This is a genomic window from Sphingomonas sp. (assembly GCF_036677245.1).
Classification (GTDB): Bacteria; Pseudomonadota; Alphaproteobacteria; order Sphingomonadales; family Sphingomonadaceae; genus Allosphingosinicella.
Map to the genome: position 1 here is coordinate 1 of NZ_JAKFCG010000120.1, position 42,380 is coordinate 42,380.

Annotated in this window: 39 protein-coding genes; 22 read left to right on the forward strand and 17 right to left on the reverse strand. The window is 66.1% G+C overall.

Annotated features, from left to right (window positions below):
* From bfr to V6M48_RS12185, 6 genes are all read right to left on the reverse strand, one after another.
* The coding region (gene bfr, locus V6M48_RS12160) for a bacterioferritin (protein WP_332812792.1) at nt 1-453 on the reverse strand (453 nt) is incomplete at its 3' end.
* Nucleotides 454-555: 102 nt separating this feature from the next.
* Complete coding sequence (locus V6M48_RS12165; protein ID WP_332812793.1) at nt 556-726, reverse strand: (2Fe-2S)-binding protein; 171 nt, start codon at nt 724-726, stop codon at nt 556-558.
* Nucleotides 727-990: 264 nt separating this feature from the next.
* Nucleotides 991-1,509: a 3-phenylpropionate/cinnamic acid dioxygenase subunit beta gene (locus V6M48_RS12170; RefSeq protein WP_332812794.1), complete on the reverse strand. Its 519-nt coding sequence runs from the start codon at nt 1,507-1,509 to the stop codon at nt 991-993.
* A gap of 73 nt (nt 1,510-1,582) precedes the next feature.
* Nucleotides 1,583-2,950 (reverse strand): aromatic ring-hydroxylating dioxygenase subunit alpha, encoded by a 1,368-nt coding sequence (locus V6M48_RS12175; RefSeq protein WP_332812795.1) that lies wholly within the window; start codon nt 2,948-2,950, stop codon nt 1,583-1,585.
* 35 nt (nt 2,951-2,985) lie between these two features.
* Entirely contained in the window at nt 2,986-3,552 is a 567-nt protein-coding gene (locus V6M48_RS12180) for an aromatic-ring-hydroxylating dioxygenase subunit beta (protein WP_332812796.1), read from the reverse strand.
* Entirely contained in the window at nt 3,542-4,909 is a 1,368-nt protein-coding gene (locus V6M48_RS12185; RefSeq protein WP_332812797.1) for an aromatic ring-hydroxylating oxygenase subunit alpha, read from the reverse strand. Before V6M48_RS12185 ends, V6M48_RS12180 begins: the two co-directional genes overlap by 11 nt.
* A gap of 201 nt (nt 4,910-5,110) precedes the next feature.
* Here V6M48_RS12185 and V6M48_RS12190 point away from each other — a divergent pair, with 201 nt between their 5' ends.
* Nucleotides 5,111-6,784 carry a sigma-54-dependent Fis family transcriptional regulator gene (locus V6M48_RS12190; protein ID WP_332812798.1) on the forward strand — a complete coding sequence of 558 codons (1,674 nt, stop codon included), beginning with the start codon at nt 5,111-5,113 and terminating at the stop codon, nt 6,782-6,784.
* On the opposite strand, the gene V6M48_RS12195 is transcribed toward V6M48_RS12190, so the two are convergent.
* Complete coding sequence (locus tag V6M48_RS12195; protein WP_332812799.1) at nt 6,781-7,671, reverse strand: NmrA/HSCARG family protein; 891 nt, start codon at nt 7,669-7,671, stop codon at nt 6,781-6,783. The genes V6M48_RS12190 and V6M48_RS12195 overlap by 4 nt on opposite strands.
* Before the next feature lie 191 nt (nt 7,672-7,862).
* Here V6M48_RS12195 and V6M48_RS12200 point away from each other — a divergent pair, with 191 nt between their 5' ends.
* On the forward strand, nt 7,863-8,537 hold the full coding sequence (locus V6M48_RS12200; RefSeq protein ID WP_332812800.1) for a peptidylprolyl isomerase: 675 nt from the start codon (nt 7,863-7,865) through the stop codon (nt 8,535-8,537).
* Between the two features lie 50 nt (nt 8,538-8,587).
* Here V6M48_RS12200 and V6M48_RS12205 read toward each other — a convergent pair whose 3' ends face one another.
* From V6M48_RS12205 to V6M48_RS12220, 4 genes are all read right to left on the reverse strand, one after another.
* Entirely contained in the window at nt 8,588-9,616 is a 1,029-nt protein-coding gene (locus V6M48_RS12205; protein WP_332812801.1) for a zinc-dependent alcohol dehydrogenase family protein, read from the reverse strand.
* The gene (locus tag V6M48_RS12210; RefSeq protein WP_332812802.1) at nt 9,600-10,259 is read right to left on the reverse strand and encodes a TetR/AcrR family transcriptional regulator; all 660 of its coding nucleotides are present in this window, start codon (nt 10,257-10,259) and stop codon (nt 9,600-9,602) included. The genes V6M48_RS12205 and V6M48_RS12210 overlap by 17 nt, the downstream gene beginning before the upstream one ends.
* A gap of 84 nt (nt 10,260-10,343) precedes the next feature.
* Nucleotides 10,344-11,342 (reverse strand): aldo/keto reductase, encoded by a 999-nt coding sequence (locus tag V6M48_RS12215; protein ID WP_332812803.1) that lies wholly within the window; start codon nt 11,340-11,342, stop codon nt 10,344-10,346.
* Nucleotides 11,343-11,544: 202 nt separating this feature from the next.
* Nucleotides 11,545-12,405: an alpha/beta fold hydrolase gene (locus tag V6M48_RS12220; protein WP_332812804.1), complete on the reverse strand. Its 861-nt coding sequence runs from the start codon at nt 12,403-12,405 to the stop codon at nt 11,545-11,547.
* Between the two features lie 229 nt (nt 12,406-12,634).
* Here V6M48_RS12220 and V6M48_RS12225 point away from each other — a divergent pair, with 229 nt between their 5' ends.
* Nucleotides 12,635-14,731, forward strand: a complete 2,097-nt coding sequence (locus V6M48_RS12225; RefSeq protein ID WP_332812805.1) for an acetate--CoA ligase family protein — start codon at nt 12,635-12,637, stop codon at nt 14,729-14,731.
* Nucleotides 14,732-14,738: 7 nt separating this feature from the next.
* Here V6M48_RS12225 and V6M48_RS12230 read toward each other — a convergent pair whose 3' ends face one another.
* The gene (locus tag V6M48_RS12230; RefSeq protein ID WP_332812806.1) at nt 14,739-15,515 is read right to left on the reverse strand and encodes an IclR family transcriptional regulator; all 777 of its coding nucleotides are present in this window, start codon (nt 15,513-15,515) and stop codon (nt 14,739-14,741) included.
* A gap of 106 nt (nt 15,516-15,621) precedes the next feature.
* Between V6M48_RS12230 and V6M48_RS12235 the strand changes: the two genes are divergently transcribed.
* The 17 genes from V6M48_RS12235 (at nt 15,622) to V6M48_RS12315 (ending at nt 33,727) form a co-directional block, all read left to right on the forward strand.
* Nucleotides 15,622-16,527, forward strand: coding sequence for an SDR family NAD(P)-dependent oxidoreductase (locus V6M48_RS12235; protein WP_332812830.1), 906 nt, complete (start codon nt 15,622-15,624; stop codon nt 16,525-16,527).
* A 1-nt stretch (nt 16,528) separates the two neighbouring features.
* Nucleotides 16,529-17,374: a MaoC/PaaZ C-terminal domain-containing protein gene (locus V6M48_RS12240; protein WP_332812807.1), complete on the forward strand. Its 846-nt coding sequence runs from the start codon at nt 16,529-16,531 to the stop codon at nt 17,372-17,374.
* 13 nt (nt 17,375-17,387) lie between these two features.
* Complete coding sequence (locus tag V6M48_RS12245; protein ID WP_332812808.1) at nt 17,388-18,869, forward strand: OB-fold domain-containing protein; 1,482 nt, start codon at nt 17,388-17,390, stop codon at nt 18,867-18,869.
* Nucleotides 18,862-20,067: an acetyl-CoA acetyltransferase gene (locus tag V6M48_RS12250; RefSeq protein WP_332812809.1), complete on the forward strand. Its 1,206-nt coding sequence runs from the start codon at nt 18,862-18,864 to the stop codon at nt 20,065-20,067. The genes V6M48_RS12245 and V6M48_RS12250 overlap by 8 nt, the downstream gene beginning before the upstream one ends.
* 50 nt (nt 20,068-20,117) lie before the next feature.
* The gene (locus V6M48_RS12255; RefSeq protein WP_332812810.1) at nt 20,118-21,335 is read left to right on the forward strand and encodes a CoA transferase; all 1,218 of its coding nucleotides are present in this window, start codon (nt 20,118-20,120) and stop codon (nt 21,333-21,335) included.
* A 1-nt stretch (nt 21,336) separates the two neighbouring features.
* The gene (locus tag V6M48_RS12260) at nt 21,337-23,004 is read left to right on the forward strand and encodes an acyl-CoA dehydrogenase family protein (RefSeq protein WP_332812811.1); all 1,668 of its coding nucleotides are present in this window, start codon (nt 21,337-21,339) and stop codon (nt 23,002-23,004) included.
* Complete coding sequence (locus tag V6M48_RS12265; RefSeq protein WP_332812812.1) at nt 23,001-24,152, forward strand: acyl-CoA dehydrogenase family protein; 1,152 nt, start codon at nt 23,001-23,003, stop codon at nt 24,150-24,152. Before V6M48_RS12260 ends, V6M48_RS12265 begins: the two co-directional genes overlap by 4 nt.
* A 16-nt stretch (nt 24,153-24,168) precedes the next feature.
* Nucleotides 24,169-25,017: a hypothetical protein gene (locus V6M48_RS12270; RefSeq protein WP_332812813.1), complete on the forward strand. Its 849-nt coding sequence runs from the start codon at nt 24,169-24,171 to the stop codon at nt 25,015-25,017.
* Between the two features lie 27 nt (nt 25,018-25,044).
* The gene (locus V6M48_RS12275; protein WP_332812814.1) at nt 25,045-26,193 is read left to right on the forward strand and encodes an acyl-CoA dehydrogenase family protein; all 1,149 of its coding nucleotides are present in this window, start codon (nt 25,045-25,047) and stop codon (nt 26,191-26,193) included.
* A 58-nt stretch (nt 26,194-26,251) separates the two neighbouring features.
* Entirely contained in the window at nt 26,252-27,061 is an 810-nt protein-coding gene (gene hpaH / locus V6M48_RS12280) for a 2-oxo-hept-4-ene-1,7-dioate hydratase (RefSeq protein WP_332812815.1), read from the forward strand.
* A gap of 15 nt (nt 27,062-27,076) precedes the next feature.
* Nucleotides 27,077-27,847 (forward strand): HpcH/HpaI aldolase family protein, encoded by a 771-nt coding sequence (locus tag V6M48_RS12285; protein ID WP_332812816.1) that lies wholly within the window; start codon nt 27,077-27,079, stop codon nt 27,845-27,847.
* A gap of 83 nt (nt 27,848-27,930) precedes the next feature.
* A complete protein-coding gene (gene lldD / locus V6M48_RS12290) occupies nt 27,931-29,109 on the forward strand; it encodes an FMN-dependent L-lactate dehydrogenase LldD (protein WP_332812817.1) in 1,179 nt (392 codons plus the stop codon).
* A 127-nt stretch (nt 29,110-29,236) separates the two neighbouring features.
* Nucleotides 29,237-29,770, forward strand: coding sequence for a hypothetical protein (locus V6M48_RS12295; protein ID WP_332812818.1), 534 nt, complete (start codon nt 29,237-29,239; stop codon nt 29,768-29,770).
* Nucleotides 29,771-29,894: 124 nt separating this feature from the next.
* Nucleotides 29,895-31,157, forward strand: a complete 1,263-nt coding sequence (locus V6M48_RS12300) for an aromatic ring-hydroxylating oxygenase subunit alpha (RefSeq protein ID WP_332812819.1) — start codon at nt 29,895-29,897, stop codon at nt 31,155-31,157.
* Nucleotides 31,154-31,654 (forward strand): aromatic-ring-hydroxylating dioxygenase subunit beta, encoded by a 501-nt coding sequence (locus V6M48_RS12305; protein WP_332812820.1) that lies wholly within the window; start codon nt 31,154-31,156, stop codon nt 31,652-31,654. Before V6M48_RS12300 ends, V6M48_RS12305 begins: the two co-directional genes overlap by 4 nt.
* A 7-nt stretch (nt 31,655-31,661) precedes the next feature.
* Nucleotides 31,662-32,420, forward strand: a complete 759-nt coding sequence (locus V6M48_RS12310) for an SDR family NAD(P)-dependent oxidoreductase (RefSeq protein ID WP_332812821.1) — start codon at nt 31,662-31,664, stop codon at nt 32,418-32,420.
* A gap of 203 nt (nt 32,421-32,623) precedes the next feature.
* The gene (locus V6M48_RS12315) at nt 32,624-33,727 is read left to right on the forward strand and encodes an alkane 1-monooxygenase (protein ID WP_332812822.1); all 1,104 of its coding nucleotides are present in this window, start codon (nt 32,624-32,626) and stop codon (nt 33,725-33,727) included.
* Nucleotides 33,728-33,747: 20 nt separating this feature from the next.
* Here V6M48_RS12315 and V6M48_RS12320 read toward each other — a convergent pair whose 3' ends face one another.
* Both V6M48_RS12320 and asnB read right to left on the reverse strand, forming a co-directional pair.
* Nucleotides 33,748-35,373: a GMC family oxidoreductase gene (locus tag V6M48_RS12320; RefSeq protein WP_332812823.1), complete on the reverse strand. Its 1,626-nt coding sequence runs from the start codon at nt 35,371-35,373 to the stop codon at nt 33,748-33,750.
* Nucleotides 35,374-35,395: 22 nt separating this feature from the next.
* Nucleotides 35,396-37,426 (reverse strand): asparagine synthase (glutamine-hydrolyzing), encoded by a 2,031-nt coding sequence (gene asnB / locus V6M48_RS12325; RefSeq protein WP_332812824.1) that lies wholly within the window; start codon nt 37,424-37,426, stop codon nt 35,396-35,398.
* An 80-nt stretch (nt 37,427-37,506) separates the two neighbouring features.
* Between asnB and V6M48_RS12330 the strand changes: the two genes are divergently transcribed.
* Nucleotides 37,507-38,853, forward strand: a complete 1,347-nt coding sequence (locus V6M48_RS12330) for a lipopolysaccharide biosynthesis protein (RefSeq protein WP_332812825.1) — start codon at nt 37,507-37,509, stop codon at nt 38,851-38,853.
* A gap of 12 nt (nt 38,854-38,865) precedes the next feature.
* On the opposite strand, the gene V6M48_RS12335 is transcribed toward V6M48_RS12330, so the two are convergent.
* On the reverse strand, nt 38,866-40,128 hold the full coding sequence (locus V6M48_RS12335) for an ACS family MFS transporter (RefSeq protein WP_332812826.1): 1,263 nt from the start codon (nt 40,126-40,128) through the stop codon (nt 38,866-38,868).
* 269 nt (nt 40,129-40,397) lie between these two features.
* Here V6M48_RS12335 and V6M48_RS12340 point away from each other — a divergent pair, with 269 nt between their 5' ends.
* Nucleotides 40,398-41,483 carry a sulfotransferase domain-containing protein gene (locus tag V6M48_RS12340; RefSeq protein WP_332812827.1) on the forward strand — a complete coding sequence of 362 codons (1,086 nt, stop codon included), beginning with the start codon at nt 40,398-40,400 and terminating at the stop codon, nt 41,481-41,483.
* Nucleotides 41,484-41,537: 54 nt separating this feature from the next.
* Here the strand turns inward: V6M48_RS12340 and V6M48_RS12345 are convergent, their stop codons facing one another.
* Both V6M48_RS12345 and V6M48_RS12350 read right to left on the reverse strand, forming a co-directional pair.
* On the reverse strand, nt 41,538-41,810 hold the full coding sequence (locus tag V6M48_RS12345; protein ID WP_332812828.1) for an Lrp/AsnC ligand binding domain-containing protein: 273 nt from the start codon (nt 41,808-41,810) through the stop codon (nt 41,538-41,540).
* Nucleotides 41,811-41,962: 152 nt separating this feature from the next.
* The coding region (locus V6M48_RS12350; RefSeq protein ID WP_332812829.1) for an SDR family oxidoreductase at nt 41,963-42,380 on the reverse strand (418 nt) is incomplete at its 5' end.

Consider the following 42,380-nt stretch of genomic DNA (forward strand, 5'->3'; position numbering starts at 1 on the left):
CTGGATATAATTCTGGAGGCCCATGTTGCGGATCATCTCGAACTGCTGCTCGAGCGTGTCGACATGCTCCTCCTCATTCTCGAGGATGTCGGCGAACAGATCGCGGCTGACGAAGTCGCGCACTGCCTCGCAATGGGCAATCGCGCCTTTGAGCTGCTCGAGCGCCTCCATCTCGAGCTCGAGGTCGGCGCGAAGCGCTTCCTCGACCGTCTCACCGATGCGCAGCCGGCCGATCAGCTGGAAATTGGGCAAGCCCTCGAGGAACAGGATGCGTTGGGTCAGCCGATCGGCATGCTTCATCTCGTCGATCGATTCGCCGCGTTCGAACGCCGCCAGCCGTTGAACGCCCCAATTGTCGAGCAGCCGGTAGTGAAGCCAATATTGATTGGTCGCGGTGAGCTCGTTCTTGAGAGCTTCGTTGAGAAGCTCGAGGACCTTGGGGTCGCCCTTCATCGCGGTCTTCCTGTTGCGTTGGACTCGCCAACGCTCGAAGCCCTCTGGCGGGACAAAGTCAAGGATTTGAGCGGAAGAGCGGCCATTTAAAAGGCCGGACGTTCAGGCGGTCGGGCGCTCGCTGGCGATGACCTGGCGGGCGAACGGGAAGCACTGTCCGCATCGGGCACGGCGGCCGACGCTCGCATAAGCGCTGGCCGGGCAGGACGCACCATTGCGGGCGGCTTGCCGGACGTCGGCCTCTCGTATCGCGTTGCAGACACAAACGATCATGATTCGTATCTACCATTGCTGCGAGTTAGTCGCAATAGCGTTTCTTACACCCTCAGATATCAGCGCCCCAGCGAGGAAGCCGATATTCCAACCTATTTGCGTCACTTAGAGCATAAAGCGAAAAGGTGGGTACCGGCTTTTCGCAAGAAGCAATGCGACAGGGTCGCTCGATTTCGACGCCGCGCCAGCGCAGCGAACTTTTGCGACTGGCTCTCACTAGCGCGGCGTCCCGCACACCCCGCGGCCGTTGGCCGATGGTGTCGGTCAGAGATAGATGTTCAGATTCTTGCTCTGCAGGACGTTCTGCTTGAGGATGATCAGGCGCCTGCTCAGCACGAAGCCGGCGCCGCTCTCCCGCCAGATGTCCTCTCGGTTGCCGATCAAAGTGTCCTGATCCCGCTCGTTCCTGCTCCGGTAGGCGAGGAAGTTCGAGAACACCCGATACTCGCCGTCGCGCTCGGTCGTCTCGACCTCGATGTTGGTGATCAGGTGGGTGTAGCGAGTCGCCGGATCCTCGGACCAGGCGGTCCCGGTCTTGAGCCGTGCGAGCCGCTTGAGAAGATCCGCGATCCGGTCGTTGTAAAAGGCCATCCGCGTCAGATCGTGGACCTGGTCGGTGCGGTCGCGGCGATAGCGGGTCTCGATGCCGGGCATGTGATAATGGATATCTTCGGCGAGCATCTCGACCCACTCGTCGTAGCGTTCCTGATCGAGCAGCCGCGCCTCGCGATAGAGCGTCTGCTCGAGCGCGCTGATCAGCTCCGGCGAAACCGGCCTCGGCACATGAGTCGGTTGGGACGCATTTTTTGGTTTTCGGTGTACGGACGCCATCGTCAAATTTCCTTCGCTGTGGGTTTTACAGGGCGAACAGGCCGGGGAGGTCGCGGGTCTCGGCGACGCCGGTGAGGCGCGGTTCGGGACGCGCCGGCAGATCGCGCAGGTTGCGCGTCTCCATCATGTCGAGCCAGCGCTGGTAGAAGCCGCGCTGGTTCGCGTCGTTATACTGGCCCTGGTAGACGATGCCGGGCAGCACCTCGTGCTCGACCTGGCGCGAGATGCCGCAGCGATAGTGAAGCTTCTCGTGACGCGTGATCACGCCGCGATTGACGTTGGTGCAATTCTCCCAATTCTCGCCATCGTCCATCTCGAACGCGCCGCCCGGCCCGAACGTCTGCATCACGCCCTTGGTGATCTCTTCCTTGATGTCGTCGGGCATCGCCTTGTTGACGATCACCCAGGTGCGCAGCTCGAACTGCCACGGTCCCTTGGGCATCCATTGGCGGAAGGTCGAGATTCCGGGGAGGAACGAGACATTGGGGAAGATCGAGGCCGAGGCGACCGAGCCGAAGATCTTCGAGCGCATCTCGCCGAGCCTTTTGGCCATCCTGGCGCGGCGCTTCTCATAATAGTCCATCACCTTCGGGCGGCCGAGCAGGAACAGATCGCCGACCCCCTCGAGCCCGAACTCGTAGCCGTGGCCGTTGACGCTGGCGTGATAGCTGTTCTTCATGTCGACCGGCGGGAACGGCTGGCCGTTGTTCATCGCCCGCGTGCCGGAATCGTGCGTCCAGCCTGCGTGATAGGCATCGCCGATGAAATTCTCGACGCCGAACTTCCAATTGGCGTTGATCACCGATTTGATGCAGCCGCCGATGAACTCGGTGCCGCCTTCCTCATTGTCGAGGATCATGTCGAGATACCAGCGGAAGTCGCCGAGCCATTCCTCGAGGCTCGGCCCGTCGGTTGCGAAGGTCGCGAAATTGAGGCCCTTGTAGTTGCCGACGTGGGCGACCTGCCTGAGGCCGTGCTTCGAACGATCGAGATCGCCCGGATCGTAGCAATATTCCTCGTGCATGCCCTTGAGCGCGCCGCCGGTATCGAACGCCCAGCCGTGATAATTGCAGACGAAACGCCGGGTGTTGCCGGCGTCGGCGAAGCACACCTTGTTGCCGCGGTGCGGGCAGGAATTGAGGAAGACCTTGATCGATCCGTTGTTCTGGCGCGCGACGATCACCCCGTCCTCACCCATATAGGTGGTCAGGAAATCGCCGGGCTTGGGGAGCTGGCTGTCGTGCGCGACGAACAGCCACGAGCGCGCGAAGATGCGGTACATTTCCTCCTCGTAGATGTGCTGGTCGGCGAAGATCTGGCGATCGATCCAACCCTCCTTGAGGTTCATGTAGCTGCCGTAGCCGGGCTCGTTGCCGAAACGCTCAAATCGCATTGTCACTCCCCTCGTGATTGGCCTTGGTGATAAGCTCAGAAAAACACATTGAGATTGCTGTCTGGGATCGTGCTGTGGTCGAGCACGCAATCGCGCCGCGCGAGCCGCCAGGCGCCGCCGCCCCGCCGCCAGCGATCCTTGCGGCCGGCGACGAGGGTGCGGGTCTGGTTGTTGATGCGGCTGCGGTGGATGGTGACGACCGAATGGACCTCGGCCCAGTCTCTGCCCTCGCCATCGTCGCTGCCCCCGCCCTCAGCATCGTCCGCGTCAGGCCAGGCGATCTCGACGTTGCTGACGATGCGGCGAACGAAATTGATCGGATCCTCCGCCCAGACGTAGCCCGAGCGCAGCCGGTCGATCCTCAGGCAGAGCCGCGCGCGATCCTCGTCGAAGATCATGCCGGTGCCGATCGGCAGGTCGCCCGAGCGATCCTTGCGGAAGCGCCGCGAGCGCAGCGCCATGCGATAAGCGACGTCCTCGGTCGTCATCTCGAGCCACTCGGCGAACCGCTCCTCGTCGAGCAGCCGCGCCTCGCGGTACAAGGCCTGCTCGAGCGCGATGTGGCTCGCCAGGTCGAGGGCGGCGGAGCGCTCAAGCAGCATCGCGGGCCGCCGCCTCGCTCTGCGCACCAGCGCCGAGCGGATTGACATTGTAGGCGGGGACCTCGGCCCAGCTCGCGGCGTCGATATGCTCCTGCCAGCGGCGATAGAAATAGCGCTGGTTGTGCTCGCTCACGAGGCCCTGGGCAATATCGCCCGGAAAGCCTTCGCGCGGCCCCGATCGGCCGACCGCCATGTTGGTGTGAAGATCCATCTGCGCGGTGCGCCAGCCGCGCGACTGCTCCGTCGAGGCGGCGAGATTGTCGCCGTCGTCATTGTCGAACAGGCCGGCCGGGCCGAAGGTCAGGCATTGGTTGTCGAGGATCGCCGCCTGCATGCTCTCCGGCATCGCGCGCTCGACCGTCACCCAGGTCCATTGCTCGATCCTGCCCGGCCCTTTGGGATGGTAGGTGCGCAGCCAGTTGAGGCCGGGAAGCAATTGGAGGTTGGGGAAGATCGTGATGTTGATCTGCGATCCCCACAATTTCTCGCCGCGCAGCCGGCCGAGCCGCTCGATCACGGTCGCGCGGTTGGCCTCGAGATAGTCGAGCATCGGCTTGGGATCGGGATAGAAGCTGTAGCCCGAAACGCCGTCCAGCGCGGCCAGGGTCGAATGGCCGTTGAGGCCGGCGATCGACAGGCCACCCTCGAGGTCGATGCTGTCGTTGCCGACCGTCAATCCGGCGATGTCCATCGTCTGCACCGCCCGCATTGCGCCGGCGTGCGCCCAGCCGAGATGATAGCCGTCGCCGCAGACGTTCTCGACCGGAAGCTTCCAATTGGTCTCGAGGTCGACCTTCTGGGTCTCGCCGATCAGCGCGGTTCCGCCGGGCATCGCATCGAGCCAGACGTCGAGGTAGAATTTGGCGTCGCCGAGATAATCTTCGAGCGAGGGCGCGGCGGGGTCGAAGCAGCCGAACACCAGGCCCTTGTAGCTCGCGACCTGCGCGACCGGGACGAGCCCGAAGCGGCTTTTGTCGAGCTCGCCGAAATAGGCCTCCTGCTCGAGCGGGACGCTGGCGAGGCTGCCGTCCGGCGCGAACGCCCAGCCGTGATAATTGCAGGTGAAGGCCTTGGCGTTGCCGCGGTCGGCGCGGCAGACGCGGTTGCCGCGGTGCGGGCAGCTGTTGAGGAACGCACCGATCGTCATGTCGCGCTGGCGGATGACGATGACGTCGTCCTCGCCCATGAAGGTGCGGAAGAAGTCGCCGGGCCTGGGGATCTGCGATTCGTGCGCCAGGAACAGCCAGCAGCGTCCGAAGATCCGCTCCATCTCGAGCCGGTAGAGCGCCTCGTCCGAGAAGATCGCGCGACTTTGCCGCCCCGTCGCGAAATCGGTGAATTGAGTTGGTCCTGTCATCGCTCTCCCAAGCTCTTTTTGTGCATCGGCCTTTTGCGCGACCTTGCTGCAGACATGGCGACACAGAGCAATGATCGTGCCAAGATGAGCTTCAGGAGAAGAGACGGGGCTGCTCGGGCTTCGGCGCACGTTCAATTGACATGGACGTAAAACCGCATAGCGTCACTGGGCCCATGTTTTACATGAGGGTAAGGATGTTCGATGGCCGATTATCTGCCCGACATAAGCGATCTTGCCGACCGGGTTCGCTTTTCGCCCGAGCTCGGCAGGGTCTGGCGCGACGGCGAGCGCTGCGTGCTGCTCACCGACATCGCGGTCGGCGCGTTGCGCGAGCAGATGATCAACCTGCTCGGTTGGAATACGGCGCGGCAGGTGTTCTGGAACCTGGGCTTCGCCGAAGGATCGCGCTGCGCCGCGTCCGCAAAGGCGCTGCGCCCCGGAACCAGCTATTTCGACGCGTTCGCGGTCGGGCCGCAAGCCCATGCGCTGACCGGCTTCGGCTGGACCGAGATCCTCGAGCTCAGCGCAGACCAGGGCGCGGGGACGTTCGAGGGCCAGTTCCTCGTCCATGATTCGTTCGAGGCCGGCACGCACCTCGCCAAGATCGGCGTCAGCACCGATCCGGTATGCTGGCTCCAGACCGGCTTCGCGAGCGGCTTCGCCACCGCCTTCGCGGGCCAGCCGATCATCATGCGCGAGGTCGAATGCGCGGGGATGGGCCATGCCAACTGCCTGCTGGTCGGGCGCCCAGAAGCCGAATGGGGCGATCCGGCCGAGCAGGAGGAGAGCCGGTGCGAGCGCCGCCTCAACGTCGGCGACCTCGCCGCGCCGGCCGACGGCATCCTCGGCGCGTCGCCGAGCTTCATCGCCGCGCGGCATCTCGTCGAGAAGACCGCGGACACGTCGGCGACATTGCTGTTCCAGGGCGAGACCGGCGTCGGCAAGGAGCTGTTCGCGCGGCTCGCGCACCGGCTCAGCGCGCGGCGCAACGGCCCGTTCGTCGCGATCAATTGCGCCGCGATTCCCGAGGGCCTGATCGAGGCGGAGCTGTTCGGGGTGGCGAAGGGCGCGTTCACCGGCGCGCATGCCGAGCGCGCCGGCCGCTTCGAGCGCGCGCAGGGCGGCACCCTGTTCCTCGACGAGGTCGCGTCGCTCTCTCCGCTCGCCCAGAGCAAGGTGCTGCGCGCGATTCAGGAACGCGAGATCGAGCGGGTCGGCGCGTCGCGCGCGACCAAGGTCGACGTGCGGATCATCGCCGCCGCCAACGTCGACCTGCGCGAGGCGGTCAAGAACGGCAGCTTCCGCGAAGATCTATATTACCGCCTCGCGACCTGCCCGATCCGCGTCCCTCCGTTGCGCGAGCGGCGCGAGGATATCCCGCTGCTGCTCGAATATTTCCGGCGGACCTATTCGGAACAGCACCGGCGCTCGGTGCGCGGCTTCACCGCGCGTGCGCTCGATACGTTGCTGATGCACGATTACCCGGGCAACGTCCGCGAACTCGAGCGCCTCGTCGAGCGCGCGGTCCTGCTCGCCGATGCCGGCGAGCCGATCGATTTGCGCCACCTCTTCCCCGGCGGCGAATTTCCCGCCGTCCGCGCGACGCTCGGCCTGCTCGACGGAGCGCTGTCGGACGGTGCGGCGAGCGCCGAGCCGGACGAGTCGGTGCGCGACGTCGCGCGCAAGATGCTCGTCGTGATCAAGGCCGACAGCAGCGGCCTCCCCGCCGCGGAGCATGCAATCTTGAAAGCGGCGGTAGCCGAAGCCGGCGGCAACCTCTCGCAGGCCGCACGCGACCTCGGCATCACGCGTCGGCAGCTCGCCTGCCGGCTCGAAAAATGCCCGCCCGAGCGGCAGCCGAGACGTGTAGCCTAAACCGGGATGTTGGCCTGGGTCCAGGCGGCCAGGCGGGTCGGCGGTTTGCCGGCTATCCGGTTCGCAAGCGCGATCTCGTCCGCCATCTCCGAACCCATGTAGCTGTGCTCCTGGATGTAGCCGAACATCTCGCCCAGTTCGGCAGCGCCCGGGAAGAAGGTGGCGAACACTTCCTTGGGCACCCGCGTGAACGAGAAATGGTGGCCCTGGCGGTTGAGCGTTTCGACGACGTCGCCGAAGCTCATATAGTCCCCGACCAGTGGAAGATACTTGCCGTCCGCCTCTTCTGGCCGCGCGAACGCGCCGGCGACGATGTTGCCGAGCTCGCTGATGTCGCCCATGTGGATGCGCCGCACGTCCGGGTCGATCGGCAGCGCCCAGCCAAGGCTTCCGTCCTGCTGCTTCTGCGGCGTCAGCGCACCGTGCAGATTCTGGTAGAAGAAGGGCGCGATCACGAAGCTGTGATGGTCGAAGCCTGCGTCCGCGACGATCCGGTCGATCTTCGCCTTGCCGGTGAAGTGCGGGACGTCCATCGATCCGCCGCTGATCGCCTCGACGTCGGGCAAGGTCGACCAGATGAAATGCTTGACCCCCGCCTCGCGCGCGGCGCGGACCGCCGCATCGGCCTGCTTCAGCTCGTCGGTGCCCGGTTCCCAGAAATTGGTGACGAGAAAAACCCCGTGAGCGCCGGCGAAAGCGGCCTTGAGCGTTTCGGGCCGGTCGAGGTCCGCTTCGACGACTTCATCGGCAAGGCCTGGATGCTTGTCCGGATACCGCGTCAGGGCGCGTACGGTGAAGCGCCCGTCCGCCTGAAGCGCGCGCACCACGCCGCCCCCTTGCTGTCCGGTTGCGCCGAATACGGCGATCAATTTGCGATCGTCGGCCATCGTTCACTCCCTTTAGTCGCAGCATCCGCCGAGGGATCAGGGCAGAAAGGCCACATTGCTCGATAGCCCTTCCGCTCGCCCCGTCCAAGTCTGCGGAGAAGAGGGTCAGACCTCGAACAACTCTGCCGGCTTGCGCCGGAACACGCTGGCTGAGACTTGTCGCGTCCGCGGGTGCGCCATAGGATGAGCGCATGCTCAAATTCCTGCTCGCGCTTGCGCTCGTACCCCTCCTCGCCACCACCGCCCCCGCTGCCACCGCCGTTCAGGCCGAAGCGCCATCGCCGGTCCCGGCCACAGCGCCGCCGCCCGTGCCCGCCCCCAAAGCGGAAACGGTTCGCGTCGCGCTGCAGACCGGCATGGGCCCGATCATCCTCGAGCTCGAGAAGGAGCGCGCGCCGATCACGACCGCGAACTTCCTGCGTTACGTCGATCAGAAAAGGCTCGACGGCGCCGTCTTCTACCGCGCGACCAAGGTCGGCACCGACGGGCTCGGCCTGATCCAGGGCGGCGTGCGCAACGACCCCAAGCGCGTGCTCAAGCCGATCGCCCACGAGCCGACGACCAAGACGGGCCTCTCGCACGTCGAGGGCGCAATCTCGATGGCGCGCGCGGCGCCGGGCTCCGCCAACGGCGACTTCTTCATCACGATCGGCAGCTTTCCGTCGATGGACGCCAATCCGACGCAGCCGGGCGACAATCTCGGCTTCGCGGTGTTCGGCCGCGTGGTCGAAGGGATGGACGTCGTGCGCAACATCCTCGCCGCACCGACCTCGCCGACCGAAGGCGAAGGCGTGATGAAGGGCCAGATGCTCGCACCGACGATCCGCATCGTCTCGGCGAAACGCGAGGCGAAGCCGGCAAGCTGATCCGCTTCCTTCACCCGCTGTGGAAGGGCCGATGAAGGCCGGGCTTCGCTTCAGATGTCGATGCAGATCTTGCCGAAATGCGCCGCCGCTTCGAGGTGGCGGAACGCATCGCCAAGTTGCGCGAGCGGGAAATGGCTGTCGATGACCGGCCTGATGCCATGGTCCTCGACGAAGCGCGTCATCGCCACCTGATCGGCGCCGCTGCCGACCGCCAACCCCTGCACCCGAAGCTGCTTGGTCATCAGCAAGGCGGTCGTGACGGGCGCCGCAATCCCGGCGAGGATTCCCACCAAAGCGATATGCCCGCCGACCCTCGTCGCGGTCATCGACTGGTCGAGCGTCGCCGCCCCGCCGATCTCGACGACATGATCCACTCCGGCGCCGTTCGTCAGCTGCTTGGCGGCGTCGCCCCAGCGCTCGGTCTTGCGATAGTTGATCAGATGGTCCGCGCCGAGCGCTTCCAGCCGCTCGAGCTTGGCGTCGGACGAGGATGTCGCGATCACGGTCGCGCCCGCCGCCTTGGCGAATTGGAGCGCGAAGATCGACACCCCTCCACTCCCCATGATCAGCACGGTTTCGCCCGCGGCGAGCGGGCCGTCGACCATCAAAGCGCGCCAGGCGGTGACACCAGCGCAGGTCAAGGTCGCCGCCTCGGCGGCCGAATAACCGCGCGGCGCGCGGGTGAATGCAGACGCCGGCCTCGCCGCCCATTCGCAGGCGAAACCGTCGGCCTTGTCGCCGGGCGCGTCGCGGCGATGCTCGCGGCGCGGCGGCCCGTCATCCCAATGCGGAAAGAAGCGGCTGACCATCAGGTCGCCGAGCGCGATGTCGGCGACGCCGTCGCCCAGCGCGGTCACCTCCCCCGCGCCGTCGGAGAGCAGGATGATGCCGTCCGGTACCTGCAGGCGCCCGGCCGCGACGACATAATCGTGATAGTTGAGCGAGCTCGCGCGCACCCTGACCTGGATCTCTCCGAGGCCCGGCCGCGGCACATCGCCGGTCTCCACGGCGAGCGCATCGAGCGAGCTCGGGAGCCGCGCCCTGATCAGGCGCATCTGCGGGTCAGCCGGTCGATCCATCATGCCGCTCCTGATTGGCTTCCTCACGTTCCAGCCGGCGGAAGTCCGCGACCGAGCAATTGAGGACGACCGAACAGATTTGATCGGCCAATGCCTCCATCTGCTCGTGGTCGAGCGAGTGGGCCCATGTGCTGGTCCAGTTGAGGCCCGGCAGGAGCAGGTGCCGCAGCACTTCGGCATCGCTTTTCAGATAGCCGGCGCCGTTCAGCCGGCGAAGCGTCTCGCGCCAGATCCCGCGATATTCCTCGTTGCGCGCGCGCAGCCGCTCGCGCGCGGCGGCGCTGAGCTTGTGCCATTCGGAATTCCAGACTCTATGGATATGCCCCATCTCGCCATAGAGGATGCCGAGGTGCGCCCGCACCAGCCGCTGCAAGCGGGCGAGCGGGGTGAAATCGGCACCCATCGCGTCGCGGATCACGCCAAGGCCGTGATCGACACCGGCCTGGATGATCGCTTCCAGAAGGTCGTTCTTGCTTGGGAAATAGTGGAACAAGGTCGCCGAGGTCAGCTCCATTTCCTTGGCGATCCCGCGCACGGTGGTGCCTTCATAACCGAGCTCCGCCATGTGCCGGGCCGCGACCGCGATGAACTGGCAGCCGCGCCGCTGGCGGTCCTCCACCACTTTCTGTTCGGACTTCGGCATCATCCCCCCGGGTTGTTCGGGCAGTTCGGCCTGCCTGCCATCTGCGCGGACCGCCCGCCTCATGCTCGGGCGCGGCGAAGCGCCTTAATGCTGTTCGCTGTCGAGGTGCGCCATCATCGGCGTCGGGTAGCGATCGCCCGCCGCTGCGCCCTTCGGGACGACCTGCTCGATCGCGGCAAGATCCGTCTCATCCAAGCTCACATCGAGTGCGCCCAATGCCTCGGCCAGGCGATCGCGCCGGCGGGCGCCGACCAGCGGCACGATGTCCTCTCCCCGTGCTGCGACCCAGGCGATCGCGATCTGCGCGACGGTCGCGCCCTTCGCCTCGGCGATGCGACGCAGCGCCTCGACCAACGCGAGGTTGCGCTCGACATTGCCCTGCTGGAAGCGCGGGCTCATCGCCCTGAAATCGCCGGGACCGGCGCGATCTGCGCTCCAATGGCCGCTGATCAGCCCGCGCGACAGCACGCCATAGGCGGTGATGCCGATGCCGAGCTCGCGCAAGGTCGGCAGGATGCGATCCTCGATGCCGCGCGAGAGCAGCGAATATTCGATCTGGAGATCGCAGATCGGATGGACCGACGCAGCGCGCCTGATCGTGTCGGGCCCGACCTCCGAAAGGCCGATGTGGCGGACATAGCCGGCCTGCACCATTTCGGCGATCGCGCCGATCGTCTCCTCGATCGGCACAGTCGGGTCGAGCCGCGCAGGCCGGTAGATGTCGATATGGCCGACGCCGAGCCGCTTGAGCGAATAAGCGAGGAAGTTCTTGACCGCGACCGGGCGGCTGTCGTTGCCGGTCCAGCCGCCCGCCGGATCGCGCAGCGCGCCGAATTTGACGCTGATCTGCACCGTGTCGCGCCGCGCGCCCCTGAGGGCCTCACCGATCAGCATCTCATTCTCGCCGGTGGAGTAGAAGTCGCCGGTGTCGATCAGGGTGACGCCGGCATCGAGCGCGGCGTGGAGGGTGGCGATGCTTTCGGCGCGGTCGGCGGCGCCGTACATGCCCGGCGTCATGCCCATCGCGCCAAGACCGATGGCGCTGACGCGAGGTCCGGTCCTGCCGAGCTGCACCATCTTCATCGCAGTCCCTCCATCCGACGTCCTAAACCCCCGCCCCCTTCAGGGGGAAAGGACGGGAGAGGAGTGGTGACTCGGCGCGCAACTCGACGGCAGATCCCGCAGCGATGCGAGAGCTGGTGCGGGCGGAAAGACCCCTCTCCCCAACCCTCTCCCCCTGAAGGGGGCGAGGGGGTGTCAGCCTATCCGCCCGCTTTACTCGGGCTTACCAGTTGGTGGCGCCGAAATGGCGCTCGAGCATCGGACGCATGATGTCCCACCGCTCGAGCTGCGCCCAGTGCCCGGATTTGTCGAGCACGTAGAGCTCGGCGCGCTGGAGGTGCTCGAGCAGGTAAAGGCTGGTGTCGAGCGGAACGATGCGGTCTTGGCGGCCGTGGAAGATCAGCACTTCGTGCGGCATCTTGCCGAGCACCGAGGGCGGCATGATCAGCGCCTCGATCCCCGCGTTCATCGACCCGATCATCTTGCCGGCGATCTCCATCACCTTGGGATCGGTCGCGATCTTGAAGCGATCCTCGACGATCTTGTCCATGCCGACGAAATTATCCGCGTCATAGGCGAAGCTGTGCATCATCTCGCGGTAACGCGCCTTGCGCGGATCCGAGTAGAAGGACAGCAGGCGGACGAGCTCGGGGGTGCGTGGCGCGGGCGCGCCGATCGAGCCCATCAGCGCGACCTGGAGGAAGCGTTCCGGCGCCTCGCTGAGCAGTTGCAGGGTGAGCGCGCCGCCCATCGAATTGCCGACGATGTGCGCCTTGTCGATGCCCAGAGTGTCCATCAGCCCGAGGATCTGCTCGACCCTGACGCCGATCCACGCCATGATGTTGCTCGGGAACGGATCGGGGATCACCGACTGGCCGAAGCCGATCAGATCCGGCGCGATCACATAGAAATTTTCCGCGAGCTCGGGCATCACGTGCCACCAGTTCGATCCGGCGTGCGCTCCCGGGCCGGCGCCGTGCAGCAGCAGCACTGGCGGTTTGCTCTCGTCCCCGCAGAGCAGGGTGTGCGAGGTCAGCCCCCGTCCCTCGATCTTACGCTCGGTGATCTCGTGCCTCGAGGCCATCAAATTCCCCTTCCTAAATTATGTCCGCCGCTCGGCTCTCGCGAGGCACAAGGAAGTGCCCGCCGCCGAGCTCGGCCGTTTCGTTTCGCCATGTGTAGCGCGTTGACAGCATTATGGGCGCTGTTAGGGGCGGTAAAGCCCTTTTCGCGGGGGCGGCAATCGCCGCAATCGAGATCGCCGCCGGCCGGCAGATCGCCCCGTGGTCCACATCAAGCATGGAAGTGAAAGCATGACCGCAACCGGCCTTGGCAGATTGTTCAATCCGCGCTCGGTCGCAATCATCGGCGCGTCCGACGATCACACGCGGATCGGCGGCCGGTCGATCGGCTACATGCTCGAGCGCGGCTTTGCCGGGCCGATCTATCCGGTCAATCCGGGACGCGAGCAGGTCCAGGGGCTGAAAGCCTTCGCCTCGGTCGCCGACCTCCCGGAAACCCCCGACGTCGCGATCATCGCGATCCCGCAAGCCGGCGCGATCGCTGCGGTCGAGGCGCTCGCGGCACGCGGCACAGCCGCGGCGATCGTCTTCACGTCGGGTTTCGCCGAAGCCGACGGCGGCGACGCGCAGGACCGGCTGGTGGCCGCGGCGCGCAGCGGCGGAATGCGCATCCTCGGCCCCAATTGCCTCGGCATGTTCAGCACCGCGCCGGCCTTCTACGGCACCTTTTCGACCGTGCTCGAGACCGGCTTTCCCAAGCCGGGGCCGCTCGGCATCGTCAGCCAGTCGGGCGCGTTCGGCGCGCATATCGTCTACAGCGCGCGCGAGATGGGGCTCGGCATCGCCGCCGCGGTCACCACCGGCAACGAGGCCGAGCTGACGATGGGCGAGATCGTCGGCGAAATGGTGACGCAGCCCGACATCGAGGTGATCGCGGTCTATTCCGAGGGCCTCAAGGAAGGCGATTCGCTGATTGCGGCCTTGTCGGCGGCGCGCGCCGCGAAGAAGCCGGTGGTGATGATGAAGGTCGGCCGCAGCGCGCTCGGCGCGCAAGCGGCGCAATCGCACACCGCCTCGCTCGCCAACAACGATGCGGTGATCGATGCGGTCCTCAAGGAATTCGGTGTCGCGCGGGCGCGCAACCCCGAGGAGATGCTCGACATCGCCTCGCTCGCCATGCAGCGCGTCTATCCTGTCGGCAACAGCCTCGGCATGTTCACGATCAGCGGCGGTGCCGGCGTGCTCGCGTCGGACGTCGCCGACTCGATCGGCCTGCCGATGCCGGCGATGCCCGAGGAGGCGCAAGCCAAGCTCAAGAAGCTTTTGCCTTTCTCCGCGCCGCGCAATCCGGTCGACACCACCGCCCAGTTCATCAACGACATGCCTTTGTTCGCGCAGTTCGTCGAAACGATGGTCGAGGACGGCGGCTATAAATCGATCCTCGGCTACCTCTCCTACACCGCCGCGGTGCCGAGCATCGCCGAACAGCTGCGGACCGAGCTCGCCCGGGTGCGCGCCCACCATCCCGACCGGCTCTATGTGCTGTCCCTGCTTTGCTCGCCCGAGATGCGCGCGCGCTTCGAAGCGGACGGCTTCACCATATTCGGCGATCCCGCGCGCGCGGTGGTCGCGATCGAGGCGATGGGCCGCTACGGCGAGGCGTTCGCCGCGCAGGCGCACGACAAGCCGCCGCCGCTTCCGGCCGTGACGCTGCCGTCGCGCACGCCGACCGAAACCGAAGCCAAGACGATCCTGTCGGCTGCCGGGATCGCCTGCGCGCCGGAACAGGCCTGCGCGAGTGCCGATGAAGCGGTCGCGGCAGCCGAACGCCTCGGCTTCCCGGTGGTCATGAAAATCCTGTCGCGCAACATCCTCCACAAATCCGAGATCGGCGGAGTCGTGCTCGGCGTGGCGGACGCCGATGCGGTGCGCCGCAATTTCGCGCTGCTGCTCGAGCGCGCGCGGACGCACGTTCCCGATGCATTGATCGAAGGCGTGCTCGTCGCCCGCCAGCTGAGCGACGGCGTCGAATGCATCATGGGCGTCCAGCGCGATCCGGTGTTCGGCCCGGTCGCGATGTTCGGCCTCGGCGGCATCTTCGTCGAGCTGCTCAAGGACACCGCGCTGATGCGCTGCCCGTTCGGCGAGGACGTCGCCGAAACGCTGATCCGTTCGATCCGCGGCGCGCAGATGCTGACCGGCATTCGCGGCCGGCCGCCGGTCGACATCAAGGCGCTCGCCCGCATGCTCTCGCAGCTGTCGGTCTTTGCAGTCGCCGCCGGACCGAGGCTGAAGTCGATCGATCTCAACCCGGTGCTGGCGATGCCCGAGGGCGAAGGCGCGTTCGCGGTCGACGCGGTGATCGAGGTCGAGAGCGCCGTAAGCTAAGAAGGTTTCAGCCGCGGCCTGCGCCGTAGCCGGCCATCGAGATCGCATCGGCGCTGTCACGCACCGCCTTGCCGATGCGGCGCATCGTCTCGGCCGAATGCTGGCCGCTGAACATCGTCACCGACAGGCAGAAGCGAACGCTGCCCGCGCGATCGACGATCGCCGCCGCGACCGAGGAAAGGCCGCGCAGCAATTGATCGACGTCGGTGGAATAGCCCTGCCGCCGCGCCGCCTCGACCTGCGCCCGATAGATGTCGAGCCTGGGCGGCTGCGCCCAGCGCACCGCATCGAACCGCCGGGCAAGCTCGTCCTCGGCAAGATCTTGGGCCGCCGCGACGCAGCGGCCCATCGCTCCGGCGGCGAGCGGCAGGCGCTGGCCGATCGACAAATGGATTCGAGTCGCGGCCTCGGATTCGGCCAGGTGGACGAGCATCAGCCGCTCGCGGCTCGACACGCGCCACAGCCCGACCGCGCCGTCATATTCCTCGGCGAGCTTTGTCATCCTGCCCTCGGCCGCGTTGATCACCGCATTGCGGCGCGTCGCCGAATAGCCGAGATTGATCACGCCGAGGCCAAGCGTGTAGGTCTTGGTCTCGGCGTCGAACGCGACCACGTCTTCGGCGACCAATGTCTTGAGGATGTTGAAACAGGAGCTCGGGCTGATCCCGGCCGCCGCCGCGATTGCGGTCACGCCCCGCCCGCGGTCAAGCGAGGCAAGATGACGCAGCACGGCAATGGCCTGAACGACCGAAGTGACCAGGGGCCGGGGATCCGCAGCTGCCATGGCTCGTGATTGCTATTCACGATCGTGAATGTCAATTCAGAAGATTGAATTGACGTCCGGCTTGAGCTAGGCCGAACGCACAGCAAGGGAGATGCAATCGGTGGGAATGCTCGACAACAAGGTCGTCGCCGTGACCGGGGCCGGCGGCGGGATCGGCCGCGAGATCGCATTGCTCTGCGCGCGCGAAGGCGCCGCCGTCGTGGTCAACGATTTCGGCACCTCCTCATCAGGCGAAGGCAAGGATGCCGGCCCGGCCTCGCAAGTGGTTGCAGAAATCGAAGCGGCGGGCGGCAAGGCCCTCGCCAATCTCGCCAGCGTCGCCGATTCGGCGGGTGCCGCGTCGATCGTCGAGGATGCGGTGAACAATTTCGGCCGGATCGACGCCGTCGTGAACAATGCCGGCATCTTGCGCGACCGCATCTTCCACCGGATGAGCGAAGCCGAATGGCGCGCGGTGATCGACGTCCATCTCCACGGCAGCTTCCTCGTGTCGCAGGCCGCCGCACCGCACTTCAAGGAGCAGGGCTCCGGCTCCTACATTCATTTCACGTCGACTTCGGGGCTGATCGGCAATTTCGGCCAGGCCAATTATGCCGCGGCCAAGATGGGCATCGTCGGCCTTTCCAACTCGATCGCGCTCGACATGCAGCGCTTCGGCGTGCGCTCCAACTGCATCGCGCCGTTCGCCTGGAGCCGCATGATCGGCACGATCCCGGCCGAGACCGAGGAGGAGAAAAGGCGTGTCGAGCGGATGAAGACGATGTCGGCCGACAAGATCGCGCCGCTCGTCGCCTTTCTCGCCGGCGATGCCTCCAAGGACGTCAGCGGCCAGATCTTCGCGGTGCGCAAGAACGAGATCTTCCTGTTCAGCGTGCCGCGCCCGATCCGCTCGGTGCACCGCTCCGAAGGCTGGACCGCCGAGACGATCGCGAATGAGCTGCTGCCCGCGCTCAAGCCGAGCTTCCACCCGCTGCAGCGCTCGGCCGACATCTTCGGCTGGGATCCGGTCTGAGATGGCGCTCGATCCCGAACGCCTGCTGAAGCTGCCGCCGCTGGAGACGCGGCACAGCTTCACGACGCGCGACACGATCCTCTACGCGCTCGGCGTCGGCGCCGACGATCTGCGCTTCGTCTACGAAAAGGACCTGCAGGCGCTGCCGACGATGGCGGTCGTGCTCGCCTATCCCGGCTTCTTCTGGCAGGATCCGGCCTACGGCATCGACTGGAAGAAGATCCTTCACGGCGAGACCTCGGTCGAGCTGTTCGCGACACTTCCGACCCAAGGCGATCTCCATGGCCGCACGACGATCGACGCCATTTACGACAAAGGCGCGGACAAGGGCGCGATCGTGCTGAGCTCGCGCCGGATCGAGGATAGCTCGGGCACGCACCTCGCGACGGTTCGCAACACCTTGTTCCTGCGCGGCGACGGCGGCTTCGGCGGCCAATCCGAGGGCGCCCCTCGCCCCCACCCGCTCCCCGCCGACCGCACGCCGGACCATGTCGTGTCCTTGGCCACGACCCAGAACCAGGCGCTGATCTACCGGCTGTCGGGCGATTATAATCCGCTCCACGCCGATCCCGCCGTCGCGCAGGCGGCCGGTTTCCCGCGCCCGATCCTCCACGGCCTGTGCACCTATGGCGTTGCCGGCCGCGCGATCCTCGCCGCATTGTGCGGCAACGATCCGGCCCGGCTGAAGCGGATGGACGTGCGCTTCTCGAGCCCGGTCTTCCCGGGCGAGACGATCAAGGTCGAGATCTGGCGCGAGGATGGCGATCGCGCCGCCTTCCGCGCGACCGCCGAGGAACGCGGTATCGTCGTGCTCAACAACGGCTATGCGGAGCTCGCCCCATCATGAACGGGCCTACATCATGAACGGCAACGGGGGCATCATCTCCTACGGCGCCTATATCCCGCGCCTGCGCCTGCAGCGCTCGGCGATCTTCGCCGCCAATGCCTGGTTCGCCGGCGGCCTGAAGGGCCTTGCCAAGGGCGAGCGCGCGATCGCCAATTGGGACGAGGACAGCGTCACGATGGCGGTCGAGGCGGCGCGCGACTGCCTCACCGGGATCGACCGCAGCACGGTCACCGCGCTGTCGCTCGCGTCGACCACCCATCCTTTCGCCGATCGCCTCAACAGCGGGATCGTCAAGGAAGCGCTGACCCTGGCCGACGGCATCGCGTCGCTCGACGTCGCGGGCAGCCAGCGGGCCGGAACGTCGTCGTTGATCCAGGCGCTGAACGCTGCGGCAAACGGCGGAACGCAGCTGTGCGTCGCGTCCGAGCTGCGCAAGGCCCGTCCGGCATCGGAGGGCGAGCTCGTCCAGGGCGACGCCGCCGCGGCATTGCTGGTCGGCGCAGGCGATCCGATCGCCCGCTTCATCGGATCGCACAGCGTCACGCTCGACTTCGTCGACCATTTTCGCGCTTCCGGCGCGGACTTCGATTACAGCTGGGAAAGCCGCTGGATCCGCGACGAGGGCTATACCAAGATCCTCGGCGGCGCGCTTGCCGAAGCGCTTAAGAGCCTCGCCGTCGATCCAGCGAAGATCGACCGGCTGCTGATCCCGATCAGCGCGCGCGGCGTACCGGAAGGCCTTGCGAAAAAGCTCGGCGTGCGCCCGGAGGCGGTCGCCGACACGCTCGCGCAGAAGGTCGGCGACAGCGGCGTCGCGCATCCCTTGCTGATGCTGGTGGCGGCGCTCGAGCAGGCGAAGCCCGGCGAGACGATCATGCTGGTCGGCTTCGGCCAGGGTTGCGACGCGCTGCTGTTCGAGACCACGCAAGCGATCGCGCGCCTGCCGAAGCGCGACGGCGTCTCCGGCGCGCTCGCGCGGGGCAAGGCCGACGACAATTACATGCGCTTCCTGTTCCACCGCGGCTTGCTCGATCTCGAGCGCGGGATGCGCGCCGAGGCTGACCAGAAGCAGCCCGGCACGACCCTGTTCCGCAACCGCAAGACCGTGCTTGGCCTGGTCGGCGGGCGCTGCACCAAGACCGGCACGGTCCAGTTCCCGCGCTCGGAGGTCAGCGTCAATCCGAACGACCGCGCGATCGGCACGCAGGAGGATTATCCGCTCGCCGACAAGCAGGCGCGGATCGTCACCTACACCGCCGACAGCCTGACTTATTCGCCGGCGCCGCCGCAATATTATGGCACGATCGATTTCGAGGGCGGCGGGCGCATGTTCGCCGAATTCACCGACGTCGATGACGACGCCGTCGAGGTCGGCAGGCCGATGAAGATGATGTTCCGCATCAAGGCGGTCGACGAGACGCGCGATTTCGTCAAATATTTCTGGAAAGCGGTGCCGGTCGAGCAGCCGGGCGCGAAGGAGAAATCCGATGGCTAAAGGCATCAGGGACAAGGTCGCAATCCTCGGCATGGGTTGCGCGAAGTTCGGCGAACGCTGGGACAAGGACGCCGAGCAGCTGACCGTCGAAGCCTATGAGGAAGCGATCGCCGACGCCGGCATCGACACCTCGCAGATCGACGCGGCGTGGCTCAGCGTGGCGTTCGACGCGGTCAACATCGGCCCGTCCGGCATCCCGCTCGCGACCGCGCTTCGCCTGCCCAATATCGGCGTCACCAAGGTCGAGAATTATTGTGCGAGCGGGACCGAAGCCTTCCGCGGCGCGGTCTATGCGGTCGCCTCCGGCGCGGCGGACATCGCGCTCGCGCTCGGGGTCGAGAAGCTCAAGGACACCGGCTACGGCGGCCTTCCGGTGCGCACCCGCGGATCGACCTTCGACATGATCGGCGTCACCGGCTCGGCACCGGGCAATTTCGCGCAGCTCGCCGCCGCCTATCGCAACGAGCATGGCGTGTCGAAGGACGACCTCAAGCGCGCGATGGCGCACGTTTCGGTCAAGAGCCACGCCAATGGCGCGAAGAACCCGAAGGCGCACCTCCGCAAGGAGATCGACATCGACACGGTGATGAACGCGCCGATGATCGCCGACCCGCTCGGGCTGTTCGATTGCTGCGGCGTTTCCGACGGCGCGGCCTGCGCGATCGTCACCACCCCCGAGATCGCCCGCGCGCTCGGCAAGCAGGACCTCGTCACCGTCAAGGCGCTGCAGATCGTCACGTCGAACGGATGGGAGAGCCAGGGCACGGGCTGGAACGGAAGCTATTTCCACACCACCCGCATCGCCGCCTCTAAAGCCTATGAGGAAGCCGGCGTCACCAGGCCGCGCGACGAGATCAGCCTGATGGAAGTGCACGACTGCTTCTCGATCACCGAGCTGGTGACGATGGAGGATCTCCACATCAGCCCCGAAGGCGAAGGCTGGAAGGACGTGCTCGACGGCTTCTTCGACGCCGACGGAAAGGTGCCGTGCCAGATCGACGGCGGCCTCAAATGCTTCGGCCATCCGATCGGCGCGTCGGGACTGCGCATGATCTACGAGAATTACCTGCAGTTGCTCGGCCGCGCGGGCGAACGCCAGCGCAGCGCTCCGCCGAGCCTTGCGCTTTCGCACAACCTCGGCGGCATGCCCAACCAGAATGTCAGCGCGGTCGCGATCGTCGGCCTCGCCGATGCGTGACGACGGGGCCGGCGTTTCGGCGCGCCCGCGCGTGATCGCGGCCTGATCGGATGTACCGGCTGCTCGGCGGGATGCGCGTGATCGAGGCGTCGTCGTTCGTCGCCTCGCCCACCTGCGGCATGCATCTCGCGCAAATGGGCGCCGAGGTGATCCGCTTCGACCAGATCGGCGGCGGTCCCGATTTCCGGCGCTGGCCGCGCGCTGGGAATGGCGCCAGCCTCTATTGGGAGTCGCTCAACAAGGGCAAGAAGTCGATCGCGATCAACCTCGGCAGCGCCGAAGGGCGCGAGCTCGCGACCGCCTTGATCACCGCGCCCGGGCCTGCCGGCGGTCTGTTCGTCACCAATTATCCGGTCGACGGCTTTCTCGCCCATGCCCGCCTCGCCGCGCTGCGGCCGGACCTCGTCACGATACGGATCATGGGCCGCGCCGATGGCGGACCGGCGCTCGACTACACCGTCAATTGCGCGGTCGGCTATCCGCAGATCACCGGGCCCGAGAGTCTCGGCGAGGAGGTCGTCAATCACGTCCTGCCCGGTTGGGACCTGCTGACCGGCGCTTACGCGGCTTTCGCTCTCCTCGCCGCCGAACGCCATCGCCGCGACACCGGCGCCGGCCAGGAAGTGCGCGTCCCCTTGTCCGATATGGCGATCGCCAGTGTCGCCAATCTCGGCATGCTCGCTGAGGTGCTCGACACCGGCGCCGACCGGCCACGGCTCGGCAACCAGGTCTATGGCGCGTTCGGGCGCGATTTCATGACCGCCGACGGCAAAAGGCTGATGCTGATGGCGATCACTCCGCGCCAGTGGACGGGCATGGTCGAGGCGCTCGGCATCGGCGAGGCGGTCGTAGCCATCGAGGCCGAGCGAGGCGTGTCGTTCGCGCGCGACGAAGGGGTCCGTTACGAGCATCGCGACACGCTGGTGCCGTTGGTCGAGCAAGCGATCGCCAGGCGGACGCTGGCCGATCTCGCCTCGGCATTCGATCCGCTCGGCGTCTGCTGGGGCCCCTATCAGACGATGCGCGAGGCGGCCTACGATCCCGATCTGGTCCGCGCCAATCCGATCTTCGCGGAGGTCGAGCAGCCGAGCGGCGCGCGCTACCCGATACCCGGCGCTCCCGCGACGATCCCGCAGGCCGAGCGGCTGCCGCCGGCGCGCGCGCCGCGGCTCGGCGAGCATACCGACGAGATCCTCGCCGAAGTGCTCGGCCTCGGCTCGGGCGAGGTCGGCAAGCTGCACGACAGCGGCATCGTGGCGGCGGGCTGAGATGGCCTGTTCCGCTTATGCCTCGCCGGCGGCGCTGATCGACCAGGCGGATGCCGCGCTCGATACGGCCCGCAGGTTCGCCGCCGACGTTCGCAGCCGGCTGCTCGGCAAAGTCGGCGATGGCGGCGCCGTCGATCCGGCGCTGCTCGATCGCCACCAGCATGACGCCCATGGCTATGCCTGGATCGAAACCACGATTGCGGCGCTGGACGCCCTGCTCGGCTGGGCAGCGGCGGCGCACGATCGCGGCGAGTTGGGCGAGGTCGATGCGCTGGTGCTGCGCCTCGCCTTCAGCGAATATCTCAGCCAGCTCGCCGGCGGGGTCGCGATCGGTCCCAACGAAACTTTCAGGCCGGGGCAAATCGGGCTCAACGCGGCGGCTCGCGCGATGGCCGATCATCCGGCGGTCGCCGGGTTGATTGCAGGTGCGGATGCGGAAAGCCGCGCGGCCTTGGTCGCGCTGGTGCGCGCCGGAGCCGGCGTCAGCGAGGCGTCCGGCGACGAGGCGCTCGACGAAATACGCGCCCAGTTCCGCCGCTTCACCGCCGAGCGGATCACGCCGTTCGCGCATCGCTGGCATCTCGACGACGCGCTGATACCGGACTTTTTGGTCGCCGAGCTTGGCGCGCTTGGCACGTTCGGCATCTGCGTGGATCCCGAATATGGCGGGCTTGGTCTCGGCAAGCTCGAAATGTGCGTCGTTACCGAGGAACTGAGCCGCGGCTGGATCGGGGCAGGTTCGCTCGGCACGCGCAGCGAGATCGCCGCCGAGCTGATCGCGCTTGCAGGCAGCGACGAGCAGAAGGCGCGCTGGCTGCCGGGCCTTGCGAGCGGCGCGATCCTGCCGACCGCGGTGTTCACCGAGCCTGGCGCCGGCTCCGACCTCGCCAGCCTTGCGACACGCGCGACACGCGCGCCCGCCGGGAGCTGGCGCATCTCGGGCGCCAAGACCTGGATCACCCACGCCGCGCGCACCGATCTGATGACCCTGCTCGCCCGCACCGGCGGCGAGGGCCATCGCGGGCTCAGCATGTTCCTGCTCGCCAAGCCGCGCGGCAGCGACGCCGACCCCTTCCCCGCGGCCGGTCTCGCCGGCAGCGAGATCGCGGTGCTCGGCTATCGCGGCATGCGCGAATATGAGCTCAGCTTCGACGATTTCGAGGCGCCCGCCGAAAGCCTGCTCGGCGACGTCGAAGGCGAAGGCTTTCGCCAGCTGATGCGCACGTTCGAAGGCGCACGCATCCAGACCGCCGCACGCGCGGTCGGTGTCGCCTGGCGTGCCTATGAGCTCGGGCTCGGCTACGCGCTGGTGCGTCATCAGTTCGGCCGTCCGCTGATCGACTTCCCGCGAGTCGCCGACAAGCTCGTCACGATGCTGGTCGAGACGGTGGCGGCGCGCGAGCTCGCCTATGCCGCCGCGCGGACCAAGGATACGGGCGGGCGCAGCGATGTCGAAGCCGGGATGGCCAAATTGTTGGCTGCGCGCGTCGCCTGGACCAATGCCGATGCGAGCCTGCAGATCCACGGCGGCAACGGCTATGCGCTCGAATCCGAGATCAGCCGGATCCTGTGCGACGCGCGCATCCTCTCGATCTTCGAAGGCGCGGCCGAGATCCAGGCGCATATCATCGCGCGCGGCCTTCTTCAGCGCAGGACCGGGGACCAATGACCGAAGATTATGGCGCGATCCGCGAAGAGGTAGCCAAGCTGTGCGCCGGCTTCCCCGGCGAATATTGGCGCGCGAAGGACAAGGACCGCGCCTATCCCGGCGAATTCGTCGAGGCGCTGACCAATGCCGGCTATCTCGCCGCTCTGATCCCTGAGGAATATGGCGGCGCCGGCCTACCGCTTTCGGCGGCGTCGGCGATCCTCGAGGAGATCCACCGCTCGGGCAGCAACGGCGGCGCCTGCCATGCGCAAATGTACATCATGGGGACGTTGCTCCGCCACGGATCAGAGGCGCAGAAAGCCGAATATCTGCCGAGGATCGCGAGCGGCGCGCTGAGGCTGCAGGCCTTCGGCGTGACCGAGCCGTCGAGCGGCACCGACACCTTGTCGATCAAGACCTTCGCGCGGCGCGACGGCGATCGCTACGTCGTCAACGGCCAGAAGATCTGGACGTCGCGCGCCGAGCATTCGGACCTGATGCTCCTGCTCGCGCGCACCACGCCGCGCGATCAGGTCGCAAAGCGCACCGACGGCCTTTCGACCTTCCTGGTCGACATGCGCGCCGCGCTCGGCGCGGGCATGTCGATCCGCCCGATCGACACGATGATGAACCATTCGACGACCGAGATCTTCTTCGACGACGTGCCCATCCCGGCCGCCAATCTGATCGGCGAGGAAGGCAAGGGCTTCCGCTACATCTTGTCGGGGATGAACGCCGAGCGGATCCTGATCGCCGCCGAATGCATCGGCGACGCCAAATGGTTCATCGAAAAGTCCGCTGCCTACGCCAAAGAGCGCCAGGTCTTCGGCCGTCCAATCGGCCAGAACCAGGGCATTCAATTCCCGATCGCGCGCGCTTATGCCCAGATGCGCGCCGCCGAGCTGATGGTCCACGACGCGCTGCGCCGCTACGAGGCGCGCGAGAACCCTGGCGCCGAAGCCAATATGGCCAAGATGCTCGCGGCCGAGGCGAGCTGGGCGGCCGCCGAGACCGCGGTCCAGACCCACGGCGGGTTCGGCTTCGCCGCCGAATATGACATCGAGCGCAAGTTCCGCGAGACCCGGCTCTACCAGGTCGCGCCGATCTCGACGAACCTCATCCTCTCCTATCTCGCCGAGCATGTCCTCGGGCTACCCAGGTCCTATTGATGGCGGCATCCGAGACATGAGCGAGCGCTGGAGCGACTGGATCGGCAATTCTGCGCGCGCACAGGACGTGGTTGCGCAACCCGCCGTCGCCCGCTTTGCCGCGATGCTCGACTCTCCGCAGCCAGCGGGCGCGAGTGCGCCGCAGGGCTTCCATTGGTGCCTCTGCCTGCCGAACGCCCCGACCGCCGAGATCGACGTCGACGGCCATCCCAAGCGCGGCACATTCCTCCCCCCGATCGAGCTGCCGCGCCGGATGTGGGTGGGCAGCGACGTCAGCTTCGTCGCGCCGCTCCCGATCGTCGCGAAAGTAGAGCGCGTCTCTACCGTCGCCTCGGTCACGGAAAAAGACGGCAGCTCTGGCCGCCTCGCGTTCGTCGAGATCGATCACGTCACCAGCGCGGACGGGGCCGTCGCGGTGCGCGAGCGACAGACGATCGTCTATCGCGAAGCGGCGGCATCGGCCCAGGCGAAGGTGATCGCGGCGGACGCGCTGGCGGCGCCCGACCTTTCCGGCTGGACGTGGCAGCGGCGCGTGGTTCCGAGCGAGGTGCTGCTGTTCCGTTATTCGGCGCTGACCTTCAACAGCCACCGCATCCATTACGACCTTCCTTATGCGACCGCCATCGAAGGCTATCCCGGGCTCGTCGTCCAGGGACCGCTGACCGCAAGCCTGCTGCTCGATCTGTGCGCGCGCGAGCTCGGCCCGGACGCGCTCGCCAGCTTCGCCTTCCGCGCCCGCACCCCCGCTTTTGCGGGCGAGGCCATGCATCTCGTCGGGCGGCGCAGCGGCAGCGAGATCGCGCTTGCCGCGCTCGGCGGCGACGGCCGCACCATCATTTCCGCGACCGCAACGGCTCGGTCGTGAACTTCAAGCACTGAAAGGAATATTGCCATGGCGCTCGATCTCGAAACGCGAGAACAATTGATCGACACCATCCGCCGTTTCGTCAGCGAACGGCTGCGGCCGCTCGAGGCAAAAGTCGCCGAGGAGGACGAGATCCCCGACGAGGTGATCGATGAGATGCGCCAGCTCGGCCTGTTCGGCCTCTCGATCCCGGAGGAGTTCGGCGGGCTCGGCCTCTCAATGGAGGACGAATGCCTGGTCGGGATCGAGTTCGGCCGCACCAGCCCGGCATTCCGATCGGCGTTCGGCACCAATGTCGGCATCGGTAGCCAGGGCCTCGTGATGTTCGGCAACGAGGAGCAGAAGCACCGCTGGCTTCCCGGCATCGCGAGCGGCGACATCATCACCAGCTTCGCGCTGACCGAGCCGGAGGCAGGCAGCGATTCCGCCGCAGTGCGGACGCGCGCACGGCGCGACGGCGACCACTATGTCCTCGACGGATCCAAGATCTACATCACCAACGCCGACAAGGCCGGCCTTTTCACGGTGATGGCGCGCACCAACCCGGACGAGAAGCGCGCCGCCGGCGTCAGTGCCTTCCTGGTCCCCGGCAGCTCGCCTGGCCTGAGCGTCGGGCCGCCCGAACGCAAGATGGGCCAGCAGGGCGCGCATATCTGCACGGTCAGCTTCGATGGCGTGCGCGTTCCCGCCGCCAATCGGCTCGGCGAGGAAGGCAGCGGCTTCAAGGTGGCGATGCAGGTGCTCGACCGCGGCCGGCTGCACCTTTCGGCAGTATGCGTCGGCGTCGCCGAGCGGCTGATCACCGACTGCGTCGCCTTCGCGTCCGAACGGCGCCAGTTCGGAAAGCCAATCGCCGAGTTCCAGCTCGTCCAGGCGATGATCGCCGATTCCAAGACCGAAACGCTCGCCGCGAGGGCGCTGATGCTCGAGACCGCCCGCAAGCGCGACGCCGGCGAGAACGTCACGCTCGAGGCGGCGGCATCGAAACTGTTCGCCTCGGAAATGGTCGGTAGGGTTGCCGATCGCGCCGTGCAGATTTTCGGCGGCGCCGGCTATGTCGCCGATCATGGCATCGAGCGCTTCTATCGCGATGTGCGCATCTTCCGCATCTACGAAGGCACGTCGCAGATCCAGCAATTGGTGATCGCGCGCGAGACCTTGAAACGCGGCGGCTGAGGGACGGAAAGGCCTTCGACAAGATCGGGCCGAACGGTTAGGCAGGAAGACAGAGGGGATGCCGCAGTTGGAAGACAAGATCATCGAGGAGCTCGCCGCCGAGCTTCACCGCGCCGAGCGTGAGCGCACGCAGGTCACCCAATTTTCGAAACGCTTTCCCGACATGACGATCGACGATGGCTATCGCATCAGCCGCGCCTGGATGACGATCAAGCGCGAAGAGGGGCGCCAGGTGCGCGGGCACAAGATCGGCCTCACCTCGCGCGCGATGCAGCAGTCGGCCGGGATCACCGAGCCCGACTATGGCACCTTGCTCGACGACATGGTGTTCGCCGAGGGCGGCGATGTGCCGTTCGACCGCTTCATCGCGCCGAAGGTCGAGGCCGAGCTTGCGTTCATCCTCGCCAAGCCGCTGCGCGGCCCCGGTGTCACTATCTTCGACGTGCTCGCCGCCACCGACCGCGTCGTCCCCGCAATCGAGATCATCGACACGCGCATCCAGGCGCTCGACCCGGAGACCGGCTCGACGCGGCGCATCCAGGACACGATTTCGGACAATGCCGCCAATGCCGGCATCATCGTCGGCGGCCGGCCGGTGCGCCCCGACTCGATCGACCTGCGCTGGCAGGGGGTGATGCTCTCGCGCAACGGCGTGATCGAGGAGACCGGCCTCGCCGCCGGCGTGATCAACCACCCGGCCAACGGCGTCGCCTGGCTCGCGAACAAGCTCGCGCCGTGGGGCGAGACGCTCGAGGCGGGTGAGATCGTGCTCGGCGGCTCGTTCATCCGCCCGGTGCTGGTCGCGCGCGGCGACGTCTTCCACGCCGATTACGGCCGGCTCGGCTCGATCGCGTTCCGCTTCACCTGAGCGAGGCAGATCGTCATGCAGACTCCCGTCAATCCGCTCAAGCAGGCGCTCGCGCAGGGCCGGCCTCAAATCGGCCTCTGGATGGCGATGGCCAATCCGATCACCGCCGAGATCTGCGCCGGCGCCGGCTTCGACTGGCTGTTGATCGACGGCGAGCACAGCCCGCAGACCTTGCCGCTCGTGCTCGCCCAGCTCCAGGCGATCGCCGCCTATCCCGGCTGCCATGCGATCGTGCGCGTGCCGTCGTCGGATCCGGTAACGATCAAGACCTATCTCGATCTCGGCGCGCAAAGCCTGCTGGTGCCGATGGTCGACACGGCCGAGCAGGCGGCGACGATCGTCGATGCGGCCCGTTATCCGCCGCAGGGCAGCCGCGGCATCGGCGGCGCGCGCGCGGCGCGCTGGGGGCGCTACCCGCGCTATATCCACGAGGCCAATGACCAGATCGGGCTGATCGTGCAGATCGAGACAATGCGGGCGCTCGACAATATCGAGGCGATCGCCGCGGTCGACGGCATCGATGCCCTGTTCGTCGGGCCGGCGGACCTTTCCGCATCGATGGGTCATGTCGGCCAGCCGGCGCACCCGGAGGTGCAGCAAGCGACGCTCGACGCGTTCCGCCGCATTCGGGCGGCGGGTCGCGCTGCCGGCATCCTCACCCGCGACGAGGAATTCGCGCGCCGTGCGATCGAGCACGGCGCCTTGATCGTGGGCGTCGGCGTGGACACGTTGGTGCTTGCCGCTCAGACCAGCGCGCTAGCAGCGCGCTTCGTGCAGGGCGATTGAAGCCTCCGTCGGCCATCCGCCTTGCTTATTAGAACATCGGCGAACACATTCACGCGCACGAGAACAACGAGGGCGGTGGGGAAATGAAGGCAGCGTCAGCGTCCGATTACCGCGAACTCGCAAAGCGCCGCCTGCCCCGTTTCATCTTCGACTACGTCGACGGCGGGGCGTTCGACGAAGTGACGCTCGAGCGCAACGTCGCCGACCTGCAGGACGTGCAGCTCCGCCAGCGCATCCTGCGCGACGTCTCGCATGTCGATCCGTCGACCACGTTGTTCGGCCAGAAACTGGCGATGCCGATCGCATTGGGCCCGATCGGCATGGCCGGTCTGCTCGCGCGCCGCGGCGAGCGCCAGGCCGCGCGCGCGGCGCAGGCGGCCGGCATCCCCTTCTGCCTTTCGACCGTCTCGGCCTGCTCGATGACCGAGGTTACGTCCGCGGTCGACAAGCCGATCTGGTTCCAGCTCTACATGATCCGCGACCGCGGCTTCATGCGCGATTTGCTCGCGCTCGCGCGCGATCAGGGCTGCACGACCTTGCTGTTCACCGTCGACGTGCCGGTCGCGGGATCGCGCTACCGCGACCAACGGTCCGGCCTCTCCGGCGCGTTCGGGATCAAGGGCAAGTCACGGCGGCTGTTCCAGGCGTTGAGGCATCCCGGCTGGGTCTGGGATGTCGGCCTCAACGGCCGCCCTCATACCCTCGGCAACCTCACGCCCGTGCTTGGGCCGAAGGCGGGGATGGGGGACTTCTTCGGCTGGTTGCGCGACAGCTTCGATCCGTCGGTGACTTGGTCGGAGCTCGATTTCATCCGCGAGACCTGGAAAGGCGACCTGGTCATCAAGGGGATATTGGATGCCGAGGACGCGCGGGAGGCCGCAAAGCTTGGCGCCAATGGCATCGTCGTCTCGAACCACGGCGGCCGCCAGCTCGACGGGGTGCCTTCGACCGCGCGAGCGCTGCCGGAGATCGCCGATGCGGTCGGCGACCGCTTGACCGTGTTGGCCGATTGCGGCGTCCGGTCGGGCCTGGACGTCATCCGGATGCTCGGGCTCGGGGCCAAGACTGTGCTGCTTGGCCGCGCCTGGGCCTATGCCCTTGCGGGCGGTGGCGAGGCCGGAGTCGCGCATTTGCTCCGGCTGTTCGAGGCGGAGATGCGCACCGCGATGGCGCTCACCGGAGTCACAAGGATCGACCAGATCGGCCGCGACATGCTCGCCCGCTGGCCGGGTCTCGACCAGAACAGGCCCCAAACCCGGTAATCTAACGGTAATCCTTCGCGGTGCCGGATCATTTAGGAGTGGGAGCGGTGCGGCAACGCCATAAAGCGACAAGGGCCATGAAGCGACAGGGGGAAGCTGTTGCTCACGCTGACGACCATCTAGGAGCATGAAATTGATAGCGCTTCCCCCCGTTGACGAGATTTTCTGGGAACGAGTCGCCCGCGAGTTCGACGATGCCGGCCCGAAAGCCTGCGTGGCCGCGATTCTCGATGAGCTGCTCACCGACAATCCGCATTATCTCGAGATGGCGACCCGCTACGCGCGCGAGTGCCGCGACCCGGATCGCGTGCTGACCGGATTTGCGATGTTCTACCGGATCATCGCGCTCGCCGCCCGCGCTCGCGGACGCACGGTGCCGCGCATCACCAACGACACCCTCGACACCATCACCGCTCTGGTCGGCGAGTTCGGCGAAGAGCGTTTCACCTTCCTCGCGACGGAAATGCTGCACAGCGAAAACCCGTATCTGCTGCAGATGGCCGACAGCTTCGCATCGCCTGCGGACAATCATTCGGTCATCATGCAGGGCTTCGTGCTGCTCTACAAATCGCTCGCCGCCCAGGCGGTGACCGACGGGCTGCGCGTCAAGACAGCGGCCCGCCCAACCCCACCCAAACGCCTGTCGCCGCCGAAAGCCTGATCAAGAAGCCGGCTCGATGATCGGTTGCCGGTCGAAGTCACATTATACCGTGTTGTTGACTCCGTCTTCCTTTCCCAAATAGATACCGTCTGCTTATCTTCCCGTCTCCAGCGAAGGTGCCCCCGTGGGAAGCGAAACTCGCATCATTGCCGACAATGCAGCGTTCAAATTTCTGGTGCCGCGCCGCGCCTTCACCGATCCCGGAGTGTTCGAGCGCGAATATGCCGCGATCTTCGACCATTGCTGGCTGTACCTCGCCCATGCTTCGGAGCTGAGCGAGCCGAATCAGTTCCTCACCCGCACTGTCGCGCGGCGGCCGATCCTGTTCACCCGCGACCGGACCGGCGAATATCACGCGCTCTACAACACCTGCCCGCACCGCGGCGCGATGGTCTGCCGCGAACGCCACGGCAAATCCTCGGCCTTCATGTGCATGTACCACGGCTGGACGTTCGGCTCGGACGGCCATCTGATGACCTTGCCGGGCGGCTCGGGCTATCCCGAGGGCTTCAAGAAGGATCCGCAAAAGCAGATGGTGCCGGTGCCCCGCCTCGCGCGGCATGGCGATTTCTTCTTCATCAGCTTCGCGCGCGACGGCGAGGATCTTGCCACCTATCTCGGCGCTGCGGGCGATTATCTGAGCTTGGTGTCCGAGCAGGGCAAGGACGGCATGATGGTCGTCGGCGGAACCCAGGAATATGCCATTCGCGGCAATTGGAAGCTGCTCTGCGAGAATAGCGTCGACGGCTATCATGCCGCCGTCACCCACTCGACCTATCTCGACTATCTCAAGAACGCCAATGGCGCGCTCGGCCAGACCGCGATGGAGGGCGAAGGCCGCGATCTCAAGAACGGCCACGGCGTGATCGAATATCGTGCACCTTGGGGCCGGCCGGTGGCGAGCTGGGTCCCGTTGTGGGGCGAGGAAGGCAAGGCCGAGATCGGCGCGATCTACAACGAGCTGCAGCAACGGCTCGGCAAGGAGCGCGCCGAGCGCGTCGCGACATGGAACCGTAACCTCCTGATCTTCCCCAACCTCGTGGTGAACGACATCATGGCGATCACGATCCGTACCTTCTTCCCCAAGGCGCCGGATTATCTGGAGGTCAACGCCTGGACGCTCGCGCCGCGCAACGAAAGCGAATGGCTGCGCAAATACCGCTTGTTCAACTTCACCGAATTCCTCGGCCCGGGCGGCTTCGCGACGCCCGACGACGTCGAAGCGATCGAAAAATGCCAGCAGGGCTATGCCGCGAGCAGCGGCGAGCTGTTCAACGACATTTCCAAGGGCATGGTTCGGGCAGATTCGCCCTCCTACGACGATGAAGTGCAGATGCGCGCCTTCTGGATCGAATGGGACAAACGGCTGGCGAAGGCGGAGGCTTGACCCTGGACGACGCGTTGCTTCTGCGCCTGCGGGTCGAAGAATTATTGTTCGACGAGGCCGATCTCCTCGACAGCTGGCGGCTGGACGAGTGGCTCACCCTGTTCACCGACGATGCGCATTACTACGTGCCGCCGAACGACGTCGACGGCGACACGGCCAATCCCGAGACCTCGTTGTTCTACATCATGGATGACCGCGCGCGGCTCGGAGAGCGGGTCGTCCGGCTGTCCAAAGTCGGCGCGCACAGCGAGTGGCCGCGCTCCAAGGTCCGGCACATCGTCAGCAACGTGCGCGTCAAGCGCGGCGAGGACGGCATGATCCGGTCGCGCTCGTCGTTCATCGTGTCGCGCGCCAAGGATGCCCGCCACGATCTTTACGTCGGCCATTATCTGCACGATCTCGTCGAGCAGGGCGGCGGGTTCAAGATCGCGCGCAAGACCTGCGTGCTCGACATGGAGGCGCTGCGCCCGCATGCCCGTATCAGCATCATCTTGTGAGTGACCAGTGGCCGACCCTGATCTGAAAGGACAAGTCGCGATCGTCACCGGGGCCGGACGCGGCATCGGCGCCGCGATCGCGCGCCGCCTGGCCGATGCCGGTGCGACCTTGGTCGTCTGCGACCTCACCCAGGAGGCGGCGGAAGGCGCGCGCGTGGCGGCCGGCGACGAAAGCCGGACGATGGCGTTCCACGGCAATCTCGCCGACGACGAGACTGCCGGTCGGCTGGTCGAACAGGTGATCGAGCGGTTCGGCAAGATCGATATTTTGGTCAACAATGCCGGCGGCGGCATATTGCGGCCGTTCCTCGAGCATACGCCCGCCACGTTGCGCGAGACGATCGACCGCAACCTTTACACGACAATCTGGTGCACCTGGCACGCGCTGCCGCACATGAAGGCGGCAGGCTATGGAAGGATCATCAACATCGGCGCGGATTCGGTCCGCAACGGGCTGCAATGGCACGCCGGTTACAATGCGGCCAAAGGCGGCGTCCACGGCATGATGACCGGGCTGGCGCGCGAATTCGCCCGCGACGGGATCACCGTCAACACGATCGCGCCCTGCGCAGTGCAGACCAAACAGCTCGAGGAAGTGCTTGCCGACCAGCCCGAACTCGAAGGGCCGTTCATCAGCATCATCCCGATCGGCCGTCCCGCCGCCGAATCCGAAGTAGCCGGAATGGTCGCCTATCTCGCCGGGCCCGACGCCGCGTTCATCACCGGCCAGGTGATCAGCGTCAACGGCGGAACCAACATGCATTAGCGCCCGACGCGCTTCTATCCGACGTCGATCCTGGATGACACGGTAGCCGGGATATTCGAGCCATCCCCCTTCCCAAATGAGCGGAAGGGATGCGCCTTTCCTTGACCCTCCGTATATCTGCGTATATTAAATACGCATATGTGAGATACGTATTAGCGGCGGCCCAGAGGGACACCGCCGTTGCTTCACATCAGGAGGATGCCGTGGATTATCTGCGTTATTACCTCGCTGCCGCGATCCAATTGGGGGTGATCGCAAGCTTCCTGATCGGTGGCAATTGGGTGTTCTTGGGCATCGCCTCGCTGCCCGCGATCGCGATCGTGGATCATATCCTCCCGAACGACTTCGCCGTCCGCAAGATCACCAGCCAGAGGCTCGCCGACGTCCCGATCTGGATCTGCTCGCTGCTCGGCCCGATCACCTATCTCACCGCCGCTTACTGGGTCGCCACCGCCGCCGAGATCACCGCGTGGCAATATGCCGGCGCGGCGCTCTCGCTGGCCTGGATGAGCGTCGTTCCGATCGTGCCGGCGACGCACGAGCTCTACCATCAACGCGGCGGCTTCCGCCGCTTCGTCGGCCGTTACGCGCAGGTCTGCTATTTCGACTGCACGCGCGAGATCGCGCATGTCGTCGGCCATCACATTGACGTGGCGACGGTCCGGGACGGCGACACCGCCCCGCGCGGCACCAATCTCTATTCCTTCACCGCCACCGCCGTCTGGCACAGCACCAAGGAGAGCCTGCGGTCAGAGGCGGACGCACTGGAGAAGATGGGCAAGGCGCGCTGGGGCATCCACCATCGGGTGTGGAGAGCGGTGCTTGCCCAGCTCATCTTCCAGGCCGTTATCTTCGCGATCGGCGGCTGGGCTGCCGTGGCGCTCGCGGTGTCGGCGATGATCTTCGCCCGCTTCTGGCTCGAAACGTTCAACTATTTCCAGCATTACGGGCTGATCAGGGTGACCGGCAGCGAGATCGCTCCGCGCCATGTCTGGAACCATTTGAAGCCGCTCTCGCGCGTGATGGGCTTCGAGATCACCAACCATGCCGATCATCACACCAACAGCTTCCTCGCCTATCACCAGCTCACGCCGGACCGGAACTGGATTCCGATGCCGAGCCTGTTCGTCTGCTTCTTCACGGCGCTGATCCCGCCGCTCTGGAACAACGTCATCGTCAAGCCGGCGCTGCGCCGCTGGGACAATGAAATGGCGTCCGAGGAGGAACGCGCATTGGCGCGCGAGCAGAACCGGCGCGCCGGCTGGCCGGACTGGTTCGGCGAGGCGCCTGCCAGGCAAGCCGCCTAACCGCAAGGAAGGCGCGGATCTCAGTCGGCAGTGGCGAGGCGTCTGCCGAGGTGATCCGCCAGCCGCAGCGCAAGCGCGATGATCGTGAGCGTCGGATTGGCCCAGCCGCCCGTCGGGAAGACCGACCCGCCGGCGACGAAGAGATTGGCATAGCCGTGCACCCTGCAATCGGCATCGACCACGCCTTCCGAGGGTGATGCGCTCATCCGGGCGCCACCCATCTGGTGGTAATTGGCGAACGGATGATTGCCGACGGTCGGGTCGATCGGCCACTGCGGACCGGGCTCGTCGAGCCATGTGCTCGGCACCACCCTGCCCTTGCCGAGCCGGCGCAGCTCCTCGTCGAACACCTGCGCAAAGACCCGCGCGGTGTGCTTGTCTATCTCGCTCAGCTGCCAGGCGAGATCAGCCCGGCGATTGCCAAGAGCGTCGCGCTCGCTCGACAGGAGAATGCGGCTCTCCGGGTTGGGCGCCTGCTCGCCGCGTGTGATCAGATAGAGATCGGTGAGACCGGCGCGGGCCCGCAGCCGCTCGACATTGTTGCGCACGCTGCGGTGGATCCAGGCACGGACCGCACGATAGGCGTGGTCGAGCGCTCGGCCGCCGCGGCTCGGCGCGATCGAATGCTTGAGATTGTGGTAGAGCCGGTTGCCGAGCGCGACGCCGCGGGAGGGATCGCGCTGCAGCTTGAACGTCACGATGCTGTTGAGCGCGCGGTGCTCGCGTTGCGCAGCGTCACCGAGCCGCAGCGCCGGCGCAAGCGGCGGCCCATCGCGCATGAACCTTTTCTGGAGCGCCGCCCATAGCTCGAACGGCTGCGCCGTCTCGACCTTGCCGATCCGGCCGGCGGGATGTTCCATGAAGAAACGTCCGACCAGATCGTGGCGGTTGCCGATACCGGCGGCCTCGACATCGTTCGACGCGAGCAGCAGGCGCGCGTTCTCGATCGTCCCGGATGCAAGGATGTAATGACGTGCGCGCACCTGCCGCGGCTCGCCGCCGAGCGGCCGGATCTCGACATGCTCGATCGTCCGCGCGTCGGCGCCGGCCTGCAGCTTGACCGCATTGGCGTGGATCAGCACGCGCAGGTTCGGCGCCGCGATCAGATCGCGTGCGCGCGACGCGGCGAAGCGCTCCATCGTCTCGTCGAAGCGCCACAATTCGGCATCGATCTTGTCCGGATCGAACCCCGGATCGGCAACGCCGAGCGCGGCCCAGATGTCGTGCTCGTAATTGAACTCACCGAGCTCGAGCTGCTCATTGGCCTGGCGGTAATAAGCATCGAGATCGGCTCGGCCGATCGGCCAGCCGCTGTGCGGAACCCACTCGCGCCGCTCGAAATCGATCGGGTCCAGCAGCGCGCAGCGCCCGCCCCAGATCGCCACGGTGCCACCGAAGAAGCGCAGCCGCGACTGATCGAGGTCGTAATAAGGCATGCCGACGTTGGCGCCGCGGTAGAGGTCCTGCGTCTCCTGCTCGAAATCGAGCCCGCCGCTTTCAAGCAGGCACACCTGATGGCCGCGCTGCACCAGGCTGCGCGCAAGGCTGAGGCCGGCGGCGCCGGCACCAATGATGCAGACGTCGGCGCGAAAACCGTCGCTGGCGTCCAGCGCCGCCCCATTGTCCTTGCGCAGGTCGATCAGCATGGCGGCGACGGCAGCACTCGGATCATGCGGCCTTATACTCCTTGCGCGTGATATTCTGCTGCCACCAGCAGCTGAACATCGCGATGGCGTAGAGGATACGGCCGTGGTTGGCGACGCCGGCGCGATGCTCCGCGAACAAATTCTCGACCGCGGCCGGCTGAAGATAGCCGCTGCGCATCGCCCCGCTGTCATGCCACGCCTCGCGCGCGAAGTCGCTGAAGTCGCCGCGGAACCATTCGGCGAACGGAAGCTGGAACCCGAGCTTGCGCTTTCCGAGCGCATTTTGCGGAAGCCAGGGCTCGACCGCCTTGCGCAGCGCATATTTGCCGACGTTGCCGCGCAGCTTCATCGCGGTCGGCATCGTCAGGCTCCAGTCGACGAAGCCGTGGGAGAGAAAGGGCACGCGTGCTTCGAGCGAATGCGCCATGCTTCCCCGGTCGAGGCGGTTGAGCAAGGATCCGGGCATATGCACGGATATGTCCGCAAGCATGAACTGCTGGAGCGGATCGAGCGCCCGAGCCTCGGGCACGTCGAAATATTCGTGCTCGAGCCGGGCGAAGGCACCGGGCCCGTCTTGCCGCGCGAAAAAGCCCGGCTCGTACAGGCGCGCGCGCACCGCCGGCGACGAGATCTGGGTGCCGGCAAAGAAGCGCTGGAAGCTGTTGTCGAGCATCGCCGAGTCACGAAAGCGGCGCGCATTCTGGCGCAGGTAATTCCATTGTGGCGACGCATTTTCCGGCAAAGCGTCGACCAGACCCGCGATCGGCCCGAGCGCCTTGAGCAGCGGTCTCCACCGCGCTGCGGCAAGCGCGGTCCGCTGGCGCTTATACCCGGCGAAGAGCTCGTCGGCCCCCTCCCCGCACAGCACCACCTTGACGTGCTGGGCGGCAAGACGAGAAAGGTGCCAGATCGGTACGGCCGCGGTGGCCGCACAGGGCTCGTCGAACGCGGCCTGCACGGCGGGAAGCAGATCGCCCGCCGCGACCGGCTCGAGCTGGAGCACGATATGCTCGCAGCCGAGATGTCCTGCGATCCGCGCCGCGGCCGCAGTCTCGTCGATCGAAGTGCCCGGAAAGCCGACTGTGAATGCCTTGACCGGCAGCGCCGACACCTTCGTCATCGAAGCCGCGATCGCGCTCGAATCGACGCCGCCCGACAGGAAGGCTCCCACAGTCACATCCGCGAGCATATGCTGCTCGACGGTGCACTGGACCCTGCTGCGGGTTTCCTCGATCCATTCCTGCTCCGAAAGATCATGCCTGACCGCGAAGCGCGGCTTCCAGAAGGCGCGAGTGACCCCATCGCCTTCGCGTCCGATGCGCAGCAAATGCCCAGGTTCGAGGCTGTGCACCTGACGATAGATCGAGCGAGGCCGCTGGACGTGGCCAAAGCTGAAGAAATCGTGGACGCCCCGCTCGTCGATGTCGAATTCATGTCCCGGGAGCAGCAGCAAGGCGCGGATCTCCGACGCGAATGCGATGCCGCCGTGCTGCTCGGTCAGGTAGAGCGGCTTGATGCCGAGCGGGTCGCGCGCCAGGGTCAGGCTGCGCTCGGCGCGATCCCAGATGGCGGCCGCATACATGCCTTCGAGGCGCAACCAGGCATCGTCTCCCCAATGCACGAAGCTGGCGAGCAATGTCTCGGTGTCGCTCTGGGTCGTGAAACCGACACCGGCAGCCTCGAGCTCCCGGCGCAGCTCGGGGTGGTTGTAGATTTCACCGTTGAACACGATCGCGTAGCGTCCATCGGGCGTGAAGATCGGCTGATGCCCGCCGGCGATGTCGATGATGCTCAGGCGGCGCATACCGAAGCCGAAATCGCCATCGACCAGCGTGCCGCTGTCGTCCGGCCCTCGGTGGACGATGCTGTCGCATTGCTGCACGACGACTTCGGGCGGGACGGCGCGTCCAGATCGTCTGTACCATCCCGCGATGCCACACATGATGATCGATCCTAACACAGAAACGGAGATCGACACACCCCGCTCGGTGATGCGGTAGAACAATCGCGCATTGATCTGCAGCGCAATCCCGGTGCGCCGCCGGTCGCTCATGCGAGGCGTGGCATATTGCGCTGTTTCTCCGCTACAGCATCGCATGGTCATGCGCGGGGCACGGGGGGCAGGAGTTTTCGATGAATGGTGAGCCGAGCCGCGGCATCTTGCGCCGTGCAGCAGGCAATGCGGGCATGCTGCTCGGCGGCAAGTCTGCCTCCGGCGCGATGCAGCTCGCGACCTTCGCGCTTGCCGCACGCGGCCTCGGCGTCACCGAATTCGGCAACTTCTCTGTCGTGGTCGCGCAGGTGATGCTGCTGACGGGGCTGGCGTCGTTCGACAGCAACCAGGCGATCATCCGTTACGGCGTGCTGCACCTCAACAGCGGCGACAGCGCCGGCTTCCAGGCCTTGGTCAAGGCCGGGACGTTGCTGGACGTGGGCGCTGCGACGCTCGCCGCCGTCGTCACAATCGTGGTCGCGCCGTTGCTCGGCGCGCGGCTCGGCTGGGGGCCTGACCTCGTGCTGCTCTCCCAGCTCGCAGCGCCGCTTGCATTCGCCAACGCGATCTCGACTCCCAAGGGCATGCTCCGCCTGTTCGGCCGGTTCGATCTGCTGAGCAGTCATTCGGTGGTGACTCCTGCCGTGCGGCTGGCATTCGTCACCGGCCTGTGGGCGACCGGTGCGACCTTGGGCTGGTACATCGCGGTCTGGCTCGTCGCCGGCTGGGTGGGCGCGGCGGTGGCCTTCTGGTTCGCCTGGCGCGAAGCGCGCCGGCGTGAGCTGCTCGGCGGGATGAACTCTTCGCTGCGCGGACTTGCGGAGGCCAACCACGGCGTGTGGCACTTCTCGATCCTGTCCAACCTCAATTCGTCCGTGGCGATGATCCCTACGCATTTATCGGTACTGCTCGTCGCCTCGCTGCTCGGGCCGGCGGCGGCGGGCATTTTCCGGATCGCGCGCGAGTTCGGGACGGGGATGATCAAGCCGGTCGATCTAGTCGCGCAGGCGCTCTACCCGGACATGGCGCGGCTGGTGGCGGCGCGAAACTGGCGGCGGCTGAAGCGCGCGGCGGTGGGCGCGGGCCTCGCCGCCGCCGCGACCGGCGTGGCGGTCACCCTTCTCGTCCTGATCGCAGGCGACGCGCTGGTGAACGCAATCTTCGGGCGCGACTTCGTTCCAGCGGTGCCGATCCTAATCGCGATGGCGCTCGCAACCTCAATCCGGATGCTCGCCTTCGCCGCCGATCCGGTGATGTACGCGCTGGGACGCCCAAGCGTGCCGCTCGCCGTATCGACCGCGTCGGCGGGCTTGTTCGTCTCGATCATGGTCTGGCGCCTGCCGATCGACGGGCTTGCAGGCGCCGGCTGGGCGTTCCTTGCGATGGGCGTGCTCGGGTGCCTGCTCTCGGCGGTCGCCGCGTCGCGCATGGTCGGCAACGAGCGCCGGCGCGACCAGGCTGCGCAGCAGGATCCGCCCACCGGCTGAGAGGATCAGGCGCTAATCGATCACCTTTTCGCCGGTGCTCCATTTCAGCCAGATCAGTGCGCCGATGACGTTGATCAAGGCGGTAAGCTGGAACGCGGCCGAAAAGCCGCCGGTGAGATCGACCATCCATCCGGTAACGACGACGCCGATCACGCCTGGCAGGTTACCGGCGGTGTTCGTGAGCCCCGCGAGCACGTCGGCATAGCGCGGTGCGACGTCAAGATGGTTGGGGCCGAAGCCCGCCCAGGTGAAGCCAAGCACTCCCAGCGCGCCGCACAGCACGATCACGGCGACGAGCGGCGTCTCGACATAGGAAGCGACGATCAGCCCGAACGCCGAGCCGAGCAGCCCGATCACCTGCATCGTCTTGCGCACGCGGGTGATCGTCATGCCGCGCTTGACCATGCGGTCGGCGATCACGCCCGAGAGATTGGCGATGATGAACAGGATCACCCACGGCGCGGCCGAATACCAGCCGGCGGCGCCGATGCCCGTCTCCTTGAACGCCTTGAAATAGGACGGCAGCCAGGTGAGCAGCACATAGAGGCCCCAATTGCTGCAGAAATGATTAGAGATCAGCGCCCACACCGCGGGGGTGGAGAGGAGCTTGCGCCACGGGACCTCCGACCAGCTGCCTTTGCGCGGTTCGCTCGAGATGACGTCGGGGCCGGTCAGCAGGCTGCGCTCGCTCGCGCTCATATGAGGATGCCGCGCCGGGCTGGCGTATATCAGTCGGAACCAGAAGAGAGCGAAGACGATCCCCACCGCCCCGAACACGTAGAACATGATCGGCCACGGATGATGTTCGAGCAGCCAGCCCGACATCAGCAGCGCCGCCAACGTCCCCATCGGGATGCCGCCGATCATCACCGCAATCGAGCGTGAGCGTTCGTGCGGCGGCAGCCACCGCGCGGCGAGATTGTAAAGGCTGGGCGTGACGGCCGCCTCGCCGAGCCCCATCGCGATCCGCGCGACGATCAGCAGGCCGAGCGAAGACATTGCCGCCAGCGGCGTCAGCATCGTCACCAGCGACCACCACAAAAGCGAGATGCCGAGCACGATGCGGCCGCCGTAGCGGTTGACGACCCAGCTCGCTGGAATCTGCGTCAGCATGTATCCGATGAAGAAGGACGAAAGCACCCAGCCCTTGGTGGTGTTCGACCAGCCATATTGCTCGGCCATCGGCACCACCGCGGTCGACATGCTGACCCGGTCGAGATAGCAGATCACCATCGCGACGAAGCACATCGCAACGACGATTACGCGCTTCGGCACTCGCTTCCGAACGGCCGTTGCCGTCATATCCAACTGGCTTCCTCCCCTTCGAACCCACGATCCACTATCATGTCTCCCTAGCTTTGACAGGAAAAGGGCAGCGTGGAAGCGGCAGGAACGGATGCTCTTTGCCCTGAGGATCGGCAGCATGGCGACGGCGCGATCGGGGCGAGACAATGGCGCCGTCCCACGCGCGGCAAAGCATCGGTTGACAAGCCAATGATCGAGCGATGATCATCAAAGCACCAATATTTTGGGGAAAGCCAATCGTGTCCATTGTCGTCCGATCGGCCTATGAATTCGCCGACGTCGCCGAGCGCCGCCGCAACACTTTGGCAGCAATGGCGCGCACCGCGCGCAAGATGCGTCCGCTGACCTGGCTCCTGCAGCGTCTGTTCGGCCTGTCGCGAAAGCTCGGGTTCGAGTTCTCACTGTTTCGGCAGTTCTTCAAGCCGATGGTCGGCATGTTCGACAAGTCGATCGCAAAGGCTTTCGCGGGCTATAGGCCGAGCGAGCACGACGTCTTCGTCTGCTCCTATTTCAAGAGCGGCACCAATTGGGCGATGCATATCGCCTTCCAGGTCGCAGAGCTGGGCCGGGGCGAATTCGAGGACATCCTCGACGTGATCCCGTGGGCCGATTGTCCCAACCAGGAAACCACGATCGCGCTCGCCGATCCCCGGCCGATGCAGCGCTCCAGGAGCGGGCTTCGCGTGATCAAGACGCACGCCCGAGCTCAGTTCGTCCCCTATCATGCCGACGCCAAATATATCTGCGTGGTGCGCGATCCCAAGGACGTCATCGTCTCGGGCTACCATTTCTTCGGCGCGATGCTGCTCGGCCCGTTGATGCCGTCGGTCGACACCTGGGTGCGGCACTGCACCTCGGATCAGTCGGTCTTTCATCCCTGGCCCGAGTTCACTGCCGGCTATTGGAACTGGCGCGACCGACCGAACGTGCTGTTCCTCACCTATGAGGCGATGCAGCACGATCCGGTCGGGACGATCCGGCGGATCGCCGAGCTGATGGAGGTCAACCTCACCGAGGAGGAGATCGACAGAGTCGGTCATCTCACCTCTTTCGAGCATATGAAGGCGATCGACCATAAATTCTATCCGGGCGAGGTGACGCCGTTCGCGCGGCCCGGCGGGGCAATGATCCGCAGCGGCCGCAAAGGCAGCTCGGGCGAGCTGCTCACGCCCGCCCAGCAGGCGCAGATCGACAGCTGGTGCAAGGAAGGGCTCGACAGGATCGGCAGCACCTTCCCCTACGACGAATATTTCAGCGCGGCTGAACCCGCGCCGGATGCCGCCGGCGATGCCGAGGCGAGCGTCGTCAGCGCCCGCGACGCCTAGAGCGGTTCCACGACAGACAGGGAAACAGCCACGCTCCGATCCTGAGCCTAGGACCTAGTCGCCGAAATCGCCGATGTCCTGGCCAAGGACCTTGAACGACAGGAAGGTGTTCGTTTCGCGGATATGGGCGATCTTGTGAAGCTTGCCCTGGACGATGTTCGCCATGCTTTCGAGGTCTTTCAGCCCCGCCTTGACGAGCAGATCGTAATTCCCGGTGATCGAAAAGACTTCGAGCGCCTCGGGAATGTTGTCGATGATTTCCTGCCCGACCTGCTCGGCGAAGCCGGAATCACATTTCACAAGGATGAAAAGCTGCGTCTTGCTCATGGCGCTCACCTGTTGGAGTGAGCAGAGCGGTAGCAACTCGGGTGGCGAAGCTCAATCCACGGCGGGCCCGATGCTTCCACCCCTCGCTCTATATCCCTAGACGCCGCATTGCCGGTGGCGAAAAGCCGGTACCCACCTTTTCGCGCAATGCTCTAAGCAGCCGGCGGCGGGCGCTTGCCAACGCCGATGCCGCCATCGCTGAGGATCACCGTCCCGGTCGTGTAGCCGCCGTTGCGTGGCGAAGCGAGCAGCACATAATGGCCGGTGTGATCCTCGGGCTCGGCAATCCGGCCGATCGGAGTCATCCCGGCAATCAACTCGTCGAGTCCGGGCATGTCGGCCATATGGACATTGTCCATCCCCGCCGAGCGGCTGCCCTGCAGTGGCGTGCGCGTCCCGCCTGGCGCGACGCCGTTGACGCGCACGTCCGGCGTCAGCTCCCACGCGAGCTGCTTGATGAGGCCGATCACGGCGTGCTTGGACGCCACGTAGATCGGCCCCCCTCCCCCCGTGAAATAGCTCGAGGTCGAGGCGGTGAAGACGATGCTGCCCCTGGTCTTGCGAAGCTCC

Coding starts and splice junctions, on each gene's coding strand:
- V6M48_RS12165 (WP_332812793.1), bottom strand. CDS start 726: ATGATCGTTTGTGTCTGCAACGCGATACGAGAGGCCGACGTCCGGCAA.
- V6M48_RS12175 (WP_332812795.1), bottom strand. CDS start 2,950: ATGCGATTTGAGCGTTTCGGCAACGAGCCCGGCTACGGCAGCTACATG.
- V6M48_RS12180 (WP_332812796.1), bottom strand. CDS start 3,552: ATGCTGCTTGAGCGCTCCGCCGCCCTCGACCTGGCGAGCCACATCGCG.
- V6M48_RS12185 (WP_332812797.1), bottom strand. CDS start 4,909: ATGACAGGACCAACTCAATTCACCGATTTCGCGACGGGGCGGCAAAGT.
- V6M48_RS12190 (WP_332812798.1), top strand. CDS start 5,111: ATGGCCGATTATCTGCCCGACATAAGCGATCTTGCCGACCGGGTTCGC.
- V6M48_RS12195 (WP_332812799.1), bottom strand. CDS start 7,671: ATGGCCGACGATCGCAAATTGATCGCCGTATTCGGCGCAACCGGACAG.
- V6M48_RS12200 (WP_332812800.1), top strand. CDS start 7,863: ATGCTCAAATTCCTGCTCGCGCTTGCGCTCGTACCCCTCCTCGCCACC.
- V6M48_RS12205 (WP_332812801.1), bottom strand. CDS start 9,616: ATGGATCGACCGGCTGACCCGCAGATGCGCCTGATCAGGGCGCGGCTC.
- V6M48_RS12210 (WP_332812802.1), bottom strand. CDS start 10,259: ATGCCGAAGTCCGAACAGAAAGTGGTGGAGGACCGCCAGCGGCGCGGC.
- V6M48_RS12215 (WP_332812803.1), bottom strand. CDS start 11,342: ATGAAGATGGTGCAGCTCGGCAGGACCGGACCTCGCGTCAGCGCCATC.
- V6M48_RS12220 (WP_332812804.1), bottom strand. CDS start 12,405: ATGGCCTCGAGGCACGAGATCACCGAGCGTAAGATCGAGGGACGGGGG.
- V6M48_RS12225 (WP_332812805.1), top strand. CDS start 12,635: ATGACCGCAACCGGCCTTGGCAGATTGTTCAATCCGCGCTCGGTCGCA.
- V6M48_RS12230 (WP_332812806.1), bottom strand. CDS start 15,515: ATGGCAGCTGCGGATCCCCGGCCCCTGGTCACTTCGGTCGTTCAGGCC.
- V6M48_RS12235 (WP_332812830.1), top strand. CDS start 15,622: ATGCTCGACAACAAGGTCGTCGCCGTGACCGGGGCCGGCGGCGGGATC.
- V6M48_RS12240 (WP_332812807.1), top strand. CDS start 16,529: ATGGCGCTCGATCCCGAACGCCTGCTGAAGCTGCCGCCGCTGGAGACG.
- V6M48_RS12245 (WP_332812808.1), top strand. CDS start 17,388: ATGAACGGCAACGGGGGCATCATCTCCTACGGCGCCTATATCCCGCGC.
- V6M48_RS12250 (WP_332812809.1), top strand. CDS start 18,862: ATGGCTAAAGGCATCAGGGACAAGGTCGCAATCCTCGGCATGGGTTGC.
- V6M48_RS12255 (WP_332812810.1), top strand. CDS start 20,118: ATGTACCGGCTGCTCGGCGGGATGCGCGTGATCGAGGCGTCGTCGTTC.
- V6M48_RS12260 (WP_332812811.1), top strand. CDS start 21,337: ATGGCCTGTTCCGCTTATGCCTCGCCGGCGGCGCTGATCGACCAGGCG.
- V6M48_RS12265 (WP_332812812.1), top strand. CDS start 23,001: ATGACCGAAGATTATGGCGCGATCCGCGAAGAGGTAGCCAAGCTGTGC.
- V6M48_RS12270 (WP_332812813.1), top strand. CDS start 24,169: ATGAGCGAGCGCTGGAGCGACTGGATCGGCAATTCTGCGCGCGCACAG.
- V6M48_RS12275 (WP_332812814.1), top strand. CDS start 25,045: ATGGCGCTCGATCTCGAAACGCGAGAACAATTGATCGACACCATCCGC.
- hpaH (WP_332812815.1), top strand. CDS start 26,252: ATGCCGCAGTTGGAAGACAAGATCATCGAGGAGCTCGCCGCCGAGCTT.
- V6M48_RS12285 (WP_332812816.1), top strand. CDS start 27,077: ATGCAGACTCCCGTCAATCCGCTCAAGCAGGCGCTCGCGCAGGGCCGG.
- lldD (WP_332812817.1), top strand. CDS start 27,931: ATGAAGGCAGCGTCAGCGTCCGATTACCGCGAACTCGCAAAGCGCCGC.
- V6M48_RS12295 (WP_332812818.1), top strand. CDS start 29,237: ATGAAATTGATAGCGCTTCCCCCCGTTGACGAGATTTTCTGGGAACGA.
- V6M48_RS12320 (WP_332812823.1), bottom strand. CDS start 35,373: ATGCTGATCGACCTGCGCAAGGACAATGGGGCGGCGCTGGACGCCAGC.
- asnB (WP_332812824.1), bottom strand. CDS start 37,426: ATGAGCGACCGGCGGCGCACCGGGATTGCGCTGCAGATCAATGCGCGA.
- V6M48_RS12330 (WP_332812825.1), top strand. CDS start 37,507: ATGAATGGTGAGCCGAGCCGCGGCATCTTGCGCCGTGCAGCAGGCAAT.
- V6M48_RS12345 (WP_332812828.1), bottom strand. CDS start 41,810: ATGAGCAAGACGCAGCTTTTCATCCTTGTGAAATGTGATTCCGGCTTC.